Here is a 53,461-nt window from a genome sequence, read left to right on the forward strand (position 1 = left end):
ACCTCCAACGCCCAGGCCGCCCGCCACGCGAGGAGCCTCCTGTGACCCTGCTCAACTCCGCCCCCCGCGTGATCACCGTCGGCACGGGGCTGCTGGACGAGGCGCTGCGCGCGCAGGCCGTCGCGACGGTGCCGGTCGAGTGGCGTCCGCCGCTGCCCGGCACCGCGCAGGCGCTGGAGCGGGTGCTGTCCGATCCGCGCAGGGAGGCGGCCAACGAGCTGGCCGTGGGCAGGCTGGTCTCCGCGCGCCCGCACCTGGTGGGCGTGCGGCGGGCGTCGGAGGTGCTGGAGGCGGGCACGTTCCTGCACGCGGGCCCGCCGATCACGTGGGAACGCGCCTCGGGCCCCATGCGCGGCGCGCTGATCGGCGCGATGGTGCTGGAGGGCCTGGCCGCGGACGAGCACGAGGCAGGCGAGGCGCTCGCGGCGGGCGCGGTCACGCTGAGCCCCTGTCACGAGCACGCCGCCGTGGGCCCGATGGCGGGCGTGGTGAGCCCGTCCATGTGGCTGTTCGAGGTGCGCGACGACGAGCACGGCGGCACCGCCTACTGCTCGCTGAACGAGGGACTCGGCAAGGTGCTCAGGTACGGCGCGTACGGCCCCGAGGTCCTCGACCGGCTGCGCTGGATGGACCGCGTGCTCGGCCCGGCCCTGGCGGCGGCGCTGGAGCGTACGGGCCCGATCGACCTGCGCTCGCTGATCGCGCAGGCCCTGCAGATGGGCGACGAGCTGCACAACCGCAACCGGGCCGCCACCTCGCTCCTGCTGCGCGAGCTGGCCCCGGCCGTGGTGGAGGCGGCCCCCGGCGAGGCCGCCGGCGTGCTGCGGTTCATCGGCGGCAACGACCACTTCTTCCTCAACGCCGGCATGGCCGCGGCCAAGGTCAGCACCGACGCGGCCCGCGACGTGCCCGGCTCCTCGCTGGTCGTCGCGATGGCGAGGAACGGCACCGACTTCGGCGTGCAGGTGTCGGGGCTGGGCGGGCGCTGGTTCACCGGCCCCGCGGGGGTGCCCGACGGGCTCTACCTGGGTTCGTACGGCCCGGCCGACGCCAACCCGGACATCGGCGACTCCACGATCACCGAGACGTCGGGGCTGGGCGGGTTCGCGATGGCGGCCTCGCCGGCGATCGTCCGGTTCGTCGGCGGCGAGGTCGAGGACGCGGTACGGGCCACCCGCTCCATGTACGAGATCACGCTCACCGAGCACCCCGCCTACCAGATCCCCGGCCTCGGATTCCGGGGCACGCCAGTCGGCATCGACCTCACGCTCGTGGCGCGTACGGGCCTGCTGCCGGTGGTCAACACGGGGATCGCGGGCCGCGTCGCGGGCACTGGCCAGGTCGGCGCGGGCCTGGTCGAACCGCCGGTCGAGGCGTTCACCGATGCTCTGCGCGCGCTGGCCGATCTGAGTAAGTGATCAATTTTATTTGCGATATTTCAGCACGTCAGAGCCGCTGTAAAGCGACTTCACCTTCCCTTGTGCATTCCCCGCAGATATCGTGTCGATCCTCCACAATCTGCAAGTAGCGTGATGAACGCACGTGACGGATGAGGCGAGATGGGGGCGGGAACATGGCAGCCGACCGCTTGCTCAGCGGACCCGGCCCAGAAGGAGGTGCCGCGGGAGGCCCGCCGCAGGGCGGCCAGGGCCGGCTCGTGGGACGGCGCTACCGGCTGATGTCGCCGGTCGGCAGGGGCGGCATGGGCATGGTGTGGCACGCCCACGACGTGCTGCTCGACCGCGACGTGGCGGTCAAGGAGCTGATCCTCCCGTACGGGCTCGACCACGCGGGCAAACAGGTGGCGCACCGGCGCATGCTGCGCGAGGCCCGATCCGCCGCGCGGCTGACCCATCCCGGCATCGTGACCGTGCACGACGTGGTCGAGGAGGACGGCCGCCCCTGGATCGTGATGGAACTGGTCCGGGCGTGGTCGCTGGAGCAGGCCGTACGCCAGAGCGGGCCGCTGCCGGTGATCCAGGCCGCCGAGATCGGCATCCGGGTGCTGGACGCCCTCATGCACGCCCACGCCGCCGGGATCCTGCACCGCGACATCAAGCCGGGCAACGTGCTGCTGACCTCCGACCGGGTGGTGCTGACCGACTTCGGCATCGCGGCCATCGAGGGCGACGTCACGATCACGCAGACCGGGCTGCTCATGGGGTCGCCCGCGTACATCCCGCCGGAGCGCCTGTCCGGCCGGCCGATCACGCAGGCGGCCGACCTGTGGTCGTTCGGGGCCACCCTGTACACCTCCGTCGAGGGGCGGCCGCCGTACGAGGGGCCCGACCCGGTGGCGGTGCTGGGCTCCGTCCTCACGCAGGACCCGATCAGGCCGCAGCGCGCCGGGTCGCTGCTGCCGGTGATCGAGGGCCTGCTGCGCAAGAACCCGGCGGAACGGCTGACCTCTGCCCAGGTCATCGAGCTGCTGGAGACGGTGTTGCGGGCGCACGGCGCGCCCAGGCCGCCTACCCCCGAGGTGCTGCCCAGCCCGGTCGACCCCACGCCCGCCGGGCTGCTGCCGCCGCTGGACACCCCGTCGGGGCCGATGCCCTCGCGGATCGTGGAGACCCCCTCGGGGCCGGTACGGGTGCCGTACGACCCGGCGACCGGCCGGCCGATCGACCCGCTCGCGAACACCTCCGGCACGTACGACTCCCTGGCAAGCACCTCAGGCCCGTACGACTCATTGGCGAGCAGCTCAGGTCCATACGACTCACTCGCGAGCACCTCAGGCCCATACGACTCCCTGGCGAGCGCCTCGGGCCCTCAGCCGTCCTTCGGCGCGCCCACGGGGCCCAGGATCGGCCGTGATCCCGACAACGACCTCGACGCGCCTCGGGGCCCCCATCCGCCGCCGATCCTGCCCCTGACCAGCGACAGCCGCACCTCCGGCGGGACCGGCAGGACCGGCGGGGCCACCCCGTGGCCGCTGGCCTCGGCCGACGACCTGCGGGAGCAGTCGCGCGGCCTGTCGGACGACGTCGGCCGCGGCCGCCCGGCGACGCTGCCCGGCACCGGCCCCCGCACAGGGAAGAGCCGCCGGAGGGAGGACGACGACGGCCCCTGGGTGCGCGGCGGCCGTCCCACGCCGCTCACGATCGTCAGCGCCCTGCTGGCCGTGGCCGTCGTCGTGGGCGCCGTGGCGATCATCCTCTCCGGCGTCCTCTCCGGCGTCCTGTCCGGCGGCTCCGCCGAGTCGCCGCCCGCGACCACGTCCGGCACCGCCGAGAGCCCCGCGGCCGTGCGGCCGACGGACCCCTCCCCCGTGCCCGCCGGTTACACCGAGCACGCCGGCACCGGGTTCGCCGCCGCCGTGCCGGAGGACTGGAAGCTCGCCACGGCTGACGGCGTGGCGACGTTCAGCGGGCCGAAGGACTCCGGCATGCGCGTCCTCGTCGAACGGGCCGGCCCGCAGGCCGACGGCGGCCTCGCGGAGCTGGGCCGCCAGGAGGCGGAAGGCGGGCTGGAGAGCTACATCCAGGTGCGGTTGCAGGCCGTGGACCACCGGGGCCGGCCGGCCGCCGACTGGGAGTACACCTACACGACCGGCAACGGCGTCCCCATGCACGCGCTCACCAGGTACGTCTCGGTCGACGACGAGACAGCGTACAAGATCACGTTCGACCTGCCCGAGCTGAAGTGGGACGACCAGGCCGGCACCCGCAGGGTGTTCCTGGACACGTTCCGGCAGGCCCACTGAGATATTGAACTGATCTGTACAGAACGTGTAGCGTACCGGTCGTGGCGCGACCGAGGAAGTTCGAGGAGGAACGGGCGGTCGAGGCTGCCATGCTGGCGTTCTGGGACGCCGGCTACGAGGCCACCTCGACGCAGGACCTGTGCACCGCGACCGGCCTCGGCCGCAGCAGCATCTACAACACGTTCGCGAGCAAGCACGACCTGTACGAGCGTGCGCTACGCCACTACATGGCCGGCCAGAACGCGCAACTCGTCGAGCTGATGGAGAGCGAGCTGCCCATCCAGGAGAAGATCCGCACGGTGCTGCGATGGGCGATCGATCCCGATCCGGACGACCCGGCGGGCTGCATGGTGATCAACGCGCTGGTCGAGCTGGGCCCGCACGATCCGGAGATCTCGGAGTTGCTGCGCCGCAACAACGACAGCCGGATCCAGACGTTCAGGGCCGCGATCGAGACCGCCCGCGCGCGCGGCGAACTCGGCACCACGCACGACCCGCTGGCCCTGGCCCACTTCGTCTCCACCACGATCGGCGGCCTGCGCGTCGCGGCACGCGGCGGGGCCGACCTGGCCACGCTCGAGTCGATCGCGAACGTCGCACTGGCCGCCTTCTGAATTTTTCGCGCCCTGATTTTGAACTGATCAATCTAAAACTGTCCGAGGAGTGTCTCCATGCCGTTGGCCGTCTACATACTGGGCATTTCGATCTTCGCTCAGGGCACCTCTGAGCTGATGCTGGCCGGACTGCTCCCCGAGCTGGCCAGAGACCTCGGGGTGTCCGTGCCGGACGCGGGGCTGCTGATCTCGGCGTTCGCGATGGGAATGCTGGTGGGCGCGCCGGTGCTGGCCGTCGTCACGTTGCGCCTGCCCCGCCGTACGGTGCTGCTCGCGTTCCTGGCGATCTTCGCCCTCACGCACGTCGCGGGCGCGCTGACGTCGAGCTACGCGGTGTTGTTCGCCACGCGCGTGGCGGGCGCCTTCGTGTACGCCGGATTCTGGGCCGTGGCCACCAGCGCCGCGATGGGCCTGGTGCCCGCCAACGCCCGCGCCAGGGCCATGAGCGTGCTGGCCGGCGGGCTGACCGTGGCCACGATCGTCGGCCTGTCCGCCGGTACGGTGATCGGCCAGCACCTGGGCTGGCGGGCCGCGTTCTGGGCGGTCGCCGGCCTGTCGGCGCTGGCCGGCATCGGCGTGCTGGCCACGATTCCGGGCGGCCGTCCCGCCGCGGGGGCCGTGCCGCGCGTCTCCGTCGAGCTGCGCGCGATGCGCCTGCCCCGGCTCTGGCTCGCCTACGCCACCACCGCGCTGACCATAGGCGCGCTGCTGGCCTCCTTCAGCTACCTGAGCCCGTTCCTGACGGACGCCACCGGCCTGGACGCGGCCTGGGTGCCCGCCGTCCTGGCCCTGTACGGCGTGGGCTCGCTGATCGGGATCACCGTCGGCGGCCGGATCGCGGACGCGCGGCCGTTCGCGGTGCTGTCCGTCGGGGTCGTCGGCCTCGTCCTGACCTCGGCCGCGCTGGCCCTGTCGGCCTCCGTCGCGCTGCTCGCCATCCCGCTGATCTTCCTGCTCGGCCTGTTCGGGTTCGGCACCAACCCGGTGGTCAGCTCCCGCCCCTTCACGCTGGCCAAGAACGCCCCCACGCTGGCCGCCGCGGTGAACGTCGCCGCCTTCAACGTCGGCATCACCGTCGGCCCGTGGCTCGGCGGCGTGGCCATCGACGCCGGACTCGGCTACCCCTCCGTGGCCTGGGTCGGCGCCGCGATCGGCGTGGTCGCCCTGGCGGCCGTGGCGCTCGCCGCGGCCCTGCACCGCGGGGACTCGCCCGCGCCGGAGTCCGCCGAGATCGCTGAGATACGGTCTGCCGTGTGAAGCCTCCGCGTGGCCAAGGGCTGCGACCGCTGCGTGCTGACGACGGTCGACACGACGACCTACCGCAAGGGCAAGGAGCCGATCAGGACGCTGTCGCGACACCGCAAGCGCGACGGCAAGGTCTGGTTCGGCGTCAACCTGATCCCCGACGGGCCCGGCCGCATCGCGCAGGGCGACCCCGTCGTGGTGCTGTGAGAGAGATCGCGCGGCGAAGGAAGCCGCGCCGTGAGGGAAGTCGTGCCGTGAGGAAATCGGCGTGATGTGCGGGAAAGTCACCTTTCCCGATCAAAGAGGTCTACATCCCCTTTGGGGGGTGTTAGGAGCTATGCGAGACTTCACGGGTGACCAATGCCCCCACAAAGCCCGCTGTCTCCTCCTCTGACCGGATTCGGCACGTCCAGCGCCGCACCCTGGTGGTCCTGTCAGCGGCGCAGATCGTGGGTGGCGTGGGAGTCGCCGTCGGGCTGGCGCTCAGCTCCGTGGTGGTGGACGAGCTGTCGGGCTCCACCGTGATCAGCGGCTTCGCGGGCACGGCCACCGTGCTCGGCGCGGCGCTGCTGGCCCTGCCGACGGCCAGGGCGTCCGGCCGGAGCGGGCGGCGGGCGGGGTTGTCGCTCGCGTACGTGGCGGCGCTGGCGGGCTGCGCGATCTCGGTGCTGGCCATCAGCCTGCGGACGTGGCCCCTGCTGCTGGTCGGGCTCGTCCTGGTGGGCGGCGGCAGCGCCGCCGGGCTGGCGGCCCGCTACTCGGCCACCGACCTGTCGCCCCGCGACCGCTCGGCCCGGCACCTGTCGCTGGTCGTCTGGGCCACCACGATCGGCTCCGTGGCGGGCCCCAACCTGGCCAAGCCCGCCGACCAGATCGGCATGCGGCTCGGGCTGGTGGAGAAGGCGGGGCCGTTCGCGTTCGCGGCGCTGGCGTTCGCCCTCGCGCTGGTCGTCATCGTCGGGTTCCTCCGTCCCGACCCGCTCACGCTGGCCCGCGAGGTGACCGGCGAGCGGGACGCGGACGCGGGGCGGGGCCGGACGGTCCGTACGGCCTGGCAGACGTTGCGTGCCACGCCGATGGCCCGCCGCGCCCTCGTCATGATCGCCGTCAGCCACACGGCCATGGTCTCCGTCATGTCCATGACTCCGGTCAAGCTCCACCACGACGGCTCGAACCTGGACGTCATCGGCCTGGTGATCAGCCTGCACATCGCCGGGATGTACGTGATGTCACCCGTCGTGGGCTGGCTGGCCGACAAGGCGGGCAAGGTGCCGGTGCTGTTGCTCGGCATGGCCCTGCTGCTGAGCGCCGCCGCCCTGGCGGGCACGGCGGGGCACCGGGTGTGGCAGGTGACGGCGGCACTGGTGCTGCTGGGGCTGGGCTGGTCGTGCGGGCTGGTGGCGGGCTCGGCGCTGGTCACGGAGTCGGTCCCGCTCGACCGGCGGCCCGCCGTGCAAGGACTGTCGGACCTGCTCATGAACGTCTGCGGCGCCACGGGCACGATCGTGGCGGGCGCGATCGTGGGCTGGCTGGGGTTCGGCATGCTCGGCCTGGTGGTCGGCGTCATGGTCGCCCTGGCCGCCCTCTGGCTCGCCGCCACCCGCCGCCCCCACCACACCTGACGCCCACAACCCCCGCCGGGCTCACTTGGCGTCGGCGTAGGAGGCGACCGCCACCGCCTCCATCGGGAAGCGCACCGGGCTCTGCCCGAACAGCAGCCTGCTGGCCTCGGCCGCCGACGCCGCCACGGCCGCGATCACGTCGTCGGCCAGCGCCTCAGGACAGTGCACCATCACCTCGTCGTGCTGGAAGAACACCAGCCGGGCCGGCTCGGGCAGCCGCCCCCTCAGCACGGCCAGCAGCGCCAGCGCCCACTCCGCCGCGGTGCCCTGCACCACGAAGTTCCGGGTGAAGCGCCCCCGGTCGCGGGCCGCGCGCCCGCCCTCGGGCCCCGACACCAGCTCCCGCCACCGCTCCGACGGAGGCGGGCTGGTGCGCCCCAGCCACGACCGGACGATCCGCCCGTCCTCCCCCGCCTTGGCCGCGTCTTCGACGAACTGGTACGCCTTCGGGAAGCGCTGCCGCATCACGGCCAGCAGCTTCGAGGCGTCGCCGCTGGTGCCGCCGTACATGGCGGACAGCATCGCGATCTTGGCGTTGGCGCGCTCCCCGCCGAACGACTGTGCCAGCGCCGAGTACAGGTCGATCTCCCCTGCCGCCTTGGCCAGCCCCACGTCACCGGCCATCGCGGCCAGCACCCGCGGTTCGAGCTGCGCCGCGTCGGCCACGACGAGCCGCCATCCGTCGTCGGCCACCACCACCCGCCGCATCACCTTGGGGATCTGCAGGGCCCCGCCCCCGTTGGTGGCCCACCGCCCGGACACGACCCCGCCCACCACGTATTCCGGCCGGAACCGCCCCCCGCGCACCCACTGGTCGGCCCACACCCATCCGTGGAAGCTGAACAGCCGCGCCAGCTCCTTGTAGGCCAGCAGGGGCGCCACCGCCGGGTGGTCGATCTGCTTCAGCTCCCACGACCTGGTCGTCTTCAGCGCCACCCCCGCCCCCCTGAACGCCTTGACGAGCTGCTGCACGGAGTCGGGGTTGACCGGACGCCCGAACGCCGCCGCCACCTCGTCGGCCAGCGCCTGCAGCTTGACCGGGCGCATGCCGTGCACGGGACGCGGCCCGAGCAGCTCGGTCAGCAGCGCGTCGTGCGCGTCGCGCCGCCACGGCATGCCGTCGTGCGCCATCTCGGCGGCGACCAGCGCCCCCGCCGACTCGGCCGCCACCAGCAGCCGGAACCGGCCGGGCTCGGGCAGCGCGGCGATGCGCCGGAGCTGGTCGGCCAGCACCTCGGCGACGGCCTGCGCGCCGAGCGGCTCGGGCGCGAACAGCGTGCCCGGCTCGCTCGGCCGCTCCTCCGGCACCGGCAGGCCGTGCAGCCTGGCGTGCGCGGCCCGCGCCGAGCGGGGCTCGCCGTAGCGGCCCTCGTAGGCCAGCAGCAGGCCCTCGGTGAGCGCGAGGTCGTGGCAGCGCGCGACGCGTACGCCCCGCTCCAGCAGCGGCGGGTACGTCTCTCGCGCGTCGGCCCACACCCACCGCGGCCGCTCGGCCGCCTCCAGCTCGCGCACCGCCGCGCCCAGGTCGGCGGGACGGCGCGCGGTGCCCCCGACCGGCAGCACCGTCTCTCCTGCGACCACCACGTACACGTGGTCAAGAGTGCCAAACGCCGCCGACAGAACCGTAGGTCAGGGCCCCGGGGTGACGGCGCGCCGTAACCCCGGCCGCCGGTCAGGGCGCCAGGCTGATGCGCACCTCGTCCTCCAGCGGCGGTTCCAGCTCCTGCCCCAGGCAGCCGGTGGCCGCGAAGCAGCGCAGGGTCAGCTCATCCGGCGTCACCGTGGCGTGCAGGAACTGCTTGAAGAACGGCGGCGTGTCCCAGTCGGACAGCTCGGACAGGTAGCGGTGGAACACCCGGTCCACCGGCAGCCGCAGCGGCCACGGCCAGGCCCCGAGCAGCCGCGCCGCCCACCGCATGCGGCGGGTGATCCGGACGTCGGCCCCCGGGTTCCTGGCGGGCGCGTTCTTGATGTGCTCCGACATGACGCGCAGCGCCTCGGACGGCGTCAGGTAGAGCCACCGCATCCGCAACCGTTTGGCGTAGAGCTGGCTGTAGAACGACAGCGAGTCGCCGCGCAGCGGGTAGCACTTGAAGTCGTCCTCGTGCACGCCCGCCACGTCCACCCGCTGGATGGTGTGCGTCGCGTGCATGAACGCCCCGCCGCCGCCCGAGACGATGTACTGGATCACCCGGTCGCCCACCTTGACCGGATAGCGCTGGTAGTTGTGCACGTCGCCGCCGATGACCGCGACGTACCGGTGGGCCGGGTCACGCACGATGTCGTCGATCGTCCCGCCTTCTTCCAGCGGCGATGGTTTGTACGCGTTCCCGGTGTAGATGGGCTTGCCGGTCACGAGGAGCTTCGGCCGGGGATCGAGCGACACCCGGCGCAGCCACGCGGTCTGGGCCCTGTCGATGACGTTCCTGATGCCGGTGTCGACGCCCACGACGAGCAGGCTGTCGTTCTCGATCACCCAGTACGGCCCCGGCTGCGCCGCCTGCCCGCCCGCCTGCTGCGACGGCCTGCCGCGCAGCGCCCGCGCCTCGGCCAGCCGCGCCTCGTCGATGGCCTCCGGCTTGCGCCACAGCAGCCCGCGCAGCCCCCGGTCCGGCTTCGGCCTGAGCGGCGGCGCGTCGCAGAAGACCCGCATGAACCCGCCCAGCCCGTCGTACCAGTCGTGGTTGCCGGGGATCGCGTAGATGGGGGCGTCGTAGTCCTGGTACGGGCGGAAGAACTTGTCCCCGTAGTCGTTGCCCGATCCCGTGGGATAGATCACGTCGCTGGCGATGATGGCGAAGGATGTATGTTCGCCCAGTTTCAGCAGGCCGGGGACGACGGCGTACTGGGAGGCGTCGCCTTCTCCGGTATCGCCCAGCAGAAGAAAACTGAAATTTCCCCCAATGGCTGGCTTGATGCGAAATTCCAGATCAATCCCGCGCGCTTCCTGGGCCGCCACCCACCGCGCCCGCACCTCCCCCGAAGGATCGCCGAACAACCCCGCGAGGATCTCGTTGCGAGAGAGCCAGAGCGTCCGTAAATTCAGCCAACTGAATCCCTGGGCATTGGGCCTGAGCTGCGCGAACGTACCCGTCTGCGAGCACGCCCACCCGGCGCCCTCCTCCGACACGCGGGAGGAGTGCTGCTTCCCGCGCTCGGCCGCGACTTCCACCATGTCCACATCTTTACCGTGATCTTCCATTCGCGCATCCGAAACGCTGCGTACCGCGGGGAACACAGAAGGTTCGCCATGGTGTACCCTCACCCCCCAAACAAGCGGTTGGGACCGCCGAGGGGAGGCTCCCGTGACCCGGAAAGGCCCGGACGACCGGACCAGAAAAGGCACTTCCGACGTGGAGGCCATCGAGGGTCTGCTCGCGTTCGCCGTGACCCGGCCCCGCTGGGGCGGCCGCGCGGCGCTCAAGAGCGCGAGCGAGGCGATCACGCGGAGCCGGGCGCTGGCCCGGCGGTCGCCGGGCGACTACACCGTGCTCCTCTCCCGATGCCTGCTCACGGCCGCGAAGCTGCTGCTCGGGCGGGGCCGGGCGGCGGAGGCCCTGCCGCTGGCGGAGGAGGCGGTGGCGCTCACCCGCCCAATCGGCGGCGCGCCGCTGATCGTCTCACTCGGCTGCCTGGCCGCCGCCCTGGAGGCCCTGCACCGCTACAGCGACGCCGCCGCCACCCACGCCGAGGTCGACCGCGTCCCCCCGCCGCCCGACTGACCGCAGATCAGCCCGTCATCCCCGACGAGATGTAGCCCTCGATGAACCGGCGCTGCAGCAGGAGGAAGGCGACCAGCACCGGGATGACCATGATCAGGCCACCGGCGCTGATGAGCGTGTAGTCCTGGGTGTAGCCGGACTTGAACGCGAAGAACGCGGTGGAGACGGGCATCTTGTCCGCGCTCTGGATGAAGGTCACGGCGAGCAGGAACTCGTTGTACGCCGACAGCCCCGCCACCAGCGCGGCCGTCAGGAAGCCCGGCCAGACCATCGGCAGCACCACGCGGGCGAACACCTTCCACTCGCCCGCCCCGTCGAGCCTGGCGGCCTCCTCGTACTCCTTGGGCAGTCCGACCATGTACGAGCGGATGAGGAGCGTGGCGAACGGGCTGAACACCGCCCAGTAGATGATGATCAGGCCGAGCAGGTTGTCGTAGAGCCCGAGGTTGGTCCACAGGTAGAACAGCGGCACCAGGAAGAGCTGGATCGGCAGCGCCGAGGTGACCAGCAGGTAGAAGATGAGGAAGTTGCTGCCGGGCACGCGCAGCCGTCCCATGGCGTAGGCCGCGCACCCGGAGATCACGCACACTCCGAGCGCGGTGGCGATCACCACCACGACGCTGTTGGCCAGCCCGACGCCCATGGCGGCCTCCTGCCAGGCGTCGGCGAAGTTGTGCCACTGGGGGGCCGCCGGGAGGCCGAGCGGTGAGGTGGCCAGCTCCGACGGCGTCTTCAGCGCGTTGAAGGCGAACACCAGCATCGGGCCGACGGCGAAGAGCGCGAGCAGCAGCAGGACGCCGTACGTCGCGTACCGTCCGAGCGACAGTGCCCCGGCGCGTGCCGGTCGAGTCGTCAGAGCGGTCGAAGTGGTCGACGTGGTCAAATGTCCCACCCCCGGCGGCGCAGGTAGAGGAAGCCGGAGACCGCGATCACGCTGACCAGGGCCATGACGACGCCGATGGACGCCGCGTAGCCGGCTTGCAGGTTGGCGAAGGCGTTGCGATAGAGCAGGGTGCCGAGCACGTCGGTGGATCCCGCCGGGCCGCCCTGGGTGAGGATGTAGATGTAGTCGAAGATCAGGAACGACCAGATGACGGTCATCAGCCCCAGGAACATCAGGGTCGGCCTGATGCCGGGCAGCGTGATGTGCCAGAACTCGCGCCACCTGTTCGCGCCGTCGAGCCGGGCCGCCTCGTAGAGCTGCGGGCTCACCGCCTGCATCGAGGCCAGGAAGATCACGACGAGGAACCCCCACCACTGCCACGTGTTGACGAACGCGACCGTGCCCAGTGCCAGGTCCGGATCGCCGAGGAAGTTGACGTCCTTCAGCCAGGGCAGCCCGATCGCGGCCAGCCCGTCGCCGATTCCCTGGTCGGGGCTGAGCAGGCTCTCCCAGATCGAGCCGGACACGACGGTCGCGACGACGTACGGGATGAAGTAGGCGACGCGGAAGAGCATCTGGAAGCGTCTGATGTGGGAGAGGAGGAACGCTCCGAACAGCCCCATCGCCATGGGCACCGTGAGGAAGAAGAGCGTCCACAGCGTGTTGTGCAGGAGCGCGTTGTGGAACTCGGGGTCGCCGAGCAGGTTCGTGTAGTTGTCCAGGCCGACGAAGCTCGCCGGGCCGAGCCCGGTCCAGTCGGTGAACGAGTACCAGATCGACATCGCGCCCGGCGCGGCGATGACGACGACGTTCACCACCAGCAGCGGCGCCATGAAGGCGAATCCGACGGCGGCCCGGCGCAGCCTGGCGCGGCGCTCCGCGTGGCCGGGCCGCGCGGCCGGCGCCGCGGGCCGGTGGACCTGCAGGATGGCCATGGATCACGCCCCCGTCGGAGCGGGCACGGGCGGCCGCTGGCCGGCCTTCAGCTCCTCCTGGAACACCTTGTCCAGGCCCGCGCAGTAGTCCTGCGGGCTGAGCTGGCCGACGAGCACCTTCTCCATCTGCTCGTAGATGTAGGTGTCCGACTTGGGTGGCCAGAAGGTCCAGGTCGTGTAGCCGATGTTCGCGCCCGAGCTGAGCGCCAGGTACTGGCGCCTGACGCGGGGGTCGGTGGACGCGGGGAAGTCCTTCTCCGCCACCTTGACGGGGGCGGGCGGCAGGCCGGTCGCGGCCAGCGTCCCCAGTTGGCGGGCCGGGTCGGTGACGAAGTAGTTGAGCACGTCCGCGGCCCGCGCGGGCTGCGCGCAGTCCTTGTTGATGGAGTAGGCGGCGCCGACCGACAGCGGCTGCACCCCGGCGGGCACGCCGTCGCCCAGCGACGGCAGGGGCGCGAAGTCCCAGGTCGCGTCGTTCCCCGCGGCCTCGCCGAAGTACGGGCCGATCTCGGCGAACGCCCACGACCCGTTGAAGATCAGGGCCGCCCCGCCGCTCGCGAGCTGCGAGTACACGGTCGAGGTCTTGTTGGTGAAGTAGCGGTCCGTGCTGCCGCCGAACCAGCCCTTGTCGAACCAGCCCTTGAGCAGGTTGATCGCGTCGACGAAGACGGGGTCGGTCCACCTGCGCTCGCCGGTGAGCGCCTCGTAGAGCGCCTCGGGTCCGGCGAAGGTGTTCCAGACCCAGGTCACGTCCCACTCGGTGGCGGGCTTCCACTCCGCGTTGCCCGCGCCGACCGGGACCATGCCCTTGCCCTTGGCGTCCTGGCAGAGCGCCTCGAACTCGGCCAGGGTCGTCGGCGGCTTCCAGCCGTGCTGCGCGAAGGTGGCCGGGTTGTAGAAGACGGCCATGGTCTCGAGGTTGGCCGGCAGCGAGTAGAGCTTGCCGTCGACCCGTCCCGCGTCCAGCGCCCACGGCAGGAAGGCGTCCTGCCAGCCGTACTGCTCCACGTACGGGTCCAGCGGGAGCAGGTTGCCGTTGCCCACGTAGTTCAGGGTCTGCGCCGGGCCGAAGGTGGCGATGAGGTCGGGGCCGCTGCCCGAGGCGACCGCCGTCTGGGTGAGCCGGTCGATGGTCTCGATCTGCTTGACCGTCATGTTCACCTTGAGGGCGTCCGCTCCGGTCGCGGCTTTGTTGTAGGCGTCGATGAAGTGCTCCTTGAAGTACTTCTCGAGGTCCTTGGTCTGGAACGCGCCCCAGTAGGTGATCTGGTCGCCGCCGGCGGCGCCCCCTGAGCCGCAGGCGGCCAGGGCCGTCGCGCCCAGGGCGGCCGCGCCGGACAGTTGGAGGAATCGGCGGCGGGAGAGTGGTTCGGACATGGGGTGGCCTCCGAGTTCTGGCGTGCCCGTCTCCGGGGAAGGTGGCTGGTTACTTGCTCATCGCCAGCCGTACGGCCCGGTCGGCGAGTTCGGAGATGCGGGAGCCGTCGAAGCCGCGGATCGCGCTGCGTGCGGTGTCGTTGAGCGGCTCGGTCCAGTGCGACGGCAGCCGCTTCGCGCCGGAGATGATCCCGGCGACGCTGCCGGCGGTGGCGCCGTTGGAGTCGGTGTCCCAGCCGCCCTGCACGGTGAGCCCGATCGTGGCGGAGAAGTCGCCGTCGCCCCAGAGGAGCCCGGCCACGACGAGCGTCGCGTTGTTGACCGTGTGGACCCAGGAGTAGTGGCCGTAGCGCTCCTCGATGGCCGCCCTGGCCTGCTCCCAGGTCACGCCGGCCGCGTGCCGCTCCAGGACGAACCTGATCGCCTCGGCCAGCCTGCTGCCGGGCGGCACGCAGGTCAGCGACGTCTCGACCGCCTGCCGCGCGTCGCCGGTGAACGCGGCGGCCACCAGCGCGGCCGCCCACATCGACCCGTACACGCCGTTGGCGGTGTGGGACAGCGTGGCGTCGCGGTAGGCGAGTTCGGCGGCGGCGCGCGGGTCGCCCGGGTGGACGTAGCCGAAGACGTCGGCGCGGATCTGGGCCCCGATCCACTCCCGGTGAGGGTTGTCGGCCTTGCCCGCCTCGTCCGGCGGGAGTCCGATCACCAGGTTGCGGTAGGTGAGCCGCTCGGCGGTGTAGGTCTGGGTGTAGGGCAGCCGGTCGAGCCACTCCGCGGCGACGTCGGCGGTGCCGAAGCCGAGCCCGTAGGTCTCGAGGATGTGCAGGCCGAGGATCGTGTAGTCGAGGTCGTCGTCGCGCGCGCTCTCCGTGATCCGGCCGCGGGTGGTGTAGGGCCAGAACTCGCGCAGTTCGAAGCGCTCGGGCATGGGGTCCAGGACGGGGATGTAGTCGCGCAGCGGGTAGGCGCCGGCCAGCTCCAGGTAGTCGCGCAGGTGCGCGGCCGTCCAGTGGTCGCCGTACTCGACCGGTTTGCCGAGGTTGCAGCCCGCGCAGCGGCCGAGCCAGGCGCCGAGCATCCGGTCCCGCAGCTCCGCCTCGCCGACGGCGGTCGCCGGGGCGGCGCCGGGCAGGGTGGCGAGGATGCCGTCGAGGTCCTCCGGCTCGTCGCGGGCCCAGCGCTCGTCGCGGGTGGTGGCGTCGAGCTCGTCGAGGAGGGCGCGGGCCACCGCGGGGTCGTCGCCGTCGACCGCGGGCCGGGCCGCCGCGGGGAGGTCGCCGAGGTCGAATCCGCTCTCCTCGCGCTGGGCCAGCTCCCAGCGCAGCAGCTCACGAGGATCATGTGGTGGGTGGTTTCGCACCATTAGTGCTCCTGTCGGTTCACGTTCGGAGTGACGGGAAGGGCTTCGGAGTGACGCGTGGGCTTCGGCGTCACGGGCTTCGGCGTCACGGGCGGGGAGGGGTCAGGCCGAGTCACGGCGGACGATGGAGTTGGCGATGACGACCTCCCGGTAGGGCTCGGCCGCGTCGGCGGTCAGCCGCCGCAGCAACGCCTCGCCGCAGGCCCGGCCCACCTCGCGCGCCGGGTTCACCACGGTGGTGAGCGCCGGGGTCACGAGCGAGGCGGCGTCGATGTCGTCGTAGCCGGTGACGGCGAGGTCGCCGGGCACGCTCAGGTCGAGCTTCCTGGCGGCGTCGAGCACGCCGATGGCGATGAGGTCGTTGGCGCAGGCGATCGCGTCCGGCCGGTCCGCCCGGCCGAGCAGGACCTCGGCCGCCTCCCGTCCCGCGTCCCGGGTGAAGCCGCCGCGGATGACGAGGTCGTCATCGGCCACCCGGCCGACCTCGGCCAGGGCCCGGTGGAAGCCCGCCTCGCGCTGGTCGCTGGGGCCGGTGTGCCGGGGGCCGCCGATGTACGCCACCCGGCGGCTGCCCCGTTCGAGCAGGTAGCGGACGATCTGCGCCATGCCGTCCTCGCCGCCGCTGCTGACCAGGTCGCCGAGGTCGGCGTCGAGCGGCCCGTCGCCGAGCCGTACCAGCGGCACGGCCTTCGCGTACGACAGGAGGTCCTTCCTGGTGAGCTGGAACGGGGCGATGACCATGCCGTCGACCTGCCGCGTCGCCATCTCCCGCAGGAAGGCCAGCTCCTGCTCGCGGGTCCCGTCGGTGTCGCAGACGATCGCGTGGTACCCGGCGGGCACGAGCACGTCGTTCAGGCCGCGCAGGACCATCGGGTAGAAGGGGTTGGTCAGGTCGGGCACCAGCAACCCGACGGTCATCGTGCGCCGGGTGCGCAGCCCCCTGGCGAGCGTGTCGGGCTGGTAGCCGAGCTGCTCGATCACCTGGAGCACCCTGGCCCTGGTGCTCTCCGCGACCGGCCGGCGTCCCGACAGCACGTGGGAGACCGTGGTGACGGAAACACCGGCCCTGGCGGCGACCTCTGTCATCCCGACCCGTGCCAAGTCGACCTCCGAATACAAAACGTTTGGTGTGACGTGGGCGACACCCTCCCTCTCCGCTTCGGCATTGTCAATAGGCATGAGCAGCGATTTCAGGATCATGCGCGATTTCTCCGAGCGGTCTTGACGGCGTTCCAGGGCATCCGCTTCAGTGGGGATGCAAAACGTCTTGCAAGGAGATGGCGCCAGTGACCTCATCCTTCGAGCGCGTGTACGGCGCGCTCATCGGGCAGGCCGTGGGCGACGCGCTCGGCGCGCCGACCGAGGGCCTCACCCGGGCGCAGATCGTCGAGCGGCACGGATGGGTGTCCGGCTTCGTCGACGACGACCCGGCCGGCACCGACGACACCGAGTACGCGGTGCTGACCGCCCGGCTGATGCTGGCCCACGGCACGAGCCTCACCCCCGACCAGGTGGGGGCCGCCTGGACCGCCAACCTGGTCAACCAGGTGGGCGGCTTCCACGGCGGCGGGTTCAGCGAGATGACCGCGATCAACAACCTCCGTGCCGGACTCGCCCCGCCGGTCACGGGAAGCGACAACCACGAGATGTGGAGCGACGGCGCGGCGATGCGGATCGCGCCGGTCGGCATCCTGTGCGCCGGCGACCCGGCCGAGGCCGCCAGGCTGGCCGCGGTCGACGCCCAGGTGTCCCATGCCAAGGACGGCGTCTACTGCGCGCAGGTCGTCGCCGCCGGGGTCGCCGCGGCGATGACCGCCGACTCGTGGGAGCAGGTGGTGGCAGCCGCGCTCGCCGCCGCGCCCGCCGGCTCCTGGTCGGCGCGGACCATCGGGCGGGCCGTCGACATCGGCTCCTCGCACCAGGAGCTGCCCGCCGCCCTGGACGAGCTGTACGAGCGGATCTCGATCTCCCACTACCCCTTCGCCGACGTGGGGCCGGAGGCGACGGCACTGGCGATGGGCGTCTTCGCGGCGGCACGTGGCGAGTACGTCCCCGCGGTGCTCGGCGGCGCCAACATCGGCCGCGACGCCGACACCATCGCCGCGATGGCCGGGGCCATGGCCGGCGCCCTGCACGGCTCCGAGGCGGTGCCGGAACGGTGGCGGCGGCGCATCAACGTCGTACGCGGCCACTGCATCCGCTCGACGGCCGGGACCGACCTGGCCGAGCTGGCCCGCGACCTGCACGCGGCGCTGCTCACCAAGGCAGGTGCCGCATGAGCGCGCCGGCCGTCCCCGCCCTGTCCCCGCGCGACCGCGCCCGCGGAGCCCTGCTCGGCCTGGCCATCGGCGACGCGGCCGGGATGCCCGCCCTCTACCACCGTTCCGCCCGCCTCGGCGGGCCGCGCGCGTGGCTGTGGCGGCTCGGCGCCGAGGCCGACGCCAACCAGGTGCTCCGCTTCCCCCTGCCGTTCACGCTCGGACGCCCGGAGCCGCTGGAGCTGTCCGGGACCGACGACACCGAGTTCGCCGTGGCCGCGGCGCGCATCCTGCTCGGCTCCGGCGCCGACGCCACCCGGGAGGAGCTGTTCGCGGGCTGGCGCGAGATGGTGGTCGACCGGGCCGGGGAGGTGTGGTCGGGCATCGCGGAACGCTCCTCGATCGTCAACGCCGAGGAGGGTCTCACGCCCCCGGCGACCGGCAACGACAATCCCGCGCACTTCGACGACGGCGCCGTGGCGCGGGCGGTGCCCGTGGGGATCCGCCACGCCGGTCGCCCCGATCGGGCGGCCGACGTCGCCGCCCGCCTCGCCGAGATCACCCACGCCGACGACGGCGTGTGGGCGGCGGCCGCGATGGCGGCGAGCGTCGCGGCGGCGCTGTCGGGCGCGGACGCCGCCGCCGCCGTCGCCACCGGGGCCGACCGGATCCCGGCCGGGTCGTGGCTCTCCCGGCAGACGGCGCGGGCGCTCGTCCTCGCCGCGGCGGCCCCGTCGCCGCTGGACCTCGTCGCCGAACTCAACGACCAGGTGGCGAACGCCTCCTACAGCTTCGGCACCGTCGCCCCTGAGACGCTCGCGTCGGCGTACGCGATCGTCCTGGCGACCGGCGGCGACCCGGTCACCGCGCTGCCGCTGGCCGGAATGGTCGCCAAGCAGAGCGACAGCATGCCCGCGATGGTGGGCGCGCTCACCGGCGCCCTGCGCGGCGCCGAGGCGCTGCCGGCCACGTGGCGGGCGAAGGTCGACCGGGTACGCGGCCACTGCCTGCCGCATCTCTCCGGCACGTCGCTCGCCGCGGTCGCCGACGACCTCGTCACCGCGAACGAGCGGGACGCCGACCAGACCGAGCGGAGGGACGCCTAGGGGACGAGGACGCCGGGGTTGAGCACCCCGGCAGGGTCCAGCTCGGCCTTGACCGCCCGCAGGACGCGCACCCCCACGGCCCCGATCTCCTCCGCGTACGCGCCGAGGTGGTCGCGCCCCACCCCGTGGTGGTGGGTGATCGTGCCGCCCGCCGTCACGATCGCCGCGCTCACCGCCGCCTTCGCCCGCTCCCACTGCGCCACCGGGTCGGCGTCCTGCGGGGTGACGACGGTGAAGTAGAGCGAGGCGCCCGTCTCGTACACGTGCGAGATGTGGCACATCACCAGCGGCGACCCGAGCGAGCCCAGCAGGGCCAGGCGGACGGCGTCGTACAGCCGGGGCAGGTTCGCCCAGAAGCCGGCCGTCTCCAGCGTCTCGACGGTGGCCCCGGCCGCGAGCAGGGAGTCGCGCAGGTAGGGCGCGGAGAAACGGCCGTGCTCCCAGGCCCGTCCCGGCTCCGGCCCCAGGGCCCGGCCTCCCGCCCGGGTCAGCACGGCGGAGGCGGCGGCGTGCCTGGTCGCCACCCGGGCGCCCTCGTACCCGGCGATCAGCAGGCAGCCGGAGCCGCCGGAGCCGATCTCCTCAGGCTTGGCCAGGCCGATCATCGTCTCGGTCTCGTCGGAGAGCCTCAGCACGGTCGGCAGCGGGCCTTCCTGGGCCAGCGCCCGCACGGCGGCGGACCCGGCGGCGAACGACGCGAAGTGCCATCCCTCGTACCGCCGCTCGGCGGGGGCGCGGCGGACCCGCAGCCGCAGCGAGGTGATCACGCCGAACGCGCCCTCCGAGCCGAGGACGAGCTGGCGCAGGTCGGGCCCGGCGGCCGACTTGGGGGCGCGGCCGAGTTCCAGGGTGCCCGACGGGGTGGCCAGGGTGAGGCCCACGACCATGTCGTCGAAGCGGCCGTACCCGGCCGAGCCCTGGCCGCTGGAGCGGGCCGCGGCGAAGCCGCCGAGCGTGGCGTACTCGAAGGACTGGGGGAAGTGCCCCAGCGTGAGCCCGTGCCCGGCGAGCAGCCGCTCGGCGTCGGGAGCCCGCACGCCGGGCTCGAACTCGGCCACCATCGACCGCGCGTCCACCGACCGCAGCCGGTCGAGCCTGCCCAGGTCGAGCGCGACCACCCCGGCGAAGCCCGCGCGGGCGGCGGCGAGCCCGCCCACCACGGAGGTGCCGCCGCCGAACGGCACGACCGCGATCCGCTCCCGCGAGCACAGCCGCAGCAGCTCGGCCACCTCGTCGTGCGAGCCTGGCAGCACCACGGCGTCGGGCGCGTCGGAGCCGTCGCCCGCGCGCATGCGCAGCAGGTCGGGGGTCGACTTGCCGCGCGTGTGCCGGACCCGGTCCTCGTGCCCGGTCAGGACGTGCCCGGGACCCGTGACGCCGGCGAGCGCGGCGAGCTGCGGCTCCGTCAGCGCGACCGGCGGCAGCCGTACCGACTCCAGGGAGGCGGCGGGGACGGCGGGGGCACGCACGCCGAGCAGGTCGCGCAGCAGCTCGCGTACGCGTTCCGGCAGCTCACGGGCCTTGCCGGGGTCGCCCCACCCCGACCACAGCATGGGTTCTCCAGTCACGCTTACACTGTGACACATGACGTCGATTCGTCACAATGAGGGCGTACTGGACGCGGCCCGCGACTGCGTGCTGGCGTACGGGGTGCGCAGGACGACGCTCACCGATGTGGCCCGCCGGGCGGGAGTGTCGCGGATGACGCTCTACCGCCGCTGGCCCGACGTGCGCACGCTGGTCGCCGACGTGATGACGCGGGAGTGGGTGCGCGTGGTGGCCGGGCTCGACACGTCCGACCCGGTGCGCGCGGTCGTGGCCGGGGTGAGGGGGCTGCGCGAACACCCGCTGTGGCGCAAGATCGTGGAGGCGGACCCCGAACTGCTCATGCCGTATCTGCTGGACCGGCGCGGCACGACCCACGAGGCCGTGCTGGAGGTGCTGGAGCGGGCCGTCGGCGACCCGCGCAAGGCCAGGGCGGTGCTGCTGGTCGCCCAGTCGTTCCTGCTGTCGGCCCCGACCATGCTCGACCCCGTGACGATGGACGAACTCGACACCGAACTCGCCACACTGCTGGAGGCGTATCTTGGACAGCTCGCTGAACGCCGCCCGACGCTCGCGTGAGCTGCGCCGGGTGGCGGAGGAACGGCTGGACGTGCTGGTCGTGGGCATCGGTGCGACGGGCGCGGGCGCCGCACTCGACTCTCTCTCCCGGGGGTTGAGTGTAGCGGCGATCGACGCGCACGACCTGGCTTTCGGCACCTCCAGATGGAGCTCCAAAATGGCGCACGGCGGCCTGCGCTACCTGGCCAAGGGGCAGGTGGACGTGGCCTACGAGAGCGCGGTCGAGCGCGGCATCCTGCTCCGCAGGACGGCGCCGCACCTCGTCAGAGCGCACCCGTACGTGCTGCCGCTGACGCCGGCCGTCACCCGGCGGCAGGCGGCGCTGGTGATGGCCGGCTACCGGCTGGGCGACGGGCTGCGTGCCGCCGCGCGCACCCCGCGCCGCCTGCTGCCAGGCCCGACCCGGCTCAACGCGGCCCGCGCCCGCACGCTGGCGCCCGTCCTGTCCCGCGACGGCCTGCGCGGCGCGCTCCTGTCGTGGGACGGCCGGCTGCTCGACGACGCCCGCCTGGTGGTGGCCATCGCCAGGACCGCCGCCGCGCACGGGGCGTACGTGCTGACCCGGTGCCGCGCGCTCCGGCTGACCGATCAGGGCGCCGAGGTGCGCGACGAGCTGACGGGCGAGGAGTTCGCCATCCGCGCCAGGGTGGTGATCAACGCCACCGGGGTGTGGGCGGGCACGCTGGATCCGCAGGTGGAGCTGCGACCGTCCCGTGGCACGCACCTCGTCCTGCCGCAGGGGACGCTGCCGGGGCTGATCGCGGGGCTGCACCTGCCGCTGCCGGGCGAGAGCAACCGGTTCGCGCTCGTGCTGCCCCAGCCCGACGGCCGCGTCCACGTCGGCCTGACCGACGAACCGGTGGACGGGCCCGTGCCCGACGTCCCCGAAGCGCCCGAGGAGGACGTGAGAGCGCTTCTGGAGGTGTTGAACGGGGTGGTTGAGGTCCCGGTGACCAGAGAGGCGGTTGCGGGCGCGTACGCGGGCCTCAGGCCCCTTCTGGCGGCAGACGGCAGGACGGCCGACCTGTCGCGCAGGCACGCGGTGTTCTCCGAGGGCGCACTCGTGACCGTCGTGGGGGGCAAGCTGACGACATATCGGCGCATGGCCGAGGACGCGGTGGATCGAGCGGTCTCGGCCGGGGACCTCCGGGCCGGGCGGTGCCGTACGCGGCGGATCCCGCTCGTGGGCGCGGGGCCACGGCCGCCGGGGGTGCCGCGCCGCCTGGCCGAGCGGTACGGCGCGGAGGCCGCCCTCGTGCGCGAACTCGTCGAGAAGCACCCCGAGGAGGTCGGGCTCGGGCTCACCAAGGGCGAGCTGCTCTGGTCGGTCCTGCACGAGGGCGCGCTCGACGAGGGCGACCTCCTGGACCGGCGGACCAGGATCGGCCTGGTCGAGCGGGACAGGGCCCGCGCGCTGCCCGCCGCACGGGAGGTGCTGGACGGAATCCCCCGCGCGTAAACCCACTGATCCGTTAGGTTAGTCTTACCTAAGTCGGATCAAGGAAGGGGTACGCGCGTTGGCAAGCGGCTGCGAGCATCCGATCGGGTGCCACACCGGGGAGATGCCCACGCTGGCCAGCGCCACCGTGGGAGCCAGGCTGTGGCTGCTCGTCGAATACACCGGAGCCTGGCCTTCGCGCTTGGAAAACAACGAACTTCCTGAAGAAATCTCGAAACTCGTCCAGAGAGCGCTCGAACGCGGTATCAGGCCCCAGTTGATCCGCCGCCCCGGCAGGCGGACCCGCCCACGGGAGCAGGGGATCCGTGTGCTAGTGGCGTACGCGGAGGGCGATCGCCCATGGCTGGCGCAGGGCGTCGTCGCAGGTCCCGACGATCTTGACCTGGACGCGCTGGTGGCCGGAGTGGTCCCGGAGTCCTGCATACTTGAAGACGAGCCGGTATTTCTGGTCTGCACGCACGCCAAGCGCAATGTGTGCTGCGCCCGCATTGGACTACCCCTCGCCCGGTCCCTGGCCGAAAGTCTGCCGGACAGAGTGTGGGAAACGTCACACGTTGGCGGCGATCGTTACGCCGCCAACCTCGTGTGCTTGCCACACGGAATTTTCTACGGCAGCATGTCTCAGGCTGCTGCACTGGCAGCGGCTAACGCGTACCGGTCGGGCGAGGTCACCCTCGACCGCTACCGGGGGCGCGCAGGCATCCCTGAGCCATTGCAGGCCGTCGAGCACTTCGCCCGAGCCCATACGGGAGAGTGCTCCGTCGGCGCGGTGGCCGTGGAATCCTCCAGGACGGACGGCGACGTCACCGAAGCGATCGTGCGCTGCGGCGACGTCCGGCTCCAGGTTGTGGTTGAGCCATCGGCGTTCACAGCGCCGTGTGGTACGGCTTGCGCCGAGACGATCACCACCTACCGGCTGGTTTCGCTGGACAGGCTCACGCCTGTACGGTACGCCACGCCCGCCCTCACCTGACCAGGGAACATCACGGCCCGGCATTGCGTTGGAACAGTGACGCCAAAAGCGTCCAATGCGGCTCAATTACGAAATACCTCTCACGAAGGTGGTTTTCTCATGTCTCAGGTACGTCGGCAGCTCGCCCGCCCCCGCCCCAGTTGGGGTTGGCAGGATGATGCCGCGTGCCGGGGTGAGGACCTCGTGCTCTTCTTCGGCCCTGATGGGGAGCGGCAGCCCGAGCGTGACGTACGTGAGCGGAAGGCCAAGGCGATCTGCGCCCAGTGCCCTGTCCGCAACGAGTGCCTTGACTACGCGCTGTCCCGGCCCGAGAAGTACGGCACGTGGGGCGGTCTCAACGAGGACGAGCGCGCCAGCGAGCGTCGCCGTCGCATGCGCCGCGCGGCCAGCGCCGGCATCTCCGCCGCCTGACACACCCGGCAGCGTCACCATCATCGCGTGATCACGCAGTTGTCCCGATGAACCGGCGCCTGGCCCTCCATGCCCAGGCTCCGGCGAACCCGGTCGGGACAACTGCCTGATCAGGTGAGTCCCTTCACGGTCCCCGCGCCCGACGGCAGGGGAAGCACGTGATCGCGCACCGATGGCGGCGGCCTCCGCCCGAGGCCGTCGCGTCCGTCGGTCCAGCCCGGCGCCGCCTGTTCGGCGCCCGGCTCCGGACTCCCGCCCAGCCTGGCGGTGCATATCGCCATGCGCATGGGCACGCCCTCCAGCCCGGCCGCGTCCTCCACGTGGCCGTGCTGGTACGGCTTCACCGGCGGCACGCCCATGCCCATCCGGCATCCCCGCGTCCTGTCCTCACGGGTGGCACATTAGCGGACCGGCCCGACAAATTCGCCGACGCACACTTTCTCCGCATACGCCCGAACCTCGCGCGTGCCCGGACTCCGTATGCGCCCGGAGGACTCGTACAACCCGACGAACCCGACACAGAGCCACTCTCCCGCCCATCCGGACCCGTCAGACACTCTGCCGTAATTGTCCGTTGCCGTCCGTTCGGGATGGCGTCATGTGGCCGCCCTAGGGTGCCCGCCATGAAACGCATCGCCACCCTCATGTGCGCGGGCGCGCTGGCCCTCGGTCTGGCCGCCGCCCCCGCCGCCGCGACCCCCGACCGGAGCGGCTTCGGCCAGGCCACGCTCACCGGGTTCGCCTCACTGCCCGCGCTGACCTTCGTCCCCGGCAGCGAGCCCTCAGGGTCGCTCCTCGGCACCGCCCCGGTCAACGGCGTCACGCCGCCCTTCTCCGGCCAGCCCGTGCAGGGCTTCAGCGGCATCGTGCGCCGCGACGACGGCACGTTCGACGTCCTGTCCGACAACGGCTACGGCAACAAGGCCAACAGCTCGGACTTCCTGCTCCGCGTCCACCGCGTCAAGCCGGACTTCTCGGCCAAGTCCGTCAAGGTGGTCGGCGGCTTCAACCTCACCGACCCGCGCGGGCTGGTGCCGTTCCCGCTGACCCGCCAGGACCGTACGCTGACCGGCGCCGACTTCGACGTCGAGTCGATCGTGCGCACGGTGGACGGCACGTACTGGATCGGCGACGAGTTCGGCCCGTTCCTGCTGCACTTCGACCACAAGGGCCGCCTGATGGAGGCCCCGATCGCGCTGCCCGGCGTCAAGGCCCCGGAGAACCCCGACCTGAACGGCGGCCAGCCCAACCTCGGCAGCAGCAAGGGCTTCGAGGGCATGGCCAGGTCCGTGGACGGCCGCCGCCTCTACCCGCTGCTCGAGGGCACGGTGACCGGCGACCCCGCGGGCACGCTGCGCATGTACGAGTTCGACCTGCGCAAGCGGTCCTACACGAACCACCGCTGGACGTACCGGCTGGACGACCCCTCGCACGCCATCGGCGACGCGATCGCGGTGGACGCGAACCGCTTCCTGATCATCGAGCGGGACAACCTGCAGGGCGACGCCGCCAAGGTCAAGCGCATCTACCTGGCCGACACGCGCGACAAGGACCACGACGGCGCGCTGGACAAGACCCTGGTCGCCGACCTGCTCGACCTCGCCGACCCGCGTGGGCTCGGCGGCGCGCCGGGCACGTTCAGGTTCCCGTTCCAGACGATCGAGGACGTGGTCATCCTGAACGACCGCACGCTCGGCGTCCTCGACGACAACAACTTCCCCTTCTCCAACGGCCGCACGCCCGGCAAGCCGGACAACAACGAGTTCATCACCGTACGGCTGACGCGCGGCCTGCAGGCCGACCCCCGCGTCTACCGGTAACGCCGCCCATGGTGGCGCGGCCCACCCGCGCCACCACCGGGGCCGCTCTCCTTGCCGAGTCTCCGGACCTCGGGGCGATCTCCGTCGCGAGAACCGTGTCCGAAAACCGTCCCCAAGCCGACCGTAATAGGGTCGGCCGGGCGGGGGTCAGACGATGAGATCGTCGAACTCCCCGTCCTTGGCCCCGAGGACGAACGCGGCGATCTCGGCCCGGGTGTAGACCAGCGCGGGCCCTTCGGGGAAGCGTGAGTTACGCATGGCGATGTCCCCCGTGGGCAGGTCCGCGACCTCGACGCAGTTGCCGTTGGGGTTGCTCCTCTTGCTCTTACGCCAGACGACGGGAAGGCGGCCGGCGGGCGTTCCGTTCCGGAACTCGTGCATGGGGGCAGCTCCTCGCGCTCTCGCGGATGCACGTGCATCCGCGTTTGCGAGCAGACAATACGGCAGCTAGAAGTGCTCCATATACCGGATGACCAAAAATCCCGCTATGGAGTGGATCACAGGTGATATCGGCGGCTTATCCGGAAAGTAGGCGTTCCAGGAAGCGTCTGGTCGCCTCAGGCTCGTCCGCCTGGATGCTCAGCCGGTCCATGACCTCCATGTAGTGGTCGGAGTCGGCGGGTTTGTCCAGGTAGAGGGCGCTGGTGAGCTGCTCCATGTAGACGACGTCGGGCAACTCGCGCTCGGGGAAACGCAGAATGCTGAACGGGCCCCCGGCCGCCGCGTGCCCGCCGCGGTCGAACGGGATGATCTGCACGGTGACGTTGTGCTCCTCGGTGATGTCGAGGAGATGGGTGATCTGCTCGCGCATGGTGTCGGGGCCGCCCAGCATGCGGCGCACGACGGCCTCGTCGATCACGGCCCAGAGCTTCAGGCCGCTCCGCAGCCGCTCCTGCCGGGTGGTGCGCAGCGTCACGCGGCGGTCCAGCTCGGCTCTGGGAGCCTTCTCGTGGGCCAGCTCGATCACCGCCCTGGCGTAGGCGGGGGTCTGGAGCAGGCCGGGGACGAACTGGTTCTCATAGGTACGGATGCCGGAGGCCGCGCCCTCCAGCCCGATGTAGACCTCGAACCAGGCGGGCAGCAGGTCTCCGTACTTGTGCCACCAGCCGGGGGCGTTGGCCTGCTTGGCCAGGTCGAGCAGGGCCTCGCGCTCGGCGGGGTCGGTGACGCCGTACAGGGTCAGCAGGTCGGCCACGTCGCGCTGCTTGAAGCTGACCTGCCCGAGCTCCAGCCGGCTGATCTTGGCGTGGGACGCGCGAATCGAATATCCCGCGTCTTCGCGCGAGATGCCCTTCTCCGTACGGAGCCTGCGCAATTGGGTCCCCAACAGGATCCGCAGCACCGTCGGGCTTCCCTGCGAATGGCTGAGAAGTTTCCCTTCAGTGCTCTGAGCGCTCACGCCGTCCGCTCCCCTAGATCGTCTGCACGTGCATTTGCTCTTCGCATCCGTAAACTACGAAAAGTCTTGCATCGGTCAGCACTCCCCGTAAAGATGGGCATTGGATCACCAGACCGCGCTTCGGGGGCCAGGATGACGACTTTCGACGCACGGCCGCAGGCCGCCATCGGTGCCCGGCCACCAGGATGGCTCTCCACCATCCTGGTGGAGGGCCATCCCAGTGAGTGTGACGCCGTTTTCCCGTTTCAGCAACGTACGGCGCTGGAGCCCGCGTGCGTCGCGACGGCCCGGCGGTTCGTCGATCAGACGCTCAGCGCCTGGGGGGCGCCTGAGCTGGCGTTCGACGCCCAGTTGGTCGTCTCGGAGCTGGTCACCAACGCGATGCGGCACGGGGGCGGGGCCGCGCAGTTGCGCCTGCTCTGCCACGGGCCGGAGCTGGCGTGCGTGGTGGCCGACCACAGCCGCACCGTGCCGGTGGCGGCCACACCCGACGTGTTCTCCGAGTACGGGCGGGGGTTACGACTGGTGGACGCCCTCTGCTCGGCGTGGGGATGGCTCTCGCCGGGGGGCGCCCGCAAGCTCGTCTGGGCCGTCATCACGGGCTGACCGGCCACAGCCCCCGGTACGCTCCCCGATCAGTCGCGGCCCAGCAGGCGGAGGACGTCGGCGTCGGTGAGCTGGTCGAAGTGCTCGTACCACTGGCCGACCGCCCTGAAGTCGGGTGGCGTGCTCAGCACCACCACCTCGTCGGCCTCCTCCCGCAGCGACTCGACGGTGGCCCGCGTGCCCACGGGCACGGCCAGCGTCACCTTGGCGGGCTTCGCCGCGGGGACCCGCGCCACCGCCCTGAGCGCCGCCCGCGCGGTGCCGCCGGTGGCCAGGCCGTCGTCCACCACGATCACCTCCCGCCCTTCGAGCGGCGGCAGGGGCCGGTCGCCGCGATAGGCGCGCACCCTGCGGGCCAGCTCGCGCCGCTCGTGCTCCACCACGTCGGCGACGGACTCGGGCGTCATGCCCAGGCGCTCCAGCAGCCCCAGGTCGAACACCGGCTCGCCGCCCTCCGCGATCGCGCCGACCCCCAGCTCGGGGGCCAGGGGGTAGCCGATCTTCCTGGTCACCAGCACGTCGAGCACGGCGCCGAGGCGGCGCGCGATGGGTACGGCCACCGCCACGCCGCCACGGGGCAGGGCGAGGATCACGGGGTCGTGCGTGTCCCTCAGCCGCCTGGCGAGCAGCTCCCCCGCCTCGGCCCGGTCCGCGAAGAGCTCCATAGCCTCTGCCTACCCGCTGACACCCGCTCCTCGCCTCCCACACCCACGCGTCCGCGCCCCTCCGCGCCCGCGCGGTCCGGGCCGGGGCGGGGCGATCCCGGCCCGAAGCTCGCACATCCGCCCCATCTGCCCCAGCGCTCGCTCCAGTCAGGGGCTGGTAAGGGGCCGATAAGGGGCAGGCGTGGGTCAGGGGCGGCTGCGGCCGGAGCGGCGCATTTCCTTGGTGATGACCTTCCATTTGTTCTGCTGCTCTTTACGCAGCCGGGCGTCCGTCCTGGAGGCCATCCAGGCCGCCTCGCGCTGGAGCTTGCGCCAGCTCTCCAGGCGCCGTTCGGGCAGCTCCCCGCTCTCCAGCGCCGTCAGCACCGCGCATCCCGGCTCGCTGGTGTGCCCGCAGTCGCCGAACCGGCACCGCTCGGCCAGCTCCTCGATGTCGGCGAAGACGCGGTCGACGCCCTCCCCGATGTCGTAGAGGCCGATCCGCCGGATGCCCGGCGTGTCGATGACCAGCCCGCCCCCGGGCAGCAGGATCAGCTCGCGGTGCACGGTGGTGTGCCTGCCACGGCCGTCACCCGCGCGTACCTGCTGGGTCTCCATGGCCTCGCCCCCTGCCAGCGCGTTGACCAGGGTGGACTTGCCCGCCCCCGACGGGCCCAGGATGACGGCGGTACGCGAGCCGCCGAGGTAGCCGGCGGCCAGCTCCACCCCGTCGCCGAGCAGCGAGGAGACCGCGTGCACGGCCACGCCGGGCGCGGCCGTGCGGACGTCGGCGAGCAGGTCGTCGAGGCCGTTCTCGAACAGGTCGGACTTGGTGACGAGCACCACGGGCGTGCCGCCGGACTCCCAGGCCAGGGCGACGAGGCGCTCGATGCGGCCGAGATCGGCGAAGTCCGCCGCGTGCATCGACGGCTCGGCCACGAAGACGACGTCGACGTTGGCCGCGAGCACCTGGCCCTGGCCGTCGCCCGACAGGCCGCCGACCGAGTCGCGGCTCACGCCGCCCCGGACGAACGCGGTGCTCCTCGGCAGCACCTCGTCCAGCTCGTAGCGGCCCTCGGGCAGCCATCTGAGCGCGGCCCAGTCGCCGACGCACGGCAGCGCGACGGGGTCGGTGGCGGAGGCCCGGCGTACGCGGGCGCCGTATTTGGCATGGTGCTGGCCGTCGGCCGCGATCACCTCGGCGGCGCCGCGGTCGACGCGCGAGACGCGGGCGGGGACGGTGTCGGTGGGCAGGTCGGCGGCGCGCAGGTCGTTCCAGCCGAGCAGCGAAAGATCGTAAGACAACGTAGTGAGACCTTTGATCGAGAAGAAGGTGAAACGGGGTCGCTCAGACGAGCGCCCGGAGGTGGACTGAAGGCACGCTGAAGACGGTGACCCGCATAGCCCTCACCTCCTCGATCGGTTTCCGAGGCGACTTTAGCTCACCCCGTCCCCGCTGACGCAAACGGATTATCTTCCGCGATCCGTTGAACCGTGCCGGGGCGGCCGGCCGTACCACCTGCCGACGGACTGAGAAAGGGGAATGATGCGAACCAGCGCGTATCCCCCGCCCTCGGCCGAGGGAGCCGCCCCGATGGGCAAGCCGCGCTTACGTCACCGGATCCGGCGCGTACGCCCGGACGACGAGGTGGTCGTGTCCGCGCTCTACCGGGAATACCACGGGCCGCTGCTGGCCTTCGTGATCCGGCTGACCGCGGGCGATCGGCAGTGGGCGGAAGACGTGGTGCAGGAGACCATGATCCGGGCGTGGCGCAGCGCGGAGCGGCTCGACCCGGACGCGGTGTCGTTGATGCCCTGGCTCGCCACGGTCGCCAGACGTATCGTGATCGATGAGCGGCGGCGCAGGGACGTCCGTCCCCGGGAGTCGGGCGACGGGCCTCTGAAAAGTCTGCCCGTCCCTGACGAGATGGAGGGACTGCTGCACCAGGTGGTCGTGTCCGAGGCGTTGAAGGCGCTGTCACCGGCGCACCGCGAGATCCTCAACGAGACGATCCTGCGCGATCGGTCAGTCAACGACGCCGCCGAGGCGCTGGGCATCCCGGTGGGCACCGTGAAGTCCCGGGTCTACTACGCCGTACGCGCGCTGCGTATCGCGCTGGAGGAGCGGGGGGTGAGGGTATGACGTCGAGAGTCGAGCACACGGACGTGGGCGCGTACGCGCTCGGACTGCTGGACGAGGACGACCGGCTGGCCTTCGACACCCACCTCCTCGGCTGCGCCTCCTGCCGGCGCGAGCTGACGGAGCTGGCAGGGGTGGCCGACGTGCTGCACGAGATCAGCTCCGTCGCGAACCTGGCTCTCCCCTACGACGGCCGCTCCGACGACCGTACCGACGGCCACTTCGGCGACCGTACCGACGACCGCTTCGGAGACCCCTTCGGCGACCGTTCCGACGACGGCGAGGACGACGTCGTCGACCTGCTGCGGCGCAAGCGGGTGGCCGACCGGCGGACGCGGCGGGGGACGTTCGTGATCGGGGTGGCGGCGGCGGTCACCCTGGTGGCGGGCGGCCTGGCGATCGGCACCCAGCTCGCCACCGGCGAGCAACCCCAGGTCGCGCAGGGGCACGGCGGCCACACGGGCGCCCATCCTGGCCCTGCCGAGCAGTTCTACGCCGAGGGCCGCCCCATCGAGGGCAAGGGGGTCGACGGCGTGACCGGCGGGCTGGTCGTGGAGTCCAAGGGATGGGGCACGCACGCGGCGCTCAGGCTGGCCGGGGTGAAGGGACCGCTGGAATGCGAGCTGGTCTCGGTCGCCAGGTCGGGCGAGCGGCGGGTGATGACCGGGTGGTCCGTACCTCCAGCCGGGTACGGAGTGCCGGGCTCGCCCGACCCGCTCTACATGCACGGCGGCAGCGCCACGAAGCTCACGGACGTCGACCACTTCGAGGTGGTCACCTCCGAGGGCAGGACGCTGCTCACCATCACGCTCTGACCGGCTCGGCGAAGGCCCTCACCGCTGGTGGGAGGGCACTTCGCGGCCCCGGGTCGTTACAGGCCAGGGGTGGGGAACTGGGCCGTCAGCTCGCTGACCTCGTGGTGGACCCGGGTGATGACGTCTTCGGCGTCGCCCTTGGCCAGGGCCGTGACGACCTCGTCCATCCAGGCGCCGATCTGCCGCATCTCCGCCTCGCCCATGCCGCGCGAGGTGACCGACGGCGTGCCGATGCGGATGCCCGAGGGGTCGAAGGGCTTGCGGGTGTCGAAGGGCACCGTGTTGTAGTTGGTCTCCAGCCCGGCGCGGTCGAGCGCCTGCGCGGCCGGCTTGCCGCCGATGCCCTTGGGCGTGAGGTCGAGCAGGATCAGGTGGTTGTCGGTGCCGCCGGAGACGAGGTCGAAGCCGCGCGAGCCCAGCTCGTCGGCCAGGGCCTTGGCGTTGCGCACGATCTGGTGGGCGTAGTCGCGGAAGGCCGGCTGGGCGGCCTCGTGCAGCGCGACGGCGATGGCGGCGGTGGTGTGGTTGTGGGGGCCGCCCTGCAGGCCGGGGAAGACCGCCTTGTTGAGCGCCGTGGCGTGCTCGTCGGCCGTGGCCATGAGCATGGCGCCGCGCGGGCCGCGCAGGGTCTTGTGGGTGGTCGTGGAGATCACGTCGGCGTGACCGACCGGGGACGGGTGGGCGCCGCCGGCGACCAGGCCCGCGATGTGGGCGATGTCGGCCGCCAGCACGGCGCCGACCTCGCGGGCGATCGACGCGAAGCCCTCGAAGTCGATCGTGCGCGGGATCGCGGTGCCGCCGCAGAAGATCAGCTTGGGCCGGTGCTCCAGCGCGAGCGCGCGGACCTCGTCGAGGTCGATGCGCCCGGTGTCCTTGCGTACGCCGTAGCGGACCGGGGTGAACCACTTGCCGGTGGCCGAGACCGACCAGCCGTGGGTCAGGTGGCCGCCGAACGGCAGGCCCATGCCCATCACGGTGTCGCCGGGCTGCAGGAAGGCCATGTAGACGGCGAGGTTGGCGGGCGAGCCGGAGTAGGGCTGGACGTTGGCGTGGTTGACGCCGAACAGCGACTTGGCGCGCTCGATCGCCAGGGTCTCGATCTGGTCGATGACCTGCTGGCCCTCGTAGTAGCGCTTGCCCGCGTAGCCCTCGGAGTATTTGTTGGTCAGCACGGTGCCGGTGGCCTCGAGCACGGCCTTGGACACGTAGTTTTCGGACGCGATCAGCTTGACGGTGTCAGCCTGACGACGCTCCTCCGCCTTGATGAGCTCGGCGATCTGCGGGTCGACGCTGGCGAGAGAACCCATGACTCTCCTGTCATCATTGACGATCTGCGAAGACCCAGGCGCACGGCCTCCGCTCCCTCCGCTCCCTGGTGGTCGATCCCACCCAATGCGCCAGTCGCGTCTCGCCTAGCACCCTATCGGGCCTGAGGTCAGCCCTGCGACGTACGGCTCACGCCGGGCCAGAGCCGATCCACCTCGGCGTTGAGTATGGCCCCGATGAGCACGGCCAGCGCCGTGATGTAGAGCCAGAGCAGCAGCGCGATGGGGGCGGCCAGCGAGCCGTACACCGAGACGGGCGAGAACCACGCGGCCAGCACCGCGCGCAGCACCGCCGCGCACACGATCCACAGGAACAGCGCCAGGATGGCCCCGGGCAGCTCGCGGTACCACTTCGTGCGCACGGGGACGCTGACGTGGTAGAGCACGGTCAGGAACAGCACCGAGCCGACGATGACGATCGGCCAGTAGAGCACGTCGATCAGGACGCCGTAGTCGGCGGGGAGCGCGTCTCTGATCAGCGTGGGACCGACGACGAGGATCGGCATGACGATGATCCCGACGAGCAGGCCGATGACGTAGAGGCCGAACGACATCAGCCGGGTGCGGATGATGCCGCGCTCCTCCCCCAGCCCGTAGGCGACCGAGATGAGGTCGACGAAGACGTACAGGGCCCGGGAGCCGGACCAGAGCGACAGCAGGAAGCCCAGCGAGATGATCGACACCTTGCCCGCGTCGTCGCTGAGCACGTCGGTGATGAGCGGGTTGATCACCTTGTTGACGGCGTCGTCGGTGAACAGCAGCCCCGCCTGCTCGATCACCCACGTCTTCACCTGGGTGACCACGCCGGGCCCGAGCCAGGTGCCGAGCTTGCCCAGCACGCCGATCAGGCCCAGCACGAACGGGGGCAGCGACAGCAGCGCGAAGAACGCGGCCTCACCGGCCAGGCCGGTGACGCGGTAGGTGACGCCGGCGTTCGTGGCCGCGCGCACGGTCGCCCACGACTTGGTGTCGAGCACCCAGGTCAGCCTGGCGCGGGCGTTGGAGACGAGCCCGCGCTTGGCTCGGGGAGGCGCTTCGGTGGACGTCATGGCACCCAACGGTATTTCGCAGTGAGTCTCCGGGACAGCTTACGTCCCATCACCTGTGCTCAGTCGTTGTCCACGATGCGTGCGCCCAGCGGGAGGAGGGAGACGGGGATGAGCTTGAGGTTGGCCACGCCCATGGGGATGCCGATGATGGAGATGAACAGGGGGATCGAGGTGATGACGTGGCCGATGGCGAGCCAGATGCCGGCGACGACGCACCAGATGACGTTGCCCAGCAGGGAGAACACACCGGCGTCCGGGTCACGTACGACGGTGCGGCCGAAGGGCCACAGCGCGTAGGCGGCGATCCTGAACGAGGCGATGCCGAACGGGATCGTGACGATGAGGATGCAGCAGATGATCCCGGCCAGGGCATACCCGATGGCCAGCCAGACTCCCGCGAACACCAGCCAGATGACGTTCAGGATTGTGCGCATGCTCACAGGATGTCACGGATCATGCCGTACGCGTCATCCGGTATGCCCCTGATATTCCCCTGACTTGGGGCTTCGCCCCTGCCCAGGAGGCCCGGCGAACGCCTGCGCGATCTCCATCCAGGCCCGCGCGGGCTCGCCGGTCAGCTCCAGGCCGGTGTCCGACAGGTGGATGCGCTGGGTGACGACGAGGCAGAAGTCGAGCAGGCTCCCGCGTACGACGCCGGACGCCTCCGGCGGCCCCGCCGTCCAGGTGCCGCCGCCCGGCACGGCCAGCTCCACGCGTACGGGGTCGGTCGGCACGGGCAGCCCCCGCGCGGCGAAGCTGTACGGGCGGGCCCTGAACCCCAGCATGGCCACGTGCCGCAGCCGGGCCGTCGGCTCCCTGGTGACGCCGAGCGCGTCGGCCACGTCCTGGCCGTGCGCCCACGTCTCCATGAGCCGCGCGGTGACGAACGAGGCGGCCGACATGTCCGGTCCGAACCACGGCAGCCGGTCGCGGGCGCCCAGCGTGGCGAACACCTCCAGGCTCCTGGCCCGCGACGCCAGGAACCAGGCGCGCAGCTCGCCGGGCGGCATCCCGCGCGACCGGACCGCGATCTCGTCGACCGAGCGCATGCCCGCCACCGAGGCGTGGTAGGCGGCCGGGTCGGTGGCCGCCAGCACGGCGGCGTCGTCGAACCAGGCCAGATGGCTCACCTGGTCGCGGATCGCCCATCCCACCGCGGGCGTGGGCCGCTCCCAGTCGCCGTCGCCGAGTGGCTGGAGCAGCGCCGCGAAGGACTCCGTCTCCGCGCGCAGGTCACCGAGTAATTCCGCCATGAGGTCCACGCGCGCCAGCCTAACCAGAGCAACGTTCCGGGAGAATAATGCGAAATGTGATCTGTGAGAGCTGCAAGGACAAGCGGCACGAGGACTGCCGTGGCGGCTCCTGGTGCGACTGCCAGCACCAGACGAAAACCCGCCACGAGGATAGCGCGCCCGACGATCGGGAGGAGCACGAGTCTGAGCCGGTCGTGAACTGGCTCCGCCAGGGCTAGCCAGGACCGAGGCGCCATGGGCGCGGCCACCGCCCTGAGCCTATGCGTGAACGCGCATGAGGCTTGATCCGGAGCCAGGGGCTCACCTAGCGTCCCAGTCACGAACGTGACTAGGAAGGGCGGGGCTCATGCGGCTCAGACTGATCGCTGACGACGACTGCAAGAGCGGGGACTGTCCCAAGATCTACGCAACGGATCGAGGCACAATCGCCGTACAGGGCTACACGGTCACCGATCACGGCCTGGCCCTACCCGATGGGGAGACCATGGTCGAAATCCCCCTCACCGTGCTTCTCAAGGCCGCACATGCCGACTTGGCTTGAGGGCAACGACTGGTCGCGCATGTTCCGCGACTTCCGCCGGTCCGTGTTCCGTCTGGAAACCAGAGATCTCTACACCATGCCGGACGAGGAAGACGAGTTCCGGCGGTTCCTGGAAGGCGAGAAGCCCCCGGCCGATCTCTGGTACCCCTGGTTGGACACCGTGGCTCAGGCCGTGCAGTCGGGCAAGAGCGTGCAACGGGTCCACGTTGTCACCTCTCCCCTGTCTTCGTACATTCGCTACGAGGCCGAATGGGGGTATGTGTTCAACGTTCAGGTCGGGGAGGACATTCGCATCCTGGATCTGGCAACCATGCCCGACCCCGGTCTACCAGCACAGGACTTCTTCCTGTTCGACGACACTCATGTCGTCCTCATGCACTACCGCGACGACGGCACGCAGATAGGCAGGGAACTGCTCGACGCCGCCGACATCACGCGGTACGTCGAGTGGAAGTGCCTGGCCCTTGAGACTTCTACGCCTTTCGTGGACTACTACCAAGCGTGAAGGTAGATCCGAGTCAGGCCGGACAGCACAGGCAAGACCTTGCGGACGCACTGCGAACTCTGCGCACCGCTACCGGCCTTTCCGGAGAACGTCTGGCCCGCCGGGTCAACATGAGCCAGTCCAAGGTCTCTCGGATCGAGAACGGCAAAGTCCTGCCGAGCCTGGCCGATGTCGAGCGCATTCTCCAGGCCCTTGATGTGGACCGGAAGACGGCCGACCAGCTTCTTCATCTGGCCAGGGTCGCCAATACGGAGTTCCGTGATATTCGCGCCTCGGTTCGCAGAGGACTGCATCATCTCCAGGGCGAGATCCGTTCGCTGGAGGCCGGGGCCTCTCGTATGCGGTTCTTCCTGCCGTCGATGATTACGGGGCTCCTTCAGACTCCTGAATACATGCGGGCTGCCATGAGCACACCCGTCATGCCCATGAGCGGCGATGTTTCACGCGCCATGGCGATCAAGCTGGAGCGTCAGGCGGTCTTGCATGACCCCTCCAAGCGTTTCCATTTTTTGCTCACCGAGTCGGCGCTGCGTTGGAAACTCTGTCCGGCTTCCGTCATGGCCCTCCAGACAGACCGGTTGGCAAGCCTGTCTCGCCTGCCAACCGTCACCCTCAGCATCCTGCCCCTCGCCGCGCACGTCACGGACGGTCCGTTGAACGGCTTCACCTTGTACGACGATCGTCTGGTTACGGTGGAGACCTTCACCGGCGACATCGTCCTTCGTGATCCCAAGGACACCGGATATTACGCAGAGCTATTCGATTTCTTCGCTGGCCATGCCTGGCACGGCGACCGTGTACGGGCATTCTTGGCAGAGGTAGCGAGCGGCTTTATGCGAGAACGTGACTCCCTGTAGAAGGTCCCTGATCAGGCTGCCTACGGTCGATGCATGGCGGGCACACACACAAGAGGATCGGACGCTGATCTGCTCTGTCAGCCGATCACCGAAGAAGCGGCCACAGGGCAGAACGCTGCCCTTAACCGCGTCATCACGCACCTGAGGGCGCGCGGTATCCACGCGGAACTGATCAGGCGTCGTGCCGACCGGTGCGAGGTCAAGCCCTACGGCAGCGCCGAGACGCTGTGGCATCCGCCGCAGCTCACCATCTTCGCTGACGCCGGATGGAGGGTGGCGACGGTGTCCATCGGGCCGCGTTCCGGTAGCTACATGGTGGAGTTGCCGAGTGTCGGGGCGGACGGCGAGCCCCAGGCCAGCAGGGTGGAGGTCGTCTCACCCGACCAGCCGCAACGTGTGGGCGTGCTGGTCGCGCAGAACGCGGGGTGAGCTAGTGGGCTCCAGCAAGACGGCCCGCCGCGCAGCCGTCCACGTTCCCGAACTCGTCTGGGTCGTCCGTGACAAGCGGACCCAGTACGGCATGCTCGGGTGCATCAAGGCGTTCTCCATCCACGACCAGGGCGGTCGTTGGCGTCTCGATCCCCGGCTGCCCGCCCGCGATGGCGTGGCCTACCCGTCCCGGGAGTTCAGGGAGACGGAAGACGCGAAGGCGTTAGCAGAGATCATCCGCGCCGAGTGGTTGAAGGACGTGCAAACGCCCTACGAAGGTCAATTTAGCTGCGCTCCCTAAACCCTCCCGGCCAAGTACGTTGTGCCGCTCTCAGCCGGGGTGCAGTACCCCCAGCGATCTTCCCCGCTGGGGCGGGAGCCCTGGTCGCCTGGCTCACACCACGTCCAATCCCGGCCAGGGCTCCCGGTACACAGACGCGCGACTGGTGGCTGCGAACCCCGTCACCAGCCGTGTCACCACCTCGGGCCGCCCGGCCCGGGTGAAGGAGGGCAGGCAGATGGATCTGTACGCGAAGGATCTCGGAGCCCTGGAGTTCCGCCGCCTGTGCGGCGGCAACCAGCAGGAGGAGGAGATGGACACCTGCGTGGAGATCGCGCCGATTCCCGGCATGGGCGACGTGTTCGCCCTGCGGGACTCGAAGAACCCGGACGCCGGGACACTCCGGTTCACCGGTGCCGAGCTTCGCGCCGCTGGGATGAGCACCATCTAGTACGCCATCGGCGGCCCCTGCCCGCCTGAATCAGGCAGGGGCCGCCTCCTTCGACTGTATGGGGAGTCATGCACTGGCACGGCTACACGTGGCTCGGGATCGGGCAGGACCTCAAGCGCGAGGCCGAGCGCCGTCCCGGCTCACCTGACTTCGCCACCTCTCCACTGCCGCCGCTACGGACGGGAGACTGGCTGGCCAAGCCACGGTCGAGGATCGCTGAGACGTTCGACGACGCGGCCAAGGCCGGTGAGTGGATGGGAAACACGTATGCCCTGCATCGCCCGGACAGTGATGTGATCCCCCTGCTGCATCGCCTGGCGGGGGCCGCTGATGTGCTGCCCGGTGGTGTGGATGTCCAGTGGGGTGAATGGCTGCACGGCGGGCGTTTCATCGCCGTGGGCGTGATCTGTTGCCCGAACCGTCATGTGGACCATCCGTGCCCGATGGTCCGCTAGAGCGGCGCAGGCCGGTCCTCGCGTACGTCACCGAATTCACGTACGAGGTTGACGTACAGATGAGATTGGCCCCCGACCGTGAAGCCGGGGGCCGTGTTGCCCAACGGCTACGCCGCTACCTCAGGGGCCTGGAACAGCACCTCAGGCGTGGCCTTGGCCCGGCTCCTGCGAGGAGCCTTGGCCGCCGCACCTTCCTGGGGAGCGCTGGCTGCAGCCTGCTTGGCCATCATGGACATGAGGATCTCCTGAAGCATCTCAGTTCCGGCCGGGGTGGTCAGGAACGCCCGCACGGCGTTCTCCGTGACAGCCGTCTCGGTGGCAGGTTGCTCGGTGGCCGGGCTGAACTGTTCGGACCAACCGCGCCGCCCGGCTTCTCCTGAGGTCCAAGCGAGCTGACGCTCTGGGCTGGTGGTCTCGTCGGTCATGACCGACAGACGGATGGCGAGCAGCGCATGCACCGGCAATACCCTTCATGCCTGAATGTCCGTTTTGGACATGCAACGGATGTTATGGGTATTTGTTCAGTGCTACTGCCAGCACCAGGAGGACCCGCGGCCCGAGGAGTCGGACCTCGACTGGCCGCGCCAGGGCTGAGCCCGGACGCCCGAGAAGCCTGGACGGTAAGAAACCCGCCAGAAGGCCGCCAGAGGGCCCTCAGGCGGCCCGCAGGAGGCCCCGTGGGCGGGATCGGGCGGCTGACACTATCCCACACTCTGGACCCCGTCTTGGACATCCCGGACAGCCGGAGTAATCTCGAAGCATGCCAGCGGACCCCATGCTCGTCGGTCGACGCCACGTCGACCTTCAGCGTGTCCGCAGTGCCCTCTGTTGCGACGCCCGCTAATCCACATCTTTTCCGCTGAGCGCGTCGCACTCCACCATCCAGCCCTGCACTCGATGACGAGGCAGGAGGACGCTGCGCGCGCCCATGATCCGAAGGACGCGCAATGAGCACCCCTGCCAGCCGCACTCCTGCCAGCCGGCACCACAAACGCCCGCGCGGCGAAGGCCAGTGGGCTCTCGGTTACCGTGAGCCGCTCAACAAGAACGAAGAGAACAAGAAGAACGACGACGGCCTCAACGTCCGCCAGCGCATCATCGACGTCTACTCCAAGCGGGGCTTCGACTCGATCGACCCGGCCGACCTGCGTGGCCGCATGCGCTGGTACGGCCTCTACACCCAGCGCAAGCCGGGCATCGACGGTGGCAAGACCGCGATCCTCGAGCCGGAGGAGCTCGACGACCGCTACTTCATGCTGCGCGTGCGCATCGACGGCGGCCAGCTCGACCTGGCCCAGCTCCGTACGATCGCCGACATCTCCAACGAATACGGCCGCGGCACGGCCGACCTGACCGACCGGCAGAACATCCAGCTCCACTGGATCGAGATCGAGTCGGTGCCCGACATCTGGGAGCGTCTGGAGGCGGTGGGCCTGTCCACCACCGAGGCGTGCGGCGACACCCCGCGGGTGATCCTGGGCTGCCCGCTGGCCGGGATCGACTCCGACGAGGTGCTCGACGCCACCGAGCAGATCTGGGAGATCAACGAGCGGGTCGTGGGCAACCCGGCGTTCTCGAACCTGCCGCGCAAGTTCAAGTCGGCGCTGAGCGGCTGCCCGGCGCACTGCACGGTGCACGAGATCAACGACGTGGCCTTCGTCGGCGTGGTCAACGAGCACGGCGAGACGGGTTACGACCTGTGGGTGGGCGGCGGCCTGTCCACCAACCCGATGCTGGGCAAGCGGCTGGGCGTGTTCGTCCGGCCGGAGCAGGCGGCCGACGTCTACGAGGGCGTGGTCGGCGTCTTCCGCGACTACGGCTACCGGCGGCTGCGGCACCGGGCGCGGATCAAGTTCCTGGTCAACGACTGGGGCCCGGAGCGGTTTCGTGAGGTCCTGGAGACGGAATACCTCAAGGAGCAACTGCCCGACGGGCCCGCGCCAGAGCTGCCGCGCGGCAGCCGCCGCGACCACGTCGGCGTGTTCCCGCAGAAGGACGGCAACTTCTACGTCGGCTTCGCACCCAAGGTGGGCCGGCTCGACGGCGACAAGCTGCACGCGATCGCCGACATTGCCGAGCGGCACGGCTCCGACCGGGTCCGCACGACGGTCGAGCAGAAGATGGTCGTCCTCGACGTCGCGCCCGACCGGGTCGACTCGATCGTGGCCGCGCTGGAGGCCGTCGACCTGCAGGTCAAGCCGTCCACGTTCCGCCGCCAGACGATGGCCTGCACCGGCATCGAGTACTGCAAGCTCGCCATCGTCGAGACCAAGGCCACCGCGATGGACCTGATCGACGAGCTGGAGCGGCGGCTGCCCGCCTTCGAGGAGCCGCTGACCATCAACGTCAACGGGTGCCCCAACTCCTGCGCCCGCATCCAGGTCGCCGACATCGGGCTGAAGGGCCAGCTCGTCGTGGACGAGAACGGCGACCAGGTCGAGGGCTTCCAGATCCACCTGGGCGGTTCCCTGGGGGTCAACGCGGGGTTCGGCCGCAAAGTACGCGGGCTCAAGACCACGGCCAAGGCGCTGCCCGACTACGTGGCGCGGGTCGTGTCCAACTACGACAGCCAGAAGAAAGAGGGCGAGTCGTTCGCCGACTGGGTCCAGCGAGCAGACGAGGCCGATCTGAAATGACCACACGAGCGGTTCCCTTTCACTGCCCCTACTGCGGTGACGAAGACCTCGAGCCCTACGAGGGCGAGCCGAACGTCCCGGGGTCCGCGGCGGGAGGCGGCTGGTACTGCCGCGCCTGCGCTCGTGCCTTCAAGCTGAAATTCCTGGGAATCGGAGTGAAGATATGACGCTCGTCGACCTCGAGGTCGGGTTGCGGGAGCAGCGCGGCGCGCTCGACCTGCAGGACATCGTCGAGTCCGCCGCCAGGTTCCTGGACGACGCCCCCGCCCGCGAGATCATCCGCTGGGCGGCGGCGACGTTCGGCGACCGGCTGTGCCTGACCTCCTCGATGAGCGACGCCCTGCTCATCGACCTGGTGAGCAGGGTCAAGCCCGGCGTCGACGTGCTGTTCATCGACACCGGTTACCATTTCGCCGAGACGATCGGCACCCGTGACGCCGTGCGGCAGGTCTATGACGTCAACGTGATCGACATCAAGCCGTCCCGCACGGTCGAGGAGCAAGACCGCGACCTCGGCCCGCGCCTGTTCGGCCGCAACCCCGACCTGTGCTGCTACCTGCGCAAGGTGGAGCCGCTCAACCGGGCGCTCGAGCCGTACCTGGCGTGGATCTCCGGCATCCGCCGCGACGAGTCGCCCAGCCGCACCGGCACCAAGGTCGTGGAGTGGGACGCCAAGCGGCAGATGGTGAAGGTCAACCCGATCGCCTCCTGGACACAGGACGACGTCGACAACTACATCGCCGACAACGGGGTGCTGATCAACCCGTTGCACTACGACAACTACCCCTCGATCGGCTGCGGGCCGTGCACGCGGCAGGTCGCGGAGGGAGAGGATCCGCGCAGCGGACGCTGGGCGGGCCTGGGGAAGGTCGAATGCGGCATTCACCTGTGATCCCCAGCGGGGGACCCGTCCCGTTGGCAGGCGGGGCGGCCCCCGGCCGCGTGCCACTGGTGGCGGTGGCGCACGGGTCGCGAGACCCTCGCGCCGCCGCCACCGTGGCCGCGTTGCTCGACCAGGTGCCGCTGGACGTGCGGGTGGCGTACCTGGATCACTGCGCCCCGACGCTGGGGCAGGCCCTGGGCGGGCTGCGGGCGGCCGTGGTGCTGCCGCTGCTGCTCACCGAGGCGTACCACAGCCGGGTGGACCTGCCGGCGGCGCTCAACGAGGCCCGCGCGCGCGACCCCCGGCTGCGGGTGAGCTACGGCCACACGCTGGGCCCGCACCCCCTGCTGCTGCCGGCGCTGGAACGGCGGCTGGGCGAGGCGGGTGTGCCGGCGGGCGATCCGGACACGGCCGTGGTGCTGGTGTCGGCGGGTTCGAGCGACGCGCGGGCCAACGGGGTGGTCGCGGAGACGGCGCGGGCGTGGCGGCGGTCGGGCTGGTGGACCGTGACGCCCGCGTACGCCTCCGCCGCCGGTCCCACCCCGGCCGCCGCGGTGGCGGAGCTGCTGAGGGCCGGGGCGCCGCGGGTGGTGGTGGCGCCGTACCTGCTGGCTCCTGGATACTTCGCCGACAAGGTGCGGCGCGAGACGCTGGAGGCGGGCGCCGAGGTCGTGGCCGACGTGCTCGGGGCGGCTCCCGAGCTGGTGGAGGTGCTGCTGGAGCGGTACACGGCGGCGCTGCGGCAGCCGGAGCCTGTGTCGCTCGCGGGGTGACCCACGAGCCTGAGCGGGCGTCCCGGGGGCCTGAGCGGGCGTCCTGAGGGCTGAGCGGGGCGTCCCGGGGGCTGAGCTGGCCGTGGGCGGCTTGCCGGGGTCAGTGGCCGCCGTGGAGGCCGCGGCGGTCGTCGTTGAGCTGTCTGCGCAGCTCACGGCCCTCCGCGCGAAGCTGGCGGCCGAGCTGCCGCCAGTCGTCGCCGTGCATCCGCCGCCAGTGCTCGCGCCAGGCCGCGAACCCGCGCTGCAGCGGCTGGGCCTGCGCGTCGCCGATCACCTTGACGTCGCCCATCACCGCGTACGCCTGCACCCGCACCACGGGAACGTTCATGCCGGGGGGCGCCTGCTGGACGTCGACCTTCTTGTCGCCCATGATCGCCATGCCGTCGAGGTCGACGTACACCCCGTCGGGCACGATGATCTTCACGTCGCCCATGACGGAGACGGCCAGGATGTCCACCTGGTTCGTACGCACCTCGGCCTCGCGCAGGTCGAGCAGGACGTCGCCCATCACCGCGACCGCGCCCAGCTCCTGCTCGATCCGCCAGGTGCCGCGCCGTTTGGAGTCGCCCATGACGCCGACGAACCACCGCCGCTTCCTGCCCTCGGGACGCGGGGCGGGGGCGGGCCCGGGGGCGGACACCGGGGCGGACACGGCGCCCGCGGGCAGATCCTGGGTGAGCAGGGCCAGCTCGGCATGGGTGGTCGCGGTGTAGGCGGCCTCGGTGCGGTCGGTCAGCTCGACGAGGGTGAGCCGGCCCTCGACCGAGGCGACCCGGAGCTGCTCGACGACGGCCTCGCGCTCGGCGTCCGACGCGCGGATCTCCCCCGGTTCAGTCATACTCGCAACATATCGCGTCTTGGCCGGATTACAGCTCCTCCTTGGGAAGGAATCGGGCCATCCATCGAAACATGCACGTTCCCGGAGGAGTCTGAACCACTTCGGGGGTGGGGCGCGTACCACGCCATGACACGGGGCCCTGGCGTGGTCCGGGGCGCGGCCGGACCAGGCTAGGGTCCCTGTCATGCATGAGGAACAGCTCTACCGCGCGGCGTTGAACGGCGAGACCGAGACCGTGGGCAAGCTGCTGGCCAGTGGCGCCGACCCCAACACCCCCAGCGAGGGCGAGGAGGCGGGCCTGCCGCTGTGCGCGGCCGCCGCCTGGGACCGTACGGAGGTGGCGGGCGCGCTGCTGGCGGGCGGTGCCGACGTCAACGGCCGGGAGGACGGCGGCTGGACGGCGCTGCTGTGGGCCGCCGCCAACGGCCAGGCCGCCGTCGCCAAGGTGCTGATCGAGGCAGGCGCCGAGGTCGACGCGACCAACGACGACGGCGACACCCCGCTCACGCTGGCCGCCAGGCGCGGCGCCCTGGGCGTGGTGCGGACGCTGCTGGAGGCGGGCGCCGACCACGAGAAGTACGACGGCGACGGTGACACGCCGCTGGAGATCGCCGTCGACTGGGTGGGCGTGCACCTGGAGAGCGCGCTGCTCGACCAGATCGAGAAGGACGGCTGGGAGTACGTCGTGGCCCGCCAGTACGCCAAGGACGGCACCGAGCTGGTCACGGTGGCCGGGCGCGCGGCCGATGGCTCCGAGGGCGAGCAAGTGCAGGCCCAGCGCGGCCACGCCGCCATCGCGACCCTGCTGGAGGAGGCGTCCGGCGGCCACACCCCGGTCGAACGGCTGGTGGCGCGGGCCCTGGCGCACCGCGACATCGACGAGGACGCCGAGACCTGGTGGATCGTGGCCGACGCGCTGGGCAAGCGGGCCGACGAGGAGACGTTCGAGGCGCTGGCCGCGCTGTGCGTGAGCGAGGACGCCAGGGAGCGGGAGTTCGGCGTGGACGCGATCGCCCAGTTCGGGTTCTCCGACGGCGAGAAGCCGTACCTCGACCGGACCCTGCCGCTGTTGCAGAAGATGGTCACCACGGAGGGCAACCCGCAGGTGCTGCGCTCGGTGCTTTCGGCGCTCGGGCACCAGGGCGACCCGCGGGCGCTGCCGTACGTGCTGGACATCGTCGGGCGGCCCGGCCACAAGCGCACGATGACCGACCCGATCGCGCTGGCCGACGTGCTGCCGCCCGAGCACGAGGAGGGGCTGGCGCTGCTGATCGCGATGACCGGGGACGACGACTCCGAGGTCCGCGACTGGGCCACCGCCGGGCTGGCCGGGCTGAGCGCCGACACGCCGGTGATCAGGGAGGCGCTGGCGGCCCGGCTGTCCGACACCGACCTGCGTACGGTGGCCGAGGCCACGCGCGGGCTGGCCGACCGCGGCGACGAGCGGGCCGCCCAGGGCGCCGAGCGGGTGCTGGCGGAGAGCGACGACGACTACGCCAGAGAGCTGGTCAGCCGCCCCGCCGCCTCCTGACCTGGCCGGGCGCTCCCCTCCTCCCGGCCGAGACCTCGTCAGCCACCCCCAGCCCGCTCCCGACCGGGCCGGGCAGATCAGTCGCCGTTGAGCACGCGGGTCACCCAGTCGAGGGTCCCCGTGCTCAGGGCCTCCTCGGCCAGGCGTTTGCCCGTCGTGGTGGTGATCGCGGCGAGCGAGCTGTCGATCCAGCCCTGCACGTTCTGGTGCCCCTGCTCGCGGTACTCGACGGCCTGCAGGAGGCATTCCAGCTTGTCGGCGTCGCGCGCGCAGACGGCCTCCACGCTGGCCTTCTCCTCGTACTCGGCCACGGCGTCGCCCAGCATGTCCGCCACCTCGGCGGGCAGGCCGCGTACCTGGTCGGCGGTGACGGCCTCGTTGGAGGCCGGTTGGAGATAACGCTTACCGATGTACGGGATATCGGTGATGCGCGTCTCCTGCGTGTCGTGGAACAGGCTCATGAACGCGGCCCGCTCCGGATCACCGCCCTCGAGCCTGGCGATCACGGCGGCGATCACGGCCGCGCGGAACGAGTGCTCCGCGATGCTCTCCGGATCGCGTACGCCCGCCACCAGCCACCCCGTGCGCTTGTAGCGCTTGAGCAGGCCGAACTCGTAGAACAGTCCGGCCAGACCCGTCACGTCGTCCGCCACGAGGACCCCCCTCTCGTCATGTGCGGACCCTAGAGCCTAGACGACGAGACCCTCTTTCGCCGGGAACGCCCCGCCAGGGCAAGCCCGTGGCGTCCCGCCCGTGCTCACGCGACCCAGGGCTCAGCCGCTCAGGGGCCGGAGAAGGCGGGGGCCGCGGTCAGGACGTCCCTGGCCAGCGAGAGGTCTCCGGCCAGGTCGGCGGGGAAGCCGGCCGGGTCTCCCCTGCCGCCGAGCAGGAAGCAGAACCCCACCACGTCCGCCGTGATGTGGGCGTCGGGCTCGCCGGGCGCCGCGTCCCGCACGCCCAGGGCGATCCGCCACTCGCCGCCGCCCGCGCCCGTCAGCGTGAGGCGCAGCGTGCGGCCGGCGCCGTCCAGGCCGGACAGGAGCATCGTCCAGGGCAGCAGGCGGGCGCACAGGTCGGCCGTGGGGTGGATGTGCTCGGCGATCGGGTCGGGCAGGCGGAGCCGGGCCGTCCTGGCCGCGTCCGCCGTGTGGATCCACGTCTCCAGCCCTCTGGCCAGGAGGTGGTCGCTGACCGACACCTCCATGCCGTCCAGCGTGGCCGGGGTGGTGGCGGGCAGGTCGGCCAGGTGGCGGCAGAGGGCGTCGGCCTGGGCGCGCCAGTCGCGCCGCGTCTGCTCGGGGCTGCGGGCCCGCTCGTACGCCTGCACCTCGCTCGTACGGCCCAGCGAGTCGGCCGCCGTAATCGGCGGACCCAGTACGGGAGCGCCCACGGAGGCGGCCAGGAGACCGTCCTTGGCGGCCAGGTGCGCGACCAGCTCCTGAAGCGTCCAGCCCTCGACGATCACCCGCGACCAGTCGTCGTCGACCGCGGAGGTCAGCAGCGCGTCCATGGCGGCCACCCTGGCGGCGTACGGCTGCGCCCAGGCGGCGGTGTGGGCCGCGGGCCGGCGCCTGGCACGGGCCCCGGCCAGGAGCTGGGGCCGCAACGAGTGGGCCGGCGCCGCCGGGTCCTCCATCATCGCGTCCAGGTAGAGACGCTCGACGGCGTCCATCACACTTCCTCCTCCGCCAGCGCGTCCGCCAGGCGTCGCAGCGCCAGCCGGATGCGCGACTTGGCCGTTCCCTCGGGCACGCCCAGCTCCTCGCCGACCTGCCGGTAGGTACGCCCGCCGAAGTAGGCCAGCTCGATCGCCTGCCGCAGCCCCTCGGGCAGGGACGTCACCGCCTGACGCACCCGGTCGGCCTCGTCGGCGGCGAGGACGTCGTCCTCCAGTCTCGCGGGTTCGCGCTCGAACAGCCTGGGTCCTAGGGCGGACACCCGCCTGCGCTCCTCGGCCCGTACGTGGTCGACCGCGCGGCGGTGCGCGATCGTGGCCAGCCAGGCGCGCAGCGTGCCCCGGTCGGGGTCGTAGGCGAGCGGCCGTTCCCAGAAGACCAGGAACACCTCCTGCGTGATGTCCTCGGCGATCACCCGGTCCCTGGTGACCCTCAGGGAGAGACCGAAGATCAGCGAGGAGAGCCGATCGTAGATCTCGCCCAGCGCGGACTCGTCGCCGCCGACCACCCGCTGGTGTAACAGGCGGTCGTCGTACGGTGCCTCCACTGGCACCACGCTCCCGTGTTTTCCGGACCAAGGCGGCAGGGGCGCCGCGACCCGAGCATGTCATTATTCGCGGCAAATGTAGAGCCGGATGACCGCCCGCCGGGACTCATTCGGGCCACGATGTGGTCGGCGAGCGTGGCCCGCGTGGCCGGGGAGCGTCGCCCGCACTCCGCCGGAGTCGTCGCGTACGACGGAGCGCGATCGGACCGTTGCGCGACCAGAAGTGTCTCCGCGTGCGACAATCGGGTCACATGCGCGAGGTCTGGCCGGGCGAGCCCTATCCACTCGGCGGCACCTGGGATGGCGTGGGCACCAGCTTTTCGGTGTTCTCCGAGGTCGCCGAGCGGGTCGAGCTGTGCCTTTTCCACGATGACGGCTCCGAGGAGCGCGTCGAGCTGCCCGAGGTCGACGGGTTCGTCTGGCATGGCTATCTGCCGGGCATCCAGCCGGGGCAGCGTTACGGCTATCGCGTGCACGGCCCTTACGAGCCGTCGCACGGTCACCGGTCCAACCCGGCCAAGCTGCTGCTCGACCCCTACGCCAAGGCCATCGACGGCGAGCTGACCTGGAACCAGGCGCTGTTCCCCTACTACTTCACCGATCCCACCAGGCGCAACACCGAGGACAGCGCGCCTTACATGCCGAAGAACGTGGTGGTCAACCCGTTCTTCGAGTGGGGCAACGACCGGCCGCCGCGCATCCCGTACCACCAGACCGTGATCTACGAGGCGCACGTGCGCGGGCTCACCATGCGGCACCCCGACGTGCCGCCCGATCTGCGGGGCACGTACGCGGCGGTGGGGCATCCGGCGATCATCGAGCACCTGCTGTCGCTCGGCGTGACGGCGGTCGAGCTGATGCCGGTGCACCACTACATCCCCGAGCACTTCCTGGTGGCGCGCGGGCTGACCAACTACTGGGGCTACAACACGATGGCCTACCTGGCGCCCCACGGCCGCTACTCCAGCGCGGGGACGCGGGGGCAGCAGGTGCTGGAGTTCAAGGCCATGGTGCGGGCGCTGCACGAGGCGGGCATCGAGGTCATCCTCGACGTGGTCTACAACCACACCGCCGAGGGCGACCACATGGGGCCCACGCTCGGGTTCAGGGGCATCGACAACGCCGCCTACTACCGGCTGCACGACGGCGACCGGCGCTACTACCTCGACTACACCGGGTGCGGAAACTCGCTCAACGTACGCTCGCCGCACGCCCTGCAGCTCATCATGGACTCGCTGCGCTACTGGGTGCTGGAGATGCACGTCGACGGGTTCCGGTTCGACCTGGCCTCGGCGCTGGCCAGGGAGTTGCACGACGTCGACCGGCTGAGCGCGTTCTTCGACCTGATCCAGCAGGACCCGGTGATCTCGCAGGTCAAGCTCATCGCGGAGCCGTGGGACGTCGGGCCGGGCGGATATCAGGTCGGGAACTTCCCGCCCCTGTGGACGGAGTGGAACGGGAAATATCGCGACATCGTCCGCGACTTCTGGCGGGGCACCCACTCGGCGCTGCCCGAGTTCGCCTCCCGCCTGACCGGCTCCGCCGACCTGTACGAATCCTCCGGCCGCCGCCCTGTCGCCTCGATCAACTTCGTCACCTGCCACGACGGCTTCACGCTCAACGACCTGGTCTCGTACGACCACAAGCACAACGAGGCCAACGGCGAGGACAACCGCGACGGCACCAACGACAACCGGTCCTGGAACTGCGGCGCGGAGGGGCCCGTCGAGGACCCGTCCATCGTCACGCTCCGCCGCCGCCAGCGCCGCAACTTCCTGGCCACGCTGTTCCTGTCGCAGGGCGTGCCCATGCTGTCGCACGGCGACGAGATCGGGCGCACGCAGCGGGGCAACAACAACGCCTACTGCCAGGACAACGAGCTGGCCTGGGTCGACTGGTCGCTGGTGCAGGCCGAGTCGGGCCTGCTGGAGTTCGTCCGCGCGCTGTCGAAGCTGCGCAGCGAGCACCCGGTCTTCCAGCGCCGTCGCTTCTTCCACGGACGCCATCCCGACAACGGCGCCCGCGACCTGGTGTGGCTCACGCCCGGCGGGCACGAGATGACGGCGGGCGACTGGCACATCAGCTACGCGAAGTCGCTCATGGTGTACCTGAACGGCGAGGCGATCACCGAGCCGGGGCCGCGCGGGGAGCGGATCGTGGACGACTCGTTCCTGCTGCTGATCAACGCGCACCACGAGAACATGCCGTTCACGCTGCCGGGCGAGGAGTTCGGGAGCGACTGGATCCCGGTGCTGGACACGACGAGCGACACCGTCGAGGACGTCTTCATCGACGAGCGGTGGCCGGCGGGCGGCCTGGTCGCGGTGACGGCCCGCTCGCTCCAGCTCCTTCGCCGTCCGCGCAAGGCCAAGTCCCCACCCTCGAGCTGACCTTGAGCTGACCTCGATCTGACCTCGATCTCCGGCCGACGCTCGTCAGAAGCCGCGGACGGCGCTGGCGGTGAGCAGGACCAGGGTGAAGGCCGTCACCCCGGCCAGGCCGTGCAGCGCGACCACCAGCACCGGGACCGCGCGGCCCGTGGTCGCGTGGCGGCCCGCGCCGAGCCAGCGGGTGGACATCGCGAACCCCAGCAGCGCCGCCGCCGCGAGCCCAGCGAAGGCGAGCCAGGCCAGGGCCCGGCTGCCCGTGAGCAGGCTCGCCACCCAGCACGCCAGCGACGTGACCGCCAGCGCCGGATGGGAGAAGACCAGGGCCGCCGGGAAGCGGGTGACCTTGGCGTGGCGCAGGCCCCCTCCCGCCAGCCAGAACGACAATAGGTACACCCCGGCGAGTGCGGCGATCGTCCACGCGACGGCGGTGGCCAGGCTCACGGCACGCCCCTCTCAATCCATCCCTATCGTCACGTTTAGCAAAGAAACGGTGACAAGTCCGCCGATACGCAAATTGTCATCCGCCGAAAACCCCATGCGGCTGGATGTCGGAGGCGTGTGCCAAGGTAGAGGGGTGCGGCGCATCTATCCCGACATTCAAGACAACCCGGACATCGCGCAGGCGTACGCCTACCCCGAGGGGCGGCCGTGGCTGCGGCTCAACATGGTCGCGAGCGTCGACGGCGCGGCCTGGCTCAAGGGGCGCTCGGGTCCGCTGTCGAGCAAGGGCGACCGGCGGATCTTCCAGACCCTGCGCGGCCTGGCCGACGTCGTCGTGGCGGGCGCGGCGACCGTACGCAAGGAAGGCTACGGGCCGGTGCCGCCGCGCGACGCCTGGGCCGAGCTGCGCGAGGGCCGGCCGGAGGTGCCGCCCATCGCCGTGATCACCCGTAGCCTGGCGCTCGACCTCGACAGCGACCTGTTCGACGCGCCCAGCAGGACGATCGTGATCACCTGTGAGGCCGCGCCGCACGAGCGGCGCAAGGAGACGGCCAAGCGCGCCGACCTGATCGTGGCCGGCGACGAGGGCGTCGACCTGCGCCGGGCCGTGGCCGAGTTGCACGACCGGGGCCTGACCAGGGTCCTGTGCGAGGGCGGGCCCCGGGTCAACGCCCAGCTCTCGGCCTGCGGCCTGGTCGACGAGCTGTGCCTGTCGGTCAGCCCGCTGCTGGTCGGCGGCGGCGCGGCGCGCATCCAGAACGGCGAGCCCGCGCAGGTCGCGCTGGCTCTCCGCCAGGTGCTGGAAGAGGAGGGGGTCCTCTTCTGCAAGTACACGAGGGAGCAGAGCCATGACCGAGCCGACCACTGAGCCGACCACCGATCCGGCCGCCGATCCGGCGCCTGAGCCGGTGCCCGGCCTGCCGGTACGCCCACCGGTCGCGCCGATGCTGGCCAAGCCGGTCAAGGCCATGCCGAAGCAGGACGGCACGCTGTTCTACGAGCCCAAGTGGGACGGCTTCCGCTGCATCGTCTTCCGCGACGGCGACGAGGTCTACCTCGGCAGCCGCAACGAGCGGCCGTTCACCCGCTACTTCCCCGAGCTGGTCGAGGCGGTCAGGGCCGAGCTGCCCGACAAGGCGGTGGTCGACGGCGAGATCGTGCTGCCCATGGGCTCGCAGCTCGACTTCGAGGCGTTGCAGCAGCGCATCCACCCGGCCAAGTCGCGGGTGACGATGCTGGCGGAGCGCACGCCTGCCCAGTTCGTCGCGTTCGACCTGCTGGCGCTGGGTGACGAGTCGCTGATGGAGACGCCCTTCGCCGAGCGGCGGGCCCGGCTGGAGGGGCTCTTCCCCGAGAAGGGCGGCTCGATCCGGCTGACCCCGGTCACCACCAGCGACGCGCAGGCCGCCGAGTGGTTCGAGACGTTCGAGGGGGCCGGGCTCGACGGCATCATCGTCAAGCCGGGCGACCAGCCTTACCTGCCCGACAAGCGCACGATGTTCAAGGTCAAGCACGAGCGCACGGCCGACGTGGTGATCTGCGGCTACCGTGAGCACAAGTCGGGGCCGATCGTGGGCTCGCTGCTGCTCGGCCTCTACGGCGACGACGGCCGGCTGCACCACGTGGGCGTGGCGGCCTCGTTCCCGATGAAGCGCAGGGCCGAGCTGGTGGAGGAGGTCAGGCCGTACCTCGCCGAGCTGAGCGAGCACCCCTGGGGGCACTGGGCCGCGCAGGCGACGGCCAACCTGGGCCAGCCGGCCGCCGGGCCGGCGACGGGCGGGCAGCGGGTGCCGGGCGCGATCTCGCGGTGGAACGCCAAGAAGGACCTGTCGTTCATCCCGCTCAGGCCGGAGCTGGTGATCGAGGTGGCCTACGACCAGATGGAGGGCGACCGGTTCCGGCACACGGCACAGTTCCGGCGGTGGCGGCCCGACCGTACGCCCGAATCGTGCACATATGAGCAGTTGGATCGTCCGGTGAATTACAACCTCGACGACATCCTTGCCCGATAGCCCGGCGACCCGTTATATCTCGATATGTGACCACAGGGGATGAGTTTCGAGCCGCCGTGTCCGCGCGCCGCGACCTCGGGCCCGAATTCGAAGACGCGGTTGTGGAGTCGTTCCTCGACAAGATGGGCAAGGAGATCGATCGGCGGGTGGACGAGCGGCTGGCCGAGGTCGCCCCGAAGGCGCGCCAGGCGGCCCGTCAGGGCCCGGCCGACGCGCAGCGGCTCGCCCTGGCGATCGTGTCGGTGGCGCTCGGCACCGTCTCCACCCTGCTGCTCGTGCTGCTCGGCGACGGGGACCCGAGCGCGCTGGTCCCGATCTGGATCGGGATCATCGTCGTGAACGCGATCTTCAACGGTCCCAGGAAGAACTAGCCGGGGCCGGTCGTCAATCCAGCCAGATGAGCCCGGCGAACCGGCCGCCGGGCTGCTCACGGCGGTGGGAGTAGAGCGCCGCCGACTCGATGGTGCAGCGCGCGTCATGGCGTACGTCGGCCACCCCAGCCGCCCTGAGCTGGGCCTCGATACCGGCCCGCAGGTCGAGCGCGGGCGTCTGCCACGACGTCGTGGACCAGGTCGCCGGCACCTTCGAGGCCACCCGTTCGCGCAGGTCGGCGGGCACCTCGTAGCAGCGGCCGCACGCGCCGGGCCCGATCAGCGCGACCATCCTGCCCGGCTCGGCCCCCTTGGCGGCCATGGCCGCCACCAGGGCCGTGGCGATGCCCGCCTCGGTGCCGGGACGGCCGGAGTGGGCCGCGCCCGCCATCCGGGCCACCGGGTCGGCCACCAGCACAGCGGGACAGTCGGCCCCGAGCGAGGCCAGCGCCAGGCGGGGCTCGGTGGTGAACACGCCGTCGAGCGGCGGCGGGTCGTCGCCGAACGGCTCGCTCACGTAGGCGACGTCGGCACCGTGGACCTGGCGCATGAACACCACGGCCCGCACACCCAACTCGGTCACCAGCCCCTCGCGGTTGGCCCGCACGGCCGCCGGATCGTCGCCGACCACGCCACCGAGATTGCGCGAACCGTAGGGCGGCGCGCTGACGCCTCCGTGGCGGTCGGTGACGGCGACGTGGACGCCGAGGGCGAGCTGCATACTTCCGATCTTAGGCGAGCCAAGACCATCGAGAACAAGTTCGAAGCAGCGTGCGTCAAACGCCCTTCAGAACACGATCAAGTGCCGCCCGGCCTGCGGGTCCCCAGTTCGGCTTACCGCCGGGAAGGCCCCGATCTCCGTTCTGCCCCATGAGCATCAGGAAGAGGCTCTTCATGGCGGCCAGCCCGCGGGCGCGCCGGATCGTTGCCTCGTCCGCGTGCGCGTAGGCGTCGAAGAACCGTGCGGCGACGCCCGCGGGGAGCAGCACCCACGCGGCG

The 53,461-nt window shown here is 71.1% G+C and carries 61 protein-coding genes and 1 riboswitch (2 of these 62 only partly in view); of the genes, 36 read left to right on the forward strand and 25 right to left on the reverse strand.

From position 1 onward, the window contains the following. The 7 genes from ACZ6S0_RS03435 to ACZ6S0_RS03465 form a co-directional block, all read left to right on the forward strand. On the forward strand, positions 1-45 hold the 3' end of the coding sequence (locus ACZ6S0_RS03435) for an FdrA family protein (protein WP_465912982.1). The gene continues 1,308 nt to the left of window position 1, outside the view; 45 of the gene's 1,353 nt are visible here — the last part of the coding sequence; the start codon falls outside the window, past its left edge; it ends in the stop codon at positions 43-45. Next, positions 42-1,418 (forward strand): YlbE family protein, encoded by a 1,377-nt coding sequence (locus ACZ6S0_RS03440; RefSeq protein ID WP_465912983.1) that lies wholly within the window; start codon positions 42-44, stop codon positions 1,416-1,418. Before ACZ6S0_RS03435 ends, ACZ6S0_RS03440 begins: the two co-directional genes overlap by 4 nt. 155 nt (positions 1,419-1,573) lie before the next feature. Further along, a complete protein-coding gene (locus ACZ6S0_RS03445; RefSeq protein ID WP_465912984.1) occupies positions 1,574-3,703 on the forward strand; it encodes a serine/threonine-protein kinase in 2,130 nt (709 codons plus the stop codon). Between the two features lie 41 nt (positions 3,704-3,744). Continuing rightward, positions 3,745-4,317 carry a TetR/AcrR family transcriptional regulator gene (locus ACZ6S0_RS03450; RefSeq protein WP_465912985.1) on the forward strand — a complete coding sequence of 191 codons (573 nt, stop codon included), beginning with the start codon at positions 3,745-3,747 and terminating at the stop codon, positions 4,315-4,317. A 57-nt stretch (positions 4,318-4,374) separates the two neighbouring features. Further along, positions 4,375-5,574, forward strand: coding sequence for a Cmx/CmrA family chloramphenicol efflux MFS transporter (locus ACZ6S0_RS03455; protein ID WP_465912986.1), 1,200 nt, complete (start codon positions 4,375-4,377; stop codon positions 5,572-5,574). Between the two features lie 9 nt (positions 5,575-5,583). Beyond that, positions 5,584-5,769 (forward strand): MOSC domain-containing protein, encoded by a 186-nt coding sequence (locus ACZ6S0_RS03460; RefSeq protein WP_465912987.1) that lies wholly within the window; start codon positions 5,584-5,586, stop codon positions 5,767-5,769. Positions 5,770-6,020: 251 nt separating this feature from the next. Continuing rightward, positions 6,021-7,184 carry an MFS transporter gene (locus ACZ6S0_RS03465; RefSeq protein ID WP_465912988.1) on the forward strand — a complete coding sequence of 388 codons (1,164 nt, stop codon included), beginning with the start codon at positions 6,021-6,023 and terminating at the stop codon, positions 7,182-7,184. A 21-nt stretch (positions 7,185-7,205) separates the two neighbouring features. Here the strand turns inward: ACZ6S0_RS03465 and ACZ6S0_RS03470 are convergent, their stop codons facing one another. Next, positions 7,206-8,774 (reverse strand): bifunctional 3'-5' exonuclease/DNA polymerase, encoded by a 1,569-nt coding sequence (locus ACZ6S0_RS03470; protein ID WP_465912989.1) that lies wholly within the window; start codon positions 8,772-8,774, stop codon positions 7,206-7,208. 82 nt (positions 8,775-8,856) lie between these two features. Then, entirely contained in the window at positions 8,857-9,963 is a 1,107-nt protein-coding gene (locus ACZ6S0_RS03475; protein WP_465912990.1) for a metallophosphoesterase family protein, read from the reverse strand. A gap of 27 nt (positions 9,964-9,990) precedes the next feature. Here ACZ6S0_RS03475 and ACZ6S0_RS03480 point away from each other — a divergent pair, with 27 nt between their 5' ends. Beyond that, positions 9,991-10,224 carry a hypothetical protein gene (locus tag ACZ6S0_RS03480; RefSeq protein ID WP_465912991.1) on the forward strand — a complete coding sequence of 78 codons (234 nt, stop codon included), beginning with the start codon at positions 9,991-9,993 and terminating at the stop codon, positions 10,222-10,224. Positions 10,225-10,489: 265 nt separating this feature from the next. Further along, on the forward strand, positions 10,490-10,906 hold the full coding sequence (locus ACZ6S0_RS03485) for a tetratricopeptide repeat protein (protein ID WP_465912992.1): 417 nt from the start codon (positions 10,490-10,492) through the stop codon (positions 10,904-10,906). A gap of 7 nt (positions 10,907-10,913) precedes the next feature. Here ACZ6S0_RS03485 and ACZ6S0_RS03490 read toward each other — a convergent pair whose 3' ends face one another. From ACZ6S0_RS03490 to ACZ6S0_RS03510, 5 genes are all read right to left on the reverse strand, one after another. Beyond that, positions 10,914-11,789 carry a carbohydrate ABC transporter permease gene (locus ACZ6S0_RS03490; protein WP_465912993.1) on the reverse strand — a complete coding sequence of 292 codons (876 nt, stop codon included), beginning with the start codon at positions 11,787-11,789 and terminating at the stop codon, positions 10,914-10,916. Then, complete coding sequence (locus ACZ6S0_RS03495) at positions 11,786-12,724, reverse strand: carbohydrate ABC transporter permease (protein WP_465912994.1); 939 nt, start codon at positions 12,722-12,724, stop codon at positions 11,786-11,788. Before ACZ6S0_RS03495 ends, ACZ6S0_RS03490 begins: the two co-directional genes overlap by 4 nt. Before the next feature lie 3 nt (positions 12,725-12,727). Further along, positions 12,728-14,101 carry an ABC transporter substrate-binding protein gene (locus tag ACZ6S0_RS03500; protein WP_465912995.1) on the reverse strand — a complete coding sequence of 458 codons (1,374 nt, stop codon included), beginning with the start codon at positions 14,099-14,101 and terminating at the stop codon, positions 12,728-12,730. A gap of 49 nt (positions 14,102-14,150) precedes the next feature. Beyond that, positions 14,151-15,464, reverse strand: a complete 1,314-nt coding sequence (locus tag ACZ6S0_RS03505) for an ADP-ribosylglycohydrolase family protein (protein ID WP_465912996.1) — start codon at positions 15,462-15,464, stop codon at positions 14,151-14,153. A 99-nt stretch (positions 15,465-15,563) separates the two neighbouring features. Continuing rightward, complete coding sequence (locus tag ACZ6S0_RS03510) at positions 15,564-16,547, reverse strand: LacI family DNA-binding transcriptional regulator (protein ID WP_465912997.1); 984 nt, start codon at positions 16,545-16,547, stop codon at positions 15,564-15,566. Between the two features lie 200 nt (positions 16,548-16,747). Between ACZ6S0_RS03510 and ACZ6S0_RS03515 the strand changes: the two genes are divergently transcribed. Then, positions 16,748-17,740 (forward strand): ADP-ribosylglycohydrolase family protein, encoded by a 993-nt coding sequence (locus tag ACZ6S0_RS03515; protein WP_465912998.1) that lies wholly within the window; start codon positions 16,748-16,750, stop codon positions 17,738-17,740. Further along, positions 17,737-18,825, forward strand: coding sequence for an ADP-ribosylglycohydrolase family protein (locus tag ACZ6S0_RS03520; RefSeq protein WP_465912999.1), 1,089 nt, complete (start codon positions 17,737-17,739; stop codon positions 18,823-18,825). Before ACZ6S0_RS03515 ends, ACZ6S0_RS03520 begins: the two co-directional genes overlap by 4 nt. Here the strand turns inward: ACZ6S0_RS03520 and ACZ6S0_RS03525 are convergent. After that, positions 18,822-20,378: an FAD-binding oxidoreductase gene (locus ACZ6S0_RS03525; RefSeq protein ID WP_465913380.1), complete on the reverse strand. Its 1,557-nt coding sequence runs from the start codon at positions 20,376-20,378 to the stop codon at positions 18,822-18,824. The genes ACZ6S0_RS03520 and ACZ6S0_RS03525 overlap by 4 nt on opposite strands. A gap of 31 nt (positions 20,379-20,409) precedes the next feature. Between ACZ6S0_RS03525 and ACZ6S0_RS03530 the strand changes: the two genes are divergently transcribed. The 4 genes from ACZ6S0_RS03530 (at position 20,410) to ACZ6S0_RS03545 (ending at position 23,792) form a co-directional block, all read left to right on the forward strand. Next, entirely contained in the window at positions 20,410-20,949 is a 540-nt protein-coding gene (locus tag ACZ6S0_RS03530) for a TetR/AcrR family transcriptional regulator (protein WP_465913000.1), read from the forward strand. After that, positions 20,912-22,408, forward strand: a complete 1,497-nt coding sequence (locus ACZ6S0_RS03535) for a glycerol-3-phosphate dehydrogenase/oxidase (RefSeq protein ID WP_465913001.1) — start codon at positions 20,912-20,914, stop codon at positions 22,406-22,408. The genes ACZ6S0_RS03530 and ACZ6S0_RS03535 overlap by 38 nt, the downstream gene beginning before the upstream one ends. 103 nt (positions 22,409-22,511) lie before the next feature. After that, positions 22,512-23,381, forward strand: a complete 870-nt coding sequence (locus tag ACZ6S0_RS03540; RefSeq protein ID WP_465913002.1) for a sucrase ferredoxin — start codon at positions 22,512-22,514, stop codon at positions 23,379-23,381. Positions 23,382-23,480: 99 nt separating this feature from the next. Continuing rightward, positions 23,481-23,792, forward strand: a complete 312-nt coding sequence (locus ACZ6S0_RS03545; RefSeq protein ID WP_080036407.1) for a WhiB family transcriptional regulator — start codon at positions 23,481-23,483, stop codon at positions 23,790-23,792. A 110-nt stretch (positions 23,793-23,902) separates the two neighbouring features. Here ACZ6S0_RS03545 and ACZ6S0_RS03550 read toward each other — a convergent pair whose 3' ends face one another. Continuing rightward, positions 23,903-24,157: an NUDIX hydrolase gene (locus tag ACZ6S0_RS03550; protein ID WP_465913003.1), complete on the reverse strand. Its 255-nt coding sequence runs from the start codon at positions 24,155-24,157 to the stop codon at positions 23,903-23,905. 258 nt (positions 24,158-24,415) lie between these two features. Between ACZ6S0_RS03550 and ACZ6S0_RS03555 the strand changes: the two genes are divergently transcribed. Beyond that, entirely contained in the window at positions 24,416-25,612 is a 1,197-nt protein-coding gene (locus tag ACZ6S0_RS03555; RefSeq protein ID WP_465913004.1) for an esterase-like activity of phytase family protein, read from the forward strand. Positions 25,613-25,759: 147 nt separating this feature from the next. Here ACZ6S0_RS03555 and ACZ6S0_RS03560 read toward each other — a convergent pair whose 3' ends face one another. Both ACZ6S0_RS03560 and ACZ6S0_RS03565 read right to left on the reverse strand, forming a co-directional pair. Continuing rightward, a complete protein-coding gene (locus ACZ6S0_RS03560) occupies positions 25,760-25,993 on the reverse strand; it encodes a DUF397 domain-containing protein (protein ID WP_344885837.1) in 234 nt (77 codons plus the stop codon). A 136-nt stretch (positions 25,994-26,129) separates the two neighbouring features. After that, the gene (locus ACZ6S0_RS03565; RefSeq protein WP_465913005.1) at positions 26,130-26,954 is read right to left on the reverse strand and encodes a helix-turn-helix domain-containing protein; all 825 of its coding nucleotides are present in this window, start codon (positions 26,952-26,954) and stop codon (positions 26,130-26,132) included. A gap of 189 nt (positions 26,955-27,143) precedes the next feature. Between ACZ6S0_RS03565 and ACZ6S0_RS03570 the strand changes: the two genes are divergently transcribed. Further along, on the forward strand, positions 27,144-27,617 hold the full coding sequence (locus ACZ6S0_RS03570) for an ATP-binding protein (protein ID WP_465913006.1): 474 nt from the start codon (positions 27,144-27,146) through the stop codon (positions 27,615-27,617). Between the two features lie 29 nt (positions 27,618-27,646). On the opposite strand, the gene ACZ6S0_RS03575 is transcribed toward ACZ6S0_RS03570, so the two are convergent. Next, positions 27,647-28,282, reverse strand: a complete 636-nt coding sequence (locus ACZ6S0_RS03575) for a phosphoribosyltransferase (RefSeq protein ID WP_344885846.1) — start codon at positions 28,280-28,282, stop codon at positions 27,647-27,649. 186 nt (positions 28,283-28,468) lie between these two features. Continuing rightward, entirely contained in the window at positions 28,469-29,566 is a 1,098-nt protein-coding gene (gene rsgA / locus ACZ6S0_RS03580) for a ribosome small subunit-dependent GTPase A (RefSeq protein ID WP_465913007.1), read from the reverse strand. A 289-nt stretch (positions 29,567-29,855) separates the two neighbouring features. Between rsgA and ACZ6S0_RS03585 the strand changes: the two genes are divergently transcribed. Together ACZ6S0_RS03585 and ACZ6S0_RS03590 are read left to right on the forward strand one after the other, a co-directional pair. Beyond that, positions 29,856-30,404, forward strand: coding sequence for a sigma-70 family RNA polymerase sigma factor (locus tag ACZ6S0_RS03585; protein WP_465913008.1), 549 nt, complete (start codon positions 29,856-29,858; stop codon positions 30,402-30,404). After that, positions 30,401-31,216, forward strand: a complete 816-nt coding sequence (locus ACZ6S0_RS03590) for an anti-sigma factor family protein (RefSeq protein ID WP_465913009.1) — start codon at positions 30,401-30,403, stop codon at positions 31,214-31,216. The genes ACZ6S0_RS03585 and ACZ6S0_RS03590 overlap by 4 nt, the downstream gene beginning before the upstream one ends. 56 nt (positions 31,217-31,272) lie before the next feature. Here ACZ6S0_RS03590 and glyA read toward each other — a convergent pair whose 3' ends face one another. The 4 genes from glyA to ACZ6S0_RS03610 all read right to left on the reverse strand — a co-directional run bounded on the left by glyA (position 31,273) and on the right by ACZ6S0_RS03610 (position 34,843). Beyond that, entirely contained in the window at positions 31,273-32,523 is a 1,251-nt protein-coding gene (gene glyA, locus ACZ6S0_RS03595; RefSeq protein WP_465913010.1) for a serine hydroxymethyltransferase, read from the reverse strand. A 25-nt stretch (positions 32,524-32,548) separates the two neighbouring features. Then, positions 32,549-32,631: riboswitch (ZMP/ZTP riboswitch) on the reverse strand. Between the two features lie 20 nt (positions 32,632-32,651). Further along, entirely contained in the window at positions 32,652-33,590 is a 939-nt protein-coding gene (locus ACZ6S0_RS03600) for a YihY/virulence factor BrkB family protein (protein ID WP_465913011.1), read from the reverse strand. 59 nt (positions 33,591-33,649) lie between these two features. Continuing rightward, positions 33,650-34,024 carry a YccF domain-containing protein gene (locus tag ACZ6S0_RS03605; protein WP_465913012.1) on the reverse strand — a complete coding sequence of 125 codons (375 nt, stop codon included), beginning with the start codon at positions 34,022-34,024 and terminating at the stop codon, positions 33,650-33,652. A 33-nt stretch (positions 34,025-34,057) separates the two neighbouring features. Beyond that, positions 34,058-34,843, reverse strand: coding sequence for a TIGR03084 family metal-binding protein (locus ACZ6S0_RS03610; protein WP_465913382.1), 786 nt, complete (start codon positions 34,841-34,843; stop codon positions 34,058-34,060). A gap of 346 nt (positions 34,844-35,189) precedes the next feature. Here ACZ6S0_RS03610 and ACZ6S0_RS03615 point away from each other — a divergent pair, with 346 nt between their 5' ends. The 7 genes from ACZ6S0_RS03615 (at position 35,190) to ACZ6S0_RS03645 (ending at position 38,361) form a co-directional block, all read left to right on the forward strand. Then, entirely contained in the window at positions 35,190-35,384 is a 195-nt protein-coding gene (locus ACZ6S0_RS03615) for a hypothetical protein (protein ID WP_397036766.1), read from the forward strand. Between the two features lie 19 nt (positions 35,385-35,403). Continuing rightward, a complete protein-coding gene (locus ACZ6S0_RS03620) occupies positions 35,404-35,889 on the forward strand; it encodes a DUF6879 family protein (RefSeq protein ID WP_465913013.1) in 486 nt (161 codons plus the stop codon). Then, positions 35,886-36,746, forward strand: coding sequence for a helix-turn-helix domain-containing protein (locus tag ACZ6S0_RS03625; RefSeq protein ID WP_465913014.1), 861 nt, complete (start codon positions 35,886-35,888; stop codon positions 36,744-36,746). The genes ACZ6S0_RS03620 and ACZ6S0_RS03625 overlap by 4 nt, the downstream gene beginning before the upstream one ends. Positions 36,747-36,779: 33 nt before the next feature. Beyond that, a complete protein-coding gene (locus tag ACZ6S0_RS03630) occupies positions 36,780-37,175 on the forward strand; it encodes a hypothetical protein (RefSeq protein ID WP_465913015.1) in 396 nt (131 codons plus the stop codon). 4 nt (positions 37,176-37,179) lie between these two features. After that, positions 37,180-37,476 (forward strand): hypothetical protein, encoded by a 297-nt coding sequence (locus tag ACZ6S0_RS03635; RefSeq protein ID WP_465913016.1) that lies wholly within the window; start codon positions 37,180-37,182, stop codon positions 37,474-37,476. A gap of 217 nt (positions 37,477-37,693) precedes the next feature. After that, positions 37,694-37,906 (forward strand): DUF397 domain-containing protein, encoded by a 213-nt coding sequence (locus ACZ6S0_RS03640; protein WP_465913017.1) that lies wholly within the window; start codon positions 37,694-37,696, stop codon positions 37,904-37,906. A 68-nt stretch (positions 37,907-37,974) separates the two neighbouring features. Further along, complete coding sequence (locus ACZ6S0_RS03645) at positions 37,975-38,361, forward strand: hypothetical protein (RefSeq protein ID WP_465913018.1); 387 nt, start codon at positions 37,975-37,977, stop codon at positions 38,359-38,361. 107 nt (positions 38,362-38,468) lie between these two features. Here ACZ6S0_RS03645 and ACZ6S0_RS03650 read toward each other — a convergent pair whose 3' ends face one another. Then, positions 38,469-38,819: a hypothetical protein gene (locus ACZ6S0_RS03650; RefSeq protein ID WP_465913019.1), complete on the reverse strand. Its 351-nt coding sequence runs from the start codon at positions 38,817-38,819 to the stop codon at positions 38,469-38,471. A gap of 302 nt (positions 38,820-39,121) precedes the next feature. Here ACZ6S0_RS03650 and ACZ6S0_RS03655 point away from each other — a divergent pair, with 302 nt between their 5' ends. From ACZ6S0_RS03655 to ACZ6S0_RS03675, 5 genes are all read left to right on the forward strand, one after another. Beyond that, complete coding sequence (locus ACZ6S0_RS03655; RefSeq protein ID WP_465913384.1) at positions 39,122-39,205, forward strand: putative leader peptide; 84 nt, start codon at positions 39,122-39,124, stop codon at positions 39,203-39,205. A 103-nt stretch (positions 39,206-39,308) separates the two neighbouring features. Continuing rightward, positions 39,309-40,997 (forward strand): nitrite/sulfite reductase, encoded by a 1,689-nt coding sequence (locus ACZ6S0_RS03660; RefSeq protein ID WP_465913020.1) that lies wholly within the window; start codon positions 39,309-39,311, stop codon positions 40,995-40,997. Further along, positions 40,994-41,164, forward strand: coding sequence for an Insertion element protein (locus ACZ6S0_RS03665; RefSeq protein ID WP_344885874.1), 171 nt, complete (start codon positions 40,994-40,996; stop codon positions 41,162-41,164). The genes ACZ6S0_RS03660 and ACZ6S0_RS03665 overlap by 4 nt, the downstream gene beginning before the upstream one ends. After that, complete coding sequence (locus ACZ6S0_RS03670) at positions 41,161-41,889, forward strand: phosphoadenylyl-sulfate reductase (protein WP_344885877.1); 729 nt, start codon at positions 41,161-41,163, stop codon at positions 41,887-41,889. The genes ACZ6S0_RS03665 and ACZ6S0_RS03670 overlap by 4 nt, the downstream gene beginning before the upstream one ends. Then, on the forward strand, positions 41,871-42,653 hold the full coding sequence (locus ACZ6S0_RS03675) for a sirohydrochlorin chelatase (RefSeq protein ID WP_465913021.1): 783 nt from the start codon (positions 41,871-41,873) through the stop codon (positions 42,651-42,653). The genes ACZ6S0_RS03670 and ACZ6S0_RS03675 overlap by 19 nt, the downstream gene beginning before the upstream one ends. 100 nt (positions 42,654-42,753) lie before the next feature. Here the strand turns inward: ACZ6S0_RS03675 and ACZ6S0_RS03680 are convergent, their stop codons facing one another. Next, on the reverse strand, positions 42,754-43,494 hold the full coding sequence (locus tag ACZ6S0_RS03680) for a DUF1707 SHOCT-like domain-containing protein (RefSeq protein ID WP_465913022.1): 741 nt from the start codon (positions 43,492-43,494) through the stop codon (positions 42,754-42,756). 184 nt (positions 43,495-43,678) lie between these two features. On the opposite strand from ACZ6S0_RS03680, the gene ACZ6S0_RS03685 reads away from it, so the two are divergent. Continuing rightward, complete coding sequence (locus ACZ6S0_RS03685; protein ID WP_465913023.1) at positions 43,679-45,025, forward strand: ankyrin repeat domain-containing protein; 1,347 nt, start codon at positions 43,679-43,681, stop codon at positions 45,023-45,025. A gap of 77 nt (positions 45,026-45,102) precedes the next feature. Here ACZ6S0_RS03685 and ACZ6S0_RS03690 read toward each other — a convergent pair whose 3' ends face one another. The 3 genes from ACZ6S0_RS03690 to ACZ6S0_RS03700 all read right to left on the reverse strand — a co-directional run bounded on the left by ACZ6S0_RS03690 (position 45,103) and on the right by ACZ6S0_RS03700 (position 47,248). Beyond that, complete coding sequence (locus tag ACZ6S0_RS03690; protein ID WP_465913024.1) at positions 45,103-45,678, reverse strand: HD domain-containing protein; 576 nt, start codon at positions 45,676-45,678, stop codon at positions 45,103-45,105. 128 nt (positions 45,679-45,806) lie between these two features. Then, entirely contained in the window at positions 45,807-46,697 is an 891-nt protein-coding gene (locus ACZ6S0_RS03695) for a maleylpyruvate isomerase family mycothiol-dependent enzyme (protein WP_465913025.1), read from the reverse strand. Then, a complete protein-coding gene (locus ACZ6S0_RS03700) occupies positions 46,697-47,248 on the reverse strand; it encodes a sigma-70 family RNA polymerase sigma factor (RefSeq protein ID WP_465913026.1) in 552 nt (183 codons plus the stop codon). The genes ACZ6S0_RS03695 and ACZ6S0_RS03700 overlap by 1 nt, the downstream gene beginning before the upstream one ends. A 251-nt stretch (positions 47,249-47,499) precedes the next feature. On the opposite strand from ACZ6S0_RS03700, the gene glgX reads away from it, so the two are divergent. Then, positions 47,500-49,638 (forward strand): glycogen debranching protein GlgX, encoded by a 2,139-nt coding sequence (gene glgX, locus ACZ6S0_RS03705; RefSeq protein WP_465913027.1) that lies wholly within the window; start codon positions 47,500-47,502, stop codon positions 49,636-49,638. Positions 49,639-49,683: 45 nt separating this feature from the next. On the opposite strand, the gene ACZ6S0_RS03710 is transcribed toward glgX, so the two are convergent. Then, positions 49,684-50,079: a hypothetical protein gene (locus ACZ6S0_RS03710; RefSeq protein WP_465913028.1), complete on the reverse strand. Its 396-nt coding sequence runs from the start codon at positions 50,077-50,079 to the stop codon at positions 49,684-49,686. Between the two features lie 133 nt (positions 50,080-50,212). Here ACZ6S0_RS03710 and ACZ6S0_RS03715 point away from each other — a divergent pair, with 133 nt between their 5' ends. The 3 genes from ACZ6S0_RS03715 to ACZ6S0_RS03725 are packed head-to-tail and all read left to right on the forward strand — an operon-like array spanning position 50,213 to position 52,462. Then, a complete protein-coding gene (locus ACZ6S0_RS03715; protein ID WP_465913029.1) occupies positions 50,213-50,947 on the forward strand; it encodes a pyrimidine reductase family protein in 735 nt (244 codons plus the stop codon). Beyond that, entirely contained in the window at positions 50,928-52,091 is a 1,164-nt protein-coding gene (locus tag ACZ6S0_RS03720) for an ATP-dependent DNA ligase (RefSeq protein ID WP_465913030.1), read from the forward strand. Before ACZ6S0_RS03715 ends, ACZ6S0_RS03720 begins: the two co-directional genes overlap by 20 nt. A 26-nt stretch (positions 52,092-52,117) precedes the next feature. Beyond that, positions 52,118-52,462, forward strand: a complete 345-nt coding sequence (locus tag ACZ6S0_RS03725) for a hypothetical protein (protein ID WP_465913031.1) — start codon at positions 52,118-52,120, stop codon at positions 52,460-52,462. Positions 52,463-52,475: 13 nt separating this feature from the next. Here the strand turns inward: ACZ6S0_RS03725 and pgeF are convergent, their stop codons facing one another. Further along, the gene (gene pgeF, locus ACZ6S0_RS03730) at positions 52,476-53,183 is read right to left on the reverse strand and encodes a peptidoglycan editing factor PgeF (protein WP_465913032.1); all 708 of its coding nucleotides are present in this window, start codon (positions 53,181-53,183) and stop codon (positions 52,476-52,478) included. Positions 53,184-53,238: 55 nt separating this feature from the next. Continuing rightward, positions 53,239-53,461, reverse strand: the 3' end of a protein-coding gene (locus tag ACZ6S0_RS03735) for an aminoglycoside phosphotransferase family protein (protein WP_465913033.1). The gene runs 674 nt beyond the window's last position; the window shows 223 of its 897 coding nt (coding positions 675-897); the start codon falls outside the window, past its right edge; its stop codon occupies positions 53,239-53,241.

The organism is Nonomuraea sp. NPDC051298 (assembly GCF_055586305.1).

Excerpts from the sequence above, each read along its gene's own strand:
- ACZ6S0_RS03695 (WP_465913025.1), bottom strand. The coding sequence starts at position 46,697 with ATGGACGCCGTCGAGCGTCTCTACCTGGACGCGATGATGGAGGACCCG.
- ACZ6S0_RS03590 (WP_465913009.1), top strand. The coding sequence starts at position 30,401 with ATGACGTCGAGAGTCGAGCACACGGACGTGGGCGCGTACGCGCTCGGA.
- ACZ6S0_RS03445 (WP_465912984.1), top strand. The coding sequence starts at position 1,574 with ATGGCAGCCGACCGCTTGCTCAGCGGACCCGGCCCAGAAGGAGGTGCC.
- ACZ6S0_RS03455 (WP_465912986.1), top strand. The coding sequence starts at position 4,375 with ATGCCGTTGGCCGTCTACATACTGGGCATTTCGATCTTCGCTCAGGGC.
- pgeF (WP_465913032.1), bottom strand. The coding sequence starts at position 53,183 with ATGCAGCTCGCCCTCGGCGTCCACGTCGCCGTCACCGACCGCCACGGA.
- ACZ6S0_RS03525 (WP_465913380.1), bottom strand. The coding sequence starts at position 20,378 with ATGCTGTGGTCGGGGTGGGGCGACCCCGGCAAGGCCCGTGAGCTGCCG.
- ACZ6S0_RS03480 (WP_465912991.1), top strand. The coding sequence starts at position 9,991 with ATGTTCGCCCAGTTTCAGCAGGCCGGGGACGACGGCGTACTGGGAGGC.
- ACZ6S0_RS03680 (WP_465913022.1), bottom strand. The coding sequence starts at position 43,494 with ATGACTGAACCGGGGGAGATCCGCGCGTCGGACGCCGAGCGCGAGGCC.
- ACZ6S0_RS03495 (WP_465912994.1), bottom strand. The coding sequence starts at position 12,724 with ATGGCCATCCTGCAGGTCCACCGGCCCGCGGCGCCGGCCGCGCGGCCC.
- ACZ6S0_RS03505 (WP_465912996.1), bottom strand. The coding sequence starts at position 15,464 with ATGGTGCGAAACCACCCACCACATGATCCTCGTGAGCTGCTGCGCTGG.
- ACZ6S0_RS03665 (WP_344885874.1), top strand. The coding sequence starts at position 40,994 with ATGACCACACGAGCGGTTCCCTTTCACTGCCCCTACTGCGGTGACGAA.
- ACZ6S0_RS03600 (WP_465913011.1), bottom strand. The coding sequence starts at position 33,590 with ATGACGTCCACCGAAGCGCCTCCCCGAGCCAAGCGCGGGCTCGTCTCC.
- ACZ6S0_RS03720 (WP_465913030.1), top strand. The coding sequence starts at position 50,928 with ATGACCGAGCCGACCACTGAGCCGACCACCGATCCGGCCGCCGATCCG.
- ACZ6S0_RS03655 (WP_465913384.1), top strand. The coding sequence starts at position 39,122 with ATGCCAGCGGACCCCATGCTCGTCGGTCGACGCCACGTCGACCTTCAG.
- ACZ6S0_RS03585 (WP_465913008.1), top strand. The coding sequence starts at position 29,856 with ATGGGCAAGCCGCGCTTACGTCACCGGATCCGGCGCGTACGCCCGGAC.
- ACZ6S0_RS03675 (WP_465913021.1), top strand. The coding sequence starts at position 41,871 with ATGCGGCATTCACCTGTGATCCCCAGCGGGGGACCCGTCCCGTTGGCA.
- ACZ6S0_RS03575 (WP_344885846.1), bottom strand. The coding sequence starts at position 28,282 with ATGGAGCTCTTCGCGGACCGGGCCGAGGCGGGGGAGCTGCTCGCCAGG.
- ACZ6S0_RS03615 (WP_397036766.1), top strand. The coding sequence starts at position 35,190 with ATGCGGCTCAGACTGATCGCTGACGACGACTGCAAGAGCGGGGACTGT.
- ACZ6S0_RS03520 (WP_465912999.1), top strand. The coding sequence starts at position 17,737 with ATGAGCGCGCCGGCCGTCCCCGCCCTGTCCCCGCGCGACCGCGCCCGC.
- ACZ6S0_RS03630 (WP_465913015.1), top strand. The coding sequence starts at position 36,780 with ATGGCGGGCACACACACAAGAGGATCGGACGCTGATCTGCTCTGTCAG.
- ACZ6S0_RS03540 (WP_465913002.1), top strand. The coding sequence starts at position 22,512 with ATGCCCACGCTGGCCAGCGCCACCGTGGGAGCCAGGCTGTGGCTGCTC.
- ACZ6S0_RS03645 (WP_465913018.1), top strand. The coding sequence starts at position 37,975 with ATGCACTGGCACGGCTACACGTGGCTCGGGATCGGGCAGGACCTCAAG.
- glgX (WP_465913027.1), top strand. The coding sequence starts at position 47,500 with ATGCGCGAGGTCTGGCCGGGCGAGCCCTATCCACTCGGCGGCACCTGG.
- ACZ6S0_RS03545 (WP_080036407.1), top strand. The coding sequence starts at position 23,481 with ATGTCTCAGGTACGTCGGCAGCTCGCCCGCCCCCGCCCCAGTTGGGGT.
- ACZ6S0_RS03670 (WP_344885877.1), top strand. The coding sequence starts at position 41,161 with ATGACGCTCGTCGACCTCGAGGTCGGGTTGCGGGAGCAGCGCGGCGCG.
- ACZ6S0_RS03605 (WP_465913012.1), bottom strand. The coding sequence starts at position 34,024 with ATGCGCACAATCCTGAACGTCATCTGGCTGGTGTTCGCGGGAGTCTGG.
- ACZ6S0_RS03555 (WP_465913004.1), top strand. The coding sequence starts at position 24,416 with ATGAAACGCATCGCCACCCTCATGTGCGCGGGCGCGCTGGCCCTCGGT.
- ACZ6S0_RS03570 (WP_465913006.1), top strand. The coding sequence starts at position 27,144 with ATGACGACTTTCGACGCACGGCCGCAGGCCGCCATCGGTGCCCGGCCA.
- ACZ6S0_RS03685 (WP_465913023.1), top strand. The coding sequence starts at position 43,679 with ATGCATGAGGAACAGCTCTACCGCGCGGCGTTGAACGGCGAGACCGAG.
- ACZ6S0_RS03530 (WP_465913000.1), top strand. The coding sequence starts at position 20,410 with ATGACGTCGATTCGTCACAATGAGGGCGTACTGGACGCGGCCCGCGAC.
- ACZ6S0_RS03660 (WP_465913020.1), top strand. The coding sequence starts at position 39,309 with ATGAGCACCCCTGCCAGCCGCACTCCTGCCAGCCGGCACCACAAACGC.
- glyA (WP_465913010.1), bottom strand. The coding sequence starts at position 32,523 with ATGGGTTCTCTCGCCAGCGTCGACCCGCAGATCGCCGAGCTCATCAAG.
- ACZ6S0_RS03560 (WP_344885837.1), bottom strand. The coding sequence starts at position 25,993 with ATGCACGAGTTCCGGAACGGAACGCCCGCCGGCCGCCTTCCCGTCGTC.
- ACZ6S0_RS03640 (WP_465913017.1), top strand. The coding sequence starts at position 37,694 with ATGGATCTGTACGCGAAGGATCTCGGAGCCCTGGAGTTCCGCCGCCTG.
- ACZ6S0_RS03620 (WP_465913013.1), top strand. The coding sequence starts at position 35,404 with ATGTTCCGCGACTTCCGCCGGTCCGTGTTCCGTCTGGAAACCAGAGAT.
- ACZ6S0_RS03610 (WP_465913382.1), bottom strand. The coding sequence starts at position 34,843 with ATGGCGGAATTACTCGGTGACCTGCGCGCGGAGACGGAGTCCTTCGCG.
- ACZ6S0_RS03550 (WP_465913003.1), bottom strand. The coding sequence starts at position 24,157 with ATGGGCATGGGCGTGCCGCCGGTGAAGCCGTACCAGCACGGCCACGTG.
- ACZ6S0_RS03500 (WP_465912995.1), bottom strand. The coding sequence starts at position 14,101 with ATGTCCGAACCACTCTCCCGCCGCCGATTCCTCCAACTGTCCGGCGCG.
- ACZ6S0_RS03510 (WP_465912997.1), bottom strand. The coding sequence starts at position 16,547 with ATGACAGAGGTCGCCGCCAGGGCCGGTGTTTCCGTCACCACGGTCTCC.